This is a genomic window from Candidatus Baltobacteraceae bacterium (genome assembly GCA_036559195.1).
Lineage (GTDB): Bacteria > Vulcanimicrobiota > Vulcanimicrobiia > Vulcanimicrobiales > Vulcanimicrobiaceae > JALYTZ01.
Genome location: DATBTN010000023.1, coordinates 1 through 45934 on the forward strand (window position 1 = coordinate 1; position 45934 = coordinate 45934).

Sequence of the window (45934 nt, forward strand, 5' to 3'; positions counted from 1 at the left end):
AGGCGGGTGGTGAGCGTTCGATGACCGATTGTGCGAGTGCGGCGTTTCACCGCGCTCGATCCGTCATAGTGGTAGAAGGAGTATGAGATCTTGATGGACGTTTCCCTTATCACCTACGCGGTTGCCGACCTGACCAAAGCCAAGCGTTTCTTTGCCGAGCTTATCGGTGCCGATCCGTACGTCGATTCGGCCAGGTACGTCGGCTACAGGAGCGGCGACATGGAAATCGGGCTCGTTCCGGGCGGCGATAAACACGAGCCGATGGCGCTTGCGTATTGGACGGTGAGCGACATCGCAGCGAGCCTGAAGGCGCTCGTAGCCGCGGGCGGTACCGTCGTGCAAGAGATTACCGATGTCGCCTACCGACTGCTGGTCGCGAGCGTTAAAGACCCAACGGTTCGATCGTGGGCTTGCGGCAACCGCCGAAGGGGTAATGGCAAGCGGATGCGATACGATCTATGCAAAAGGGGCGCGAGATGAAGAAGATCGACAACCCGAAAAGCGGTGAGTCTCCCTCCGCGCTCATCGACGCGCGAATCAAGGAGTTGGGCGATTGGAGAGGCGAGACGCTCTCAAAGATCCGCAAACTCATCAAGCGTGCAGACCCCGACGTTGCTGAGGAGTGGAAGTGGCGCGGGGTGCCCGTCTGGTCTCACGACGGACAGATATGCACGGGCGAGACCTACAAGAGCATCGTTAAGCTGACCTTCGCCAAGGGTGCGCGGCTCAAGGATCCGAAGCGGCTGTTCAACTCGAGCCTTGAGGGCAACGTCCGGCGCGCCATCGATCTTCACGAAGGCGATCAGATCGATGAGAGCGCATTCGAGGCGCTCGTTCGCGCGGCCATCGCGCTCAACGAATCGCCCGCTCGCTAGTGCGCTCTCGTCACGAGCTGCGACCGTTGACGACGCCATCATCGATAACGAACGCAGGATGATCCGCACTCTGCACTAGGGTGAACTGGCTAGCGCAACGCGCCGCTCAAACTCAGTGAATTTAGCGAGACTATCCTCGCGCTTAGACCAAGTATGCAACAGATCCATATCGATTGTGTCGATGTACGCGACGGCGACGGCAACGGCGGCGTTGAGCGCGGTGAAGTCGTCCCAGTGGTAGAAGTGCGCTAGGCGGTCGCGCACGCAATCCACAGGCGAAAGAAGTCGCAAGGTCGTTTCTGCGTTCGTAATGGTCGCGGTCTCATGCACGTAGTCGCCGCCGACCGCAAGCGGACCACGTGGAAAGTCGATCGTAAAACTGGTGTCAGGATGCACGAAGATGCGCGATTTTCCGTCACGTTTGAAACCGATGGAAAGGAGCGCGCCGCCGGCATCCTCAAGCGGTTCATCGCCCGGGAGAACGAAATCCGCGTCGTGCGAAGCATAGGCGTGCGGCGCATAAACACTGGCTGCGCTGCCGCCGGTAAGAATGGCGGTAATGCCGCGCGCTTCGAGCGCTTGCGACGCAGCGAAGCATACATCGGCGAGCGTGCTTTCGCGGGTAATCACAGCGGCTTTCCCCGCCGGCGAGGTCGCGTCCGCCGCGATTCCTTGACGATTTGATATTGGCGGTAGCCCTCTGCAAGACGCAGCAAGAGCGCCCGAAGTTCGCGAAAGGCGGGATAGTTCGGATTGAGCGTGACCGTTCGTACCGCGAGCTGGCGGCTAGCGACTATGCCCTCCTCCTCAAGCTTATCGAGCGTTCGCTGGACGGCCGGGATAGTGGACCGAAGGTATCGGCTAATCTCCGCAGGATAGGTCTGCTCGAGGACGGCGATCAGCATGAGTAAGGCTGTCCGCATTCGCGTTCCAAATAGCACTGGGGCAGGCAGCTGCCAGAGTTCTTCTTGATAAAACGATATATCGGACGACATACTGTACTATACCTCCCGGTATACTATACTATCTCGTCCGATATACTGCAAGCTCTGCGATCAGAACCGGGTCGACCCGCCGTCCCGCGACGCTCCACATGCTCCTCGCTGCCCAGACTCGTAATTTCGTTCACCCGTGCCGATCCAGTCGCTGAATTAGGGCGGTGGCGAACCGGTGTGCCGAATCGGGATCGAAGCGCAGGTACAATTCGGGATCGATGAGTTCGAGTTCCATCAGGCGGTCGATGCCATTGGTATCGCGGAGCAGGTCGACGCGCGCATAGAGCGGGCGTTGCGCAAGTACCGCGAGCGCCCGTTCCCCGAGCGCAATCTCTTGCGGTTCTGCGGTCGCCGCCTGGCCGCCGCCGCCGACGTCGGTAAACGGCGCTTTCTGCACCGCGTGCGAGAACCGGCCGTCGATAAAAATGAGGCAGCGCTCGCCGCGATTCAGTATCTCCGGCATGAAAGGCTGGATCAATGCGTCGCGCGTTTCGAGAATCTCGTCGAGCAGATGCTGGCCGTCTTCTACGATCCGTCCTTCGAGATCGTCCGCGCGGTGCGTTTCGTGCGCTGGAAGACCGACGATCGTGGTCATAAACGAACTCGCGGAGATAGCCGGTTTGACGACGACTTGATTCCAGGTGCGTTCTTCCATGATGGCCCGCAGGTCGTGGGTCGCGTGTTGCTCGCACAAAACCGTGTCGGCAATCGGAATGCCGGCGCGCTGCAGCTCGAAGAGATAGCCCTTGTGAGCGTTCCAGCGCACGGTGTCGGGGTCGTTGCACAGGAGCATGGAACTGCCGGCTCGATCGACCCAACCGAGAAACGTTTCCGGGTCGAGATGATAGTTCCAGGGCGAACGCAAGACCAAGGCATCGAGATGCTCGGGGTCGCCTGCGTCCCAGCAGACCGGGCGCACGGCGATGCCGCTTTGCGCGAGTGCCGCGACGACTAAGGCGTCGTCGTCCGTGATGCTCCCAAGCTCCGCAGATGTGATAAAACCGATCGACATGGCGGGGAGCCTTCAATGTGCGGCGTCATTTATCCGTCGCGACAAGCATCGCCTAAGCGTGGAGTTCACTTCATTGTTGAATCAATCCACGTCTTGTAGTGGCTGACGCGAACGTTGTACGTTGTGGTGCCGTAGCGTCCGTCATGAAACGTTCGCGCATCGCCATTGACGAATTTGAAGGAAGCGAGTGCAGCCACTTGCCATTGACCGTGCACGTTTACAAGAACGGGGCCCCCGCTGTCTCCGCTTCCGGCCATGCCTTCGAGTGGAAGCGCTGCGGGCGGCTTTTCGAAGGTGTATGCGAGCCAGCGGGTTTGAACGCTTGAAAGCCGCGTGAACGCTCGACGGAGCGCCGTACGGTGAGACGATCCTGAGCCAAAACCAGTGAGACCTGTGCCCGTCGCGCCTTTGCCGATGATTTCGACGACGTCGCCCACCTGCGCGTCGCCCGTGAATAGTTGCGCGGGCGTTACGTCGCGCGCCGGCGTGGCCAGTTTCAAAAGTGCGATGTCGTTGGACAACAGGTGGAACTTCATCGCCTCCGACGCGTTGCCCGTTTTCAGCGCACTGGCGATAAGCTCGTTGGGGAGATTCTTATATCCCGGGTACACAATCACACGCTCCACCGCGCGTGGGACGCCTTCGATCGTTACTTCTCGTACTTTCATTCCCATGTCCGTCTGCCACGTTACCGCGTGAGCTGCGGTAACGACCCACTGCGGCGCGATCAAAACGCCTTGCCCTTCGTACGGAAGGTCGACCAGCGCCGGAAACGCGGACGCGGCAACTCGATAATTTGTATCGGGTACATCGTCTCGGATGACGATCGCATCAGCGGTGGTTGGTATCAAAAGTAGTAAAACAACGATGAGCCACTTCATTTTACACCTCTTTGCTGCAATGCGACCCCCCACCCGTCCATCTGTGCCCAGTCTCATAATGAGTGACAATCACGAACCAATATCAAAAAGACTTGAATATACAGCGGTCTCAAATGCCCTGATGAGCGGGTTTCGGTCCGCCGAAAATCCGTATGCGATCTCACTACCCTCGCCGAGGCTGCCGCAGTGCTTGGAGCGAATCGGGGCGGAATGGAAGGTACTGCGGTCATCGCGCTTCTTCGCGCGGTCAACGTCGGCGGAACGAAAAAGATCGCCATGTCGGATCTGCGCGCGTTCGCAGAGCAGCTAGGATTCACCGGCGTTCGCACGCTGCTGCAGAGCGGCAATCTGGTCTTTCGAAGCGACGGGCGCTCGAACGACGCGCTGGAGCGCCTATTTGAAGAGCAGGCGAAAGAACGTTTGGGAATCGCGACGCAGTTCTTCGTTCGCTCGAACGCCCAGTGGAAACGCATCGTCGCGCGTAACCCATTTCACGCGCAAGCCGAACGCGATCCGGGTCATCTCGTCGTGCTGAGCCTAAAAGACGCGCCGAGCGCCGCCGCTGCAAAGGCGCTGCAAGCCGCCATTCCCGGCCGCGAACTCGCGCAAGTCGATGGCCAGACCGCCTATATCGTATATCCCGACGGCATCGGCGAGTCTCGTTTAACCGCGACGCTCATCGAACGCCGCCTCGAAACGCACGGTACCGGACGAAACTGGAACACGGTCCTCAAACTCGCGGCCGCTGCGCAAGCGCGGGAGGACGTGCTCACTTAACGTCGATTTCGGCCTTCATGAATTCGTGGTCGTCGCAGTAGTACGTGTAGGTGCCGGCGGCGGTGAAGGTTTTGCTCCACGATGCACCTTGTGCGAGTTCGCCCGAGTTCCAAGAATGGTCGTCGGCGGTTGCGGAGTGTTGGACGCTATCGTCGTTGATCCACTCGACGGTTTGCCCGGATTTGATCGAAACCTTGGCCGGACTAAAGGCGAAATTTTTCATGTGTACGACGATGGCCGGCTTGGCCGCCGCATCGGGGGCCGGTGTTGCGGCGGCTCCCAAAAGCGCAAAGCCCAGCGTGGCGCAGAGAATCGCAGCAAACTGTCTCATACCTCCTCAACGGCCGAGCGCGCACAAAAGTTTGCGCCGGGCGGAGCGGCCGCGGCCAAAGGGGTAAAGAGACCCATGCGTATCCGGCTCATCCTCAACGAAAAGTCCCGGCGCGGCGCCGAGTCGGCCGACGCGGTGCGAACGGCCTTCGGGCAGCGGGGCGTCGAGTTGGCCGAGGACGAGCGCTACGACGCGATCGTGGCGGCCGGAGGCGACGGAACGATCGTCTCGACGATCGCCGCGGCGATCGCGGCCGGGGTGCCGCTTGGGATCGTACCGCTGGGTACGTTCAACGATCTCGCGCGCACGCTCGGCATTCCGCTCGAGGTCGACGCCGCCTGTGCGGCCGTCGCGGCGGGTGCGACCCGTGAAATCGACGTCGGACGCGTCAACGGCGTGTATTTCGTGAACGAAGCGAGCATCGGGCTCTCGACCCGCATCGCCCGCAAGCAGACGCCGGAGGTCAAAAGGCGCTTCGGGTTTTTCGGCGTCGTCGGCACGACCCTGCAGACGCTCGCGCAGCACCGCCCATTCTACGCCCAAGTAGACTACGAACATCGGACCGATCGCTTTCGCACCGTCCAACTCACCGTTGCAAACAGCAATCGCTTCGGCGGGTTGATCGAAGTACCGGGCAGTACGCTCGACGACGGGCTGCTCGATCTTTTTAGCGTTGAGGTCACGAATTGGCTGGGCATCGTGCCGATCGTGCGTTCGGCATTCGCGCGCGACGGCGCGTCGGTTGACGGCCTGCGTCATCGGCGTTCCTCGCGCTTCGTCGTGCGCACTCACCATCCGCACCACGTTAGCGCCGATGGCGAACCCGCCGGGAAGACGCCCGCCATCTTTGAATCGCTCCCGCGCGCAGTTCGAATCATCGTTCCATCCTAAATACCTCGTAAATAAGGAGATCTCGTTTCGATGCAATACCGTACGCTCGGCCAATCGGGCCTCAAACTTTCCGTCGTTGGCCTCGGCTCGTGGCTGACCTACGGCAGCAGCGTCGAGCGCGACATCGCTCGCGCCTGCGTTCTGCGGGCGTGGGAACGCGGCATCAATTTCATCGATACCGCGAACGTGTACGCGCGCGGCGCCGCCGAAGAGGTTTTGGGCCCCGTACTCAAAGAGCTTAACCGCGACGCCCTCGTGCTCGCGACCAAAGTCTATTTCTCGATGGGCGAGACGGTCAACGAGCGCGGTCTTTCTCGCAAACATATCCACGACCAGCTGCATCACTCGCTGCGCCGTCTGCAGGTCGACTACATCGATCTTTACCAATGCCATCGGTACGACACGACCACGCCGCTCGAAGAAACCTGCGAGATGATGAACGACCTCGTGCGGGCCGGTAAGGTGCTCTACTGGGGTACGTCGGAATGGAACGCCGACCAAATCGGCGCGGCCGTCGCACTCTGCCGGGCGCGCGGATGGGCGGTGCCGATCAGTAACCAGCCGCAATACAGCGCGCTTTGGCGCCGTATCGAAGACCGCGTGTTGCCGGTATCCGAACGATACGGCATAGGCAACGTCGTCTGGTCTCCGCTCGCTATGGGGATTCTTACCGGCAAATACACCGATGCGAAAAACCCGCCGTCGGGAACGCGCGCGGCCGGTGCCAATAAAGAAATGATGGAAGACTACTTCACGCAGCCGGTACTCGATGCCGTGCAGCAGCTCAAACCGATTGCAAAGAGCGCCGGCGTCTCGCTCGCGCAGCTCGCGCTTGCGTGGTGCCTGCGCCAACCGGCCGTAACCAGCGTCATCGTCGGCGCAACGAAGGCCGAGCACGTGGACGACAACGCCGCCGCCGGCGATCTACGCCTCGATCCAACCGTGTTCGCGGAAGTCGATCGCATCCTGCAGCCGGTCGCCCCGCACGAGCCCTACGTAAGCTGAAAGGCTAGTGCGCGTCGAAGGCCCCCATCGCGCCGGCATCCGCGTCGCCGAACGAATGCGTTACAAACGGATACCTACTGGCCTGTTGCACGGTAAATTCGGCCATCGCACCGTCGCCGGGGGCGATCGTCACCGTTTGCAGGCCATGCATGGTGTTTTCCGGGTTGCCTCCAACGGCAACCCGGTCGAAGATGGTGCCTACGACGTGAAACGCGGAAAAGTGTGAGGGACCGGCATTGACGATAAAGAGCCGTACCAACTTGCCGACGCCCACGGGCAACGGGCGGCGCATGTATTGAAAAGCCGAGCCGTTAAATTCTACGACGTCGGGCATCGAACTCTTCATTTTTTGCATATCCCCAACGTATTGGTTCGGGTGTCCCTCAAGCGCGTGCGTGTAGAACTCGCTTTGCAATAACACGTAGGCCCGCGCGTCGGGGCCCCAGCCGTCTTTTGGATCGACCACGACCGCACCATACATCCCGTTGCTGATGTGGGCCAAGACCGGCGGCGTTCCACAGTGGTAGAGGAACACGCCCGGGTATCTTGCGACCCACGAATAATGGATGGTTTGTCCCGGAGCGATCGTTTGATACGCGATGTCCGCGGGAGCGAGCGCGGAGTGAAAATCGATCGAATGCCCCATCATCGATTTATTCGTCAACGACACGTTGATCTGTTGGCCCACGCGCGCGTGAACCACCGGTCCGGGAACCGTTCCATTGAACGTCCACGCATGATAGTTCAGTCCAGGGGCAATCTCGATCGTCCGATCCAGCAAAACGAGATTGACGTTAAGGTCTCCGTCTGCCAGCGGCGGAAGTTGTGACGGGTCCCCCGACTGAGTGGGCCTCGAAACGGACGAGGTCTGCGACACAACCGCGTGAACCTGCGGCACGCTAACGTCACTTCGATGCGCGCTGCATCCGGTTAGGAGCGCCGCTACGGCCAGTGCGAGCGCGCGCATCTTCACGATTTCCTCGGCGAAAGCGGAACGCGGTCGCGGTCCCACTCGCGTTCTACGTGTCGTGCTAGCGCATCGACGAGACGCTGGAGCGTCCGATGCGCGAGAAATCGACCAACGATTGCGTCGAACGCACGCCCGAATGCGCGCAATGGCGGTTCGTACGTGCCGGAAATCGTCAGCATCGCACCTTGGTAGTGAGGGCGAACGGTCACGAACCCGTCAAAGAGCGGGAACCATGGCCGGCGCGGCGTCCAGGTAAGCTCCAGCGCATCGTGCCGGCGCACATCGTCTGTAAGGTCGTCAACCGCGCGCGTTCCCGGCTCCACGGCGGCGGCAACGGCCGCAATCGGGGAGATGCTAAATCCGCGATCCCCTTCAAAAAACGATCCCGAGAATTCGATGACGCCCGAAAAGGGGCAGCGCACCAGCGAGTGAGCTTCGACGGCCCGCGAATTCCGTTGGAGGGCATCTGCATGAACCATTGCGTTTTCCTTTTCATGCCCCTTCGCCGGGCTGCGCCACTACTCCGCGCCGCTACGGCGCGATAAAAAGAACACCCGATGATGGTGGAGGCCATCATCGGGTGTTCTTTTTGCACTCTACGAGGTTAGGAGTCGAACGGGCGGATCCGGTGGAGGACGTTTCCGCCCGTTTTCATCACGCATTCGTAGTATGCGTGTGAAATCTTAGGCCCGGCTGTAAAAGAGCTTAAGTTTTGCTTAATTCCAGCTCTTGATGATGCCGGACGAGCTGTTGACTTTTGGTCCCCAGCCGCCGAACGTGCCGGTGCTCACCGTCGTGATGACGTGCGTGAACGTTATCGTCGGCCGTTCTTGTTTATCGGTCGCTTGCGAAGCTTGCGGCTTCGATGCGGTACTCACAGTTTTACCCTTTTCTTTTTGTTATTACGCGGAACGCAACACCCTGCGCTCCGTTTCTCAGACTACACCCGTTACTACGCGGCACATATGATTTTTGTTTCATGCGACGTTTCTCACACGATCGTACGCGTGCAATCGTTATAACGATTGTTCAGCGCACCGTGAAAGAAAGTGTCATACTCACGGTGTTTTACCGCGTATCGCGACCAGGCTAATAACCGCACCGACGCCGGCAAACACCGCGCACGCAAGTGCGACGAAAACGAACCCGTCCGCATACGCGCTGCGGACGATGATGCCGAGGCGCGGGTCGGTAAACCGGGCGGCGGAGAGGCGAATGCGTTGCGCGTCGATTGCGGAGCGCTGGACGCGAGTGAGATGCGCCGCGTTCGCGCGCCGATCGAGTCCGGCGTTGAACCCTTGCCAGAGCACCGCGCCGAGGGCCGCGACGGCGAGCAGTCCGGCGATGCGCGAAACGGCGCTATTGATTCCCGAAGCCGTCCCCATGCGCTCTTGCGAGACCGAATCCATCACCGTCGTCGTGAGCGGCGCGACGATGATCCCCATGCCGACGCCGAGCAGCGCGATCGCCGGGAAGAAACTGCTCCAATAGCTGACGTTCCGTTCGAGCAGGCCGAATGCGATAAAAGCGACCGTCATGACGAGCGTTCCCGCCGCCAGCATGGCGCGCGGCCCGAAACGCGGCAGCATCGCCCCCGCGGGTCTCGAAAGAACGAAAAGCACCAGGACGAACGGCAGCATGCCGAGACCGGTCGCGGTGGCGCTGTACCCGTGGACTTGAATCATGAGAAACGGAAGAAAGTAGAGCGAGCCGCCGAGCGCCGCGTAGACGAGCAACGTTACCGCGTTAACCCCCGCAAACGTCGACGACGCAAAGAGCGCGAGCGGAACGATTGGATTGTGCGCCCGGCGTTCGACGAAGAAGAATGCCGCGAGGGCTAACGCGCCGCCGCACATCGCAAGAATCACGCGCGGCGAACTCCACGATTCGAGTGGCGCCACGATCAAGGCGTAGACGACTCCGGCCAGACCGGCGGTCACCAAAACCGAGCCCGGCAGGTCGAGCGCTCCGCGAGCTTGGGTATCGCGACTCTCGTCCACCGCGTGCAGGGTTGCGCCGAGGACGATCGCTGCGAGCGGGACGTTGATGAAGTAGACCGCCCGCCAGCTGAAGTGATCGACCAATACGCCGCCAAGCACGGGGCCGATCGTCGTAGCGATCGCGGTCAGCGCCGACCACGTGCCGATCGCCGCGCCGCGCTCCTCACCCTCGAAATGAGCGCTCAACAACGCGAGACTCGCGGGCGCGAGCAGCATACCGCCGATACCCTGAAGCACGCGCGCGGCAATGGCCACGTTCATGCTCGATGCCAGCCCGCACCAAATCGATGCGAGCGTGAAGATCGCGACGCCGATGAGGAAGACTCGCCGGCGTCCGTAGCGATCGCCGAGCGCGCCGCCCAAGAGCATCAGCGCGCCGAGCGCGATGGCATAGGCTTCGACGATCCATTGCGCGTCGCTGGCGCTTGCGTGAAATTGTTCTTGCATCGCCGGCAACGCCAGCGAGACGACCGTGCCGTCCACGAAGACGAGACTCGATCCTAAGATCGTCGCGAGCAAAATCCAAAATCGCCCCCGTCGCGCCGTCATGGGGCTCACAACCGCGGCCCGAATCCTCAGGTTCCGGTATCGCCCCCAAAATGGAAGATGTATTTGGCGATGACGCGGTCGAGGGTCGTATAGCTGGCGGGGGTTCCGAAGTTAACGAAGAGCTCGTTACCATTGACGAAGCGCCGATGAAATGCAAAGGCGACGTTGGTTCCGGGCCGCGGTACGAAACCGCCCAAGCCGTTAACGCTGCGCAGGGAGAGCGTGAGGTTCGTATCGGCGCCTAGCTGCGCGCCGATCGATACCCGCCGCAGCCATTGCGAATCGAGCGCGCCGGTCGCGAGCGAGCGTTCGTAGCTGCCGTCGTACTCGAGGCCCAACGAGAGAATTCGCCCGATCGGGCGCGAGGTGCTCAACGTGTACAGATGCAGATTATTGTCCCCGAAGCGGCCGTAGTTGACCGACGCATCGATGGGCGTGGGGGTGCCGTCGCGGTAGCCGACTGGGATAGCCATGAGATTAAATGCCACGTCGCGTCCGCAGAAGTACGACGGAAAACCCGTAAAGAACGTTCGCGGTAAGGCCGGATCGGCACAGGTCGTATGCGCCCCCGCCGGATCGAGGATCGAATAGCTGCGTAACTCGCTAATCGTCGGTCCGGCACCGTTGATCGAGAACCCGTTCTTGAAGGTCGCGTTGAAAAACGCGCCGGCGTCGGCCTGATGGACGGCGCCCGACCGATCGAGATAGCGGTCCGCCGTCATGAAGAGCGTATAGTTCTTCACCTGCGGCGTCGTGCCGACGAAATTCACATATCCGCCGAACCCGCGAATATCCGAGTTGGTCGTGAAACCGTCGAGCGGATTGTAATTCGGCGAGAGGTCGGCGTAGCCGAGATTGACTTCGTAGTTCGGTTTATGAACGTCCACGAAACCGTTGCTGCTGGCGGCAACGCCCTGCGGCACCCACGAACCGCGCTCGATTGCGTGATCCACCCCGTAGACGAGGCCGGTCTTGTTGTTGCGTCCGCCCACGCCGAATTCGGTGGTGGCGTCATCGCCGAACGAACTGTGATGTGCGAGCACGCCGTCGGCCCAGTAGAGAAAGGTGCGATCCGGCAGCGAGTGTTTGTATCCGTAGGCCGTGTCGTCGAACGTATTGCCGGTCGTTTGATCGTAGCCGCGAAAATTCAGCACGCCGAAGGACTGTCGTCCGAACGTGCCTTCAATTTTTTCACCCCGATCGAACGGTCCGACGCCGGGCGAATAAAAGACCGAGTTTTGCGGGCCGAGGAAGCCGCCCAGGGGCACGCTGTTGGCGTTGATGAAGGTCGCGCCTTGCGAGAAGAACGGCCGGTACTCTTGGAGGTTTCGCCGGAACTCTTGCGGGGCGATCGTCTGCTGATCGATTTCGACGTTCGAAAAATCCGGACTGAGCGTGCCAACGAAGTTGATCGTGTTGGTCAGCGGTACGCTCAGGTCCACGCCGGCCGTGCGCACGGTCTGGTACCGAAACGAGCCGTCGGCCTGCGCGAATTGCGAGCGGTCGAACCCGGCGCTCTCGAGCCCGTAGATCTCCGCCCGCGGTTTCGGCCGCGCCGCTTTTCCGCGCCCGCCGAGCGTCAGGCCTTCCCACGCCGGCCAGAAGCGAGCGTCGGCGAATTGCGGCCAGGCGTTGCCGACCGGGCCGTCCTGCATGATGCCGTTGTAGGCCCAGGTATAGTGCTCGCCAACGGCCGCGAGATTCCGCAGGAAGTTGATGCGCCAGGTCTGAGGCGAGCCCGTGTGGATGCGTAGGGCGTCGAGCGGGATGATCAGCACGGCGTCCCAGGCGCCGCCATGGATGCTTCCCGTTGCGATCCAGGCGGGCCGGTAGCGCGCGTTCTCGCTTGCCTGCTCGTAACGAACCCCGCGCGGCGTGGCCTCGAAGAAGTAGCTCTGCGATCCGTTTCCGCTCGTATCGATGCCGATTCCAACGAAATCGTCGAGGCCGAAGCCGACGTCGTTGGTGGTCTGAGTCGCGACGATTGGGGTGCCCGCCTGTTCGCAGTGAAACCCGACGTAGAGATACCGGTCGTCGTACTCAAGCGAGACGGTGGTCGTATGGCCGGCCGCCGCGCGCGTAGTGAGATTTTCGAAGCCGCCCTTGAGGTCTACCCGACCGGCCGCCCAGGCCGGATCGGCCTGCGCCGGATCGGCCGGCAAGGGGTGCGCGGCCTTGACGCCCGCGAATTGGGTAGCGTCCGACGCGAAGGCTCCCGCCCGGACGGTGAAACCGAGAACCAGTACGGCCGTAGTTAGAAGAGACAAGATCGATCGCATCGTGTATGAGTCTAACCGCAAACCGCGAACGACCGTCTTGAGAAATCCATCAAAAAAACGATAAAGCTGAGGCGCTCCATGAGCATCTACGAATTCGGTCCTTTTCGATTAGACGCGCAGCGATTGTTGCTCGTTCACCAAGGCGATCCGCTCGCTTTGGGCCCGAAAGTCGTGGAGACGCTCCTCGCGCTCGTCGAGCATCCGGGCGACGTGCTTTCCAAAACTGAATTGCTCGATCGCGTTTGGCCCGATGGTTTTGTCGAAGAAGCAAATCTCGCGCAAAACATCTACGTCATTCGCAAAACACTCAAATCGCTGTGGGCATTCGACGCGATCGCCACGGTTCCGCGTCGCGGCTATCGGTTCGTGGCACCCGTTAGTTCCGTAGAGCGCACCGAGGCGCGCGCGCCCGAACCCGAACTGCCGGTCGTAAAAAAAGCCGATCCGGCGCCGCTTCGCCGATACGCATTCGCCGCGCTGGCGCTGGTCGTGGCGGGCCTCGTGACGCTCGGCGGTTTGGCCGTCGGCCATGCCCGCAGCAACGGCTACGTGCAGCCGACCCTCTCCGCCGACGGCGCGCGATTGTATGCAATGGGCCGCTATTACTGGAACCTGCGCACGCGAACCGGCGTGCGAACCAGCTTGCGTTACTTCGCCAACGTCACCAAGACCGATCCACGCAACGCGCTTGGCTATGCGGCGCTGGCGGATGCGAATGCGATCGTCGGCGACTATGGATACGGCACGCGCTCGCACGCGTTCTATCTCCAAAAGGCTCGAGCGTTTGCCGACCGCGCGTTGGCGGTCGACAATCGCTCCGCGCAGGCGCACGCATCGCTCGGCCTGATCGACGATCGGCTAATGAAGGGCGACGACGCGCAGCGGGAATACCGTGCCGCCATCGCGCTGGACCCCGACTACGCGCCGGCGCACCAGTGGTACGGCATCTCCCTGTTGATACAAGGGCGCAGCGATCTCGCGTACGAGCAACTCACGACCGCATCGAAACTCGATCCGCTTTCGGTCGCTACCATCGATTGGCTGGCGCAAGCGGCGTATTTGACGCGGCACTACGGCCCGGCGATTGCCTACGCGCATCAAACCCTCGATCTCTCGCCGCAGCGCCTCGACGCCTACGAAGTGATGGGCTTGGCGTATGAAGCGAAGGGCCAGTACGCGCAGGCCGTCGGCGCATACAAGACCTTCGGCAGGCTCGCGCGGCAGCGCAGCGAAGCGGCGGCGCTTCTGGCGCACACGTATGCGGCGATGCACCGTTTTAGCGACGCGCGCGCGGAGCTAAAGATCGCGCAGTCCGCCGTCGGCGGTCGCGCCGGTGCCGATCCGGAAGACGTCGTGATGGCGTTTATCGCGATGGGGCAGCGCGACGAAGCGCTTCGATTGTTAGAGAACGAGACGCGCCGCTATCGCGACGACAAGGCGCTCATCGCTTTGGATCCGCGCATGGATCCGGTGCGAGGCGACTCGCGCTTTCGTGCCTACACGGAGAACCCGGCCTAGCGCGTCGAGCGAGCCGTCATTTCATTCGCGCCAGGACCCGTTCGTTCTTAATCAAGCGAGTTCCGGAGAGTTTGTCGTGCAGGTAGACGCGCGAGAACGGGCTGAGCGGAATGATGATCCAGAAGAACAGCGTGGCGACGACGTAGCGCCAGATGGTCTGCCACGGCAACGGCTTGCCGAAATCGCGACGGACGACGCGCAGCCCCGAGATCATCATCCCCGGCGTCTGCCCGACGATCGCAACGAGCAAAATAAAATACAGCGGCATGAGTGCGGGACCCGTGACCGCATGGACGATCGCCGGAACTTGCAGCCAGCCGATGTGCCATGCATCGCTCGGCTTGGCGGTGTCCTTTACGATCACGCCGTTTGGGCCAACGATGACCGGACCCAGATCTGCGGTCTGCGAACTCGTCGAACGGGCGTGTTTGGCGGTCGAGGTCGTGGCCGGTGCCTCGGTTTGTTCGTGACGCACTTGCGTGATGCCCGAGCCGACGGTCTGCACGAGCGCCAAAACGACGATCGAGTCGACGGCGAAGGCCGCCAGCCGCCGCCACCAACCCGCGCAATCCTTGCGCTCGACGCGAAGCGCGCCGGTTTGTGGGAGCGCCGGCGGCTCCTCCGGCGTCTCGCGCAAGAACCACTCTTCGTGAACGCGATAGAGATGCGAATCGATAAACCAGCGCATGGCGTCGATTCGGTGCGTGGCATACGGCATGGCTCCTAGCCACTCGCCCCAGCGCAGCACTTGATCGGCCATAACGTCGCGGTGCTGCTCGGCAAAACGAGCGTAGTCGATCTTCCGGCCGAACTTACTAAACGACGCGATCGCGATGGCACGCATCGCGGCGTCGAGCGATCCGCAGCACAGCAAACCGACGCGATCGCACGTCAATTCGGCACGGCGCAGAAACGCGCCGAAGATGACGGCCACGATCGGATTTTCGTTCCCGTTAACCGAGAGCAGCGAGGTAAAACGCGTGTGTCCCGATGCGATGTGGCCGAGCTCGCGCCCGATCATAAACGTCATCTCGTCATCGCGAAAGTGTTCGATCCAGGTTGAAGAGATGATGAGCGAATACGGTTCGCCGAGTCCGACCGCAACGACGGGCACGAGATAGTCCTCACGCACGAAGACCATCGGTAGCGGCAACTCCAAAGCCGCCGCGCAGCGCTTCACTATGCCGAAGAGTTCGGGGTACTGCGCCTCGTGAATTCGCACGCTGCTGCCCACGAGCCGGCCGCGCGCGAGCGTCAGATAGAGCATCGCACCTACGAGGAAGAGCGCTACCTGCGAGATGCCGAGTTCCTCGTGAATGAAGAAGCCGATCAGCCCGGCCGCGGGCAGCGCCAGCAGCAGCGTAACGACGAAGGCGGTGCGCTCGCCGCGAAAGACGAGCGAGGCCGGACCCGAGAAAAGCTCGCGCACGTTAGGCTTCTCACGGCTCCGAGCGCTCGTTTCCTTCATCGTCTCGAGCGGAGGGGCTTGACGGCCGCATAAATCATGCTATTATACTAGTGTACTAGTACAACAGCACGTTGGTATGAAGTACGGGATGGTTTTTGAAAGAGGTTCAGCCATGACGACCCTACGCCCATATAACCCGACCCCAGCTCTAGCGAACGAGCCGCGCCGGCCGGTGCTCCCGCTCGATCGCCCGCAAAGCGGTCTCTTCCTTGGCTGGGGACCCAAGGTCTAGCCGGTCGAGGAAGCGCAGATGCCCGCGATTTTCACAGTCGACCCGCGAAGCGGCGTCCCCATCTACCTTCAGCTGATCGAGCAGGTCAAGCGGTCGGTGGCTCTGGGCGTCCTGCAATCCGGGGAGCAACTCCCGACGGTAAAGCAACTCGCACTCGATCTCACCATCAATCCAAACACCGTTGCGCGTGCCTATCGCGACCTCGAACGCGATTCCGTCATCGAGACCGCTCCCGGACGCGGGTCGTTCGTGCGCGATAACGGCTCGGCGGAGGCGCCGTCGCGAGCGGCCGCAGACGCGGTCGCAAAAGATGCGCTCGTTCTCGCGGTTCGCGAGGCAAAATCGGTGGGTCTTTCCCGCGAGCAGACCCGCGGTCTCTTTTCATCTGCGCTCGATCGCTGGTTCCCGGAGGAAGCATGAGTACGATATCCATACGCGGTTTGAGTAAGTCGTACGGCGCGTTTCGCGCGCTCGACGACGTCACTATCGAGATTCCCAGCGGCTGCGTCTTCGGTCTGCTCGGTCCCAACGGCTCGGGCAAAACGACGACCTTCAAATGCATGCTCGGGCTCGCGCGAGCGACGGCCGGCAGCGTGCTCTACGATGGCCGCCCGCTCGTCCCCGCGCTCTTCGAGCAACTGACGTACGTGCCCGAGCGAAGCGTCCTCTACGAATGGATGACCGTGCGCGAACATTTGGAGATGCAGCGCCGGGCTTACGCACGTTACAATCCCAAACGCGCGGCCGACTTGCTCGCGCTCTTCGCCCTCGACCCGCGCCAGCGCGTGCGGTCGATGTCCAAAGGCATGCGCACCGCGCTTGCGATCGTCATTGCCTTCGCCGTCGAACCCGCCATTCTCGTTCTCGACGAGCCGACGAGCGGGCTCGATCCCGTCAATCAGCGAGCGGTGCTCAAGTTGATCATCGACGCCGCCGCGCAGGGCACGACGATCGTCTTCTCGTCGCACCAAATCGGCCAAGTCGAACGCGCGGCCGAGCAGATCGCGATTCTGCAGAAGGGATCGTTGGTCTTAACGGGCGCCGTCGACGATCTTAAGTACGAACGCAAAATCGTCGAGGGCATCTTCGAGAGCGACGCGTTCTCGATCAACGGGTTCGCCTCCGACGGGCGCGTCACGCGAGTCGAAAAGACCGGGCGCATTCTTCGCTTGACGGTGCAAAACGGCAGCGATGCGATCGCCGGCGAGCTTAATGCCAGGGGCGCGCAGAGCGTCCGCGTCGTCGATTTGAATTTAGAAGACATTTTTCTCAACGCCGTCGATCCTTCGATGCAGACGGCGGACGTCGTGGAGGGCGCATGATGAACTACGTCGAGGTCCTTAGAGTATTGCGCGGATTGCGCGTCGTCGCGATCATTCTCGGGCTCGTCGTGCTGGCGGCGATCGTTTTGCGAATCATTCTCGCGTCGGCGGCGTCGCCCGAAGCGTTGGTTTCGCGGGCGCAGTTCGCGACGGGCGCGCGCGTAACCACCACGCATCTCGCCGACGGTACCGTTCGCACCAAGATCTTCGACCCGTCGGACGGAACGCGCGTGACGATGGACGATCGCGGTTACTATGGCAAGCACATCGTCATCGTCGAACCGACAACCGTCGCCCGCGATCAGCATCGCCACGGCACCTTCAGTATCGGCTCGATGAGTTGGGACGAGCAGTCCAATTCGAACACGAGCACGATCGTGGTCGATACGAACTCGCGCGAAGATATCGCGGTGCTCTTCGGTATCTCCGTTCCGCTCGCGCTGATCTTTGCGACGATCATCGCCTGCGCACTCGCTCGCGAAAATGAGGGACACTTAGAGCTCGCCTGGACCAAGCCCGTCTCACGCGATCGCTTCGCGCTCGGGGCGATCGCCGTGGATCTGGCCGGCATCGCCGCCACGATCGTCGGCTCGGTGATCGTGTTCGCATTGATCAATCTGCTCTTTCAGTTACCGCATTTCTATCTCGACGCTGCCGGATTTACGGCGATCGTGCTCACCTTCACGGTGCCGATGGCCTGGTATGCGTTGCTGACTACCGCGAGCGCTTCGCTCAAGCGTGGCTGCGGCGCGGTCGTCGGAACCGCGTGGCCGGCCGCGTTCGTTCTGCCGATTTTGGTAGGAGCCTTCTCGGCGCATCACCGTGATTCGATGCTCGGCCAAATGATTGCGGGTGTTCTGCGAACGGTGGACACGCTCAATCCGCTCGTCTATTTGCCGAGCTTTTCTTCCAACGGAACGATTGCGCTGCATGCGGGCTTAACGCTCGTATCGGGCACCGCCAAATCTGCAATCGTGACGACGCTCGTCCTGCTGCTGATCTATATCGCGCTTGCGGTGCTTCAATGGCGCCGTGTGGAGGCCTGATCGTGGAACTCTTCGGAATTAAATTCGCGCTGGCGCTCGGCACGTGGAAACTCCGCTTCGTGCTAATGCTCGAAGACGACCAGCAGGTCGCGCGGCAGCAACCAAATGCGCGCGTAGCGCATCACCTCGCCGTTCTGCGCGATCGCCAAGGCGTTCGCTAGAGCGCTAGAGGACGAAGCTGCTGGGGTGCGCGGGTTTCACGAACTTGAATTTTCCGTCGGCGATCGTATAGAAATACACGTTGGGGTCGATGGGATCGCCCGTGGGGCTGAACTGGAAGTCGCCGACGAGCGTTTGATAGGTGGCCGGCGCGCGCAACGCGCTCGATAGCGCGAGCCGGTTCGTCGCGCCGGTACGTTGCGCGGCGGAAATGATGATCTGCGCCGACGCGTAGCCGAAGGCCGAGAGCGGCGTTACCTGACCGACGTGCGCGCGAAAGTCTTGCAGCACTTGAAAGACTCCGGGCGCGCGATCGAGCGGCGGCAGCGACGACGATAAGATGAACGCTCCGAGTTTGTCGCCGTAATGTGCGATCGTCGCGGGATCGTAAAAGCCATCGGAGCCGCCGAAGGCGCCGGCGTACCCCGCCGCGCGCAAGGCCGGAATCAGCGGCCCCATGTCTTTGGTTTTACCGCACAGATAGATGAAGTCGGGAGTCTTGGCGAGCAGCGTCTTGGCCGCGAGCGCGTAGTCGGGTTTGTCGAAGGGGAAGACGTACGCGTCGGCGGTCATGCCCGCGGCCTTGGCCGCGCCCACGAAACCGCGCGCCACGTCGAAGCCGTAGTCGCCATCCTGCGTGACCGCGAGCGCGTTCTTGGGCTTGCCGCTCGTCGCCAGGCGGCGCGCGTAGAGCGTGCCTTCAACCGAATCTTTCGTCGGCAGCCGCCAGACGTTGCGATAGCCGAGTTCGGTGATGCGATCGGCCGTTGCCGCGGGTACCACGAGCGGCATCTGCACGTTGCCGTATTGAGGCAGCGTTGCGACCGTCACCGAACCCTGGAGGTTTCCGATCATCCCGATGATGGCCGGGTCGTCGGCGGCAAACTGCACGTTGGTAATCGCCGACGCGAGTGCGCCCATATCGTCGAACGTCCGCATTCCGAAAACGCGCCCGAGCGGGCCGCCGAGGCCGTTACTTTGTTGAATCGCGGCGCGCACGCCGTCGGCGATCTGCTCGCCTTCGCGAATGAGGTCGCCGCTGAGCGGCACGTTCACGCCGATCGTCAATTGCTGGGCAAATTGAGCGGGCGCGGGAGCGGGAGCGGCTAGCGCCGCTAATGCGGCGCCGCCCGCAACCAAGAAGCCTTTACGATGCATAGTTATCCTAACGTGAATCCGGCGACGGTCGTCACCAAGAAGGCCACCGAGAAAGTCATGTTGCTGATGAAAATACCTTCGTTGAGAACGAAGAAGTTTTGCGCGAGGCCGAAGAGGCGTTCTTCATAAAGAATCAGGACGCCCGCGAGTACGACGCCGAGATAGTACGGCCACGATGCGTCGAGCAGCAGGCCAGCCGCCGTCAAGATGACGAGCATGGCGACGTGCAGCACGATCGGCAAGACGCGCCCGCTTCGCTCGCCGAATCGGGCGGGCAGCGAGTTGATGCCTTGCTCGCGATCCACGGCGTAATCCATCAGCGCGTAAATAATATCGAAACCGGCGACCCAGAGAGTCACGGCAACGAAGAGCAACACGGCCGGCAGCTTTATGGTGCCGCTCACGCCGATATACGCACCCAGCGGCGCGAGCGCGTCGACGGCGCCGAGCACGAAGTGAGTCAGCCACGTAAAGCGCTTGCAGAGCGGATACGCGAGTACGCCGAGGGCCGCAAGCGGCAGCAGCTTCACGCACAGCGGGTTGAGTTCCCACGCCGAGACCAGCAGCAAAACGAGGCCGATGGCGATCGCCCAGATCATCACGCTTGCGGGCAACGTTCCGGCCGCGAGCGCGCGGCGGGCGGTGCGCGGATTACGCGCATCGATGTCCGCGTCGAAATATCGATTGGCCGCCATCGCCGCCGTGCGCGCCCCGAGCACGGCCAGCGTGATCCAGAGCAGCGCCCACCATGACGGCATGCCCCGGGCGGCCATCACCGCTCCGACGTAGGCAAACGGCAGCGCGAAAAACGTGTGCTCGATCCGAATCTCTTTGAGGAAGAGTTTGACGGCGTTCATTGCAGCGGGGGCGTCTTGCGCAAACGCTCGACGGCTGCGGGGCCTTGGCCCGACCACGCGTCGGGGCTCAGAGCTCGCTCGATGCGATCGAGTCCGTACTCGTTCCAGCGCGCGCTCACCAGCTCGCGCGTTGCAGCCGTACTCACCATATCGGGCGGCCACTCGCGAGTGTACCCTTCGTCGGCGCCCTTGCGCGTTGCATCGATTCCAATCTTCGTTCCGTACGCAACGTTATACGACCCGTGATCGAGATCGTCGACCGGCCCGGGCATCATGACGACGTCGCGATCGGCGGCGAGGTTGTTGAGCACGAACCAGGCAACGCTGCGCGGATCCTGCACGTCGACGTCCGCGTCGACGATCGTGAGCACGCGCGTGAGCATCATCATGTGCCCGAGTCCCCACAGAGCGTTCATTACTTTTTTCGCCTGGCCGGGATACGTCTTCTTGATCGAAACGATCGCGAGATTGTGAAATCCGCCCTCCACCGGGAGATTCATATCGACGATTTCCGGAACGACCATCTGCAGCAGCGGCAAGAAGATGCGCTCGGTGGCTTTCCCAAGCCAAGCATCCTCCATCGGCGGCTTGCCCACGACGGTCGCGGCGTAGATGGGATGTTTGCGATGCGTGATACACCGCACGTGAAACGTGGGATAGCGATCGGCCAGACTGTAGACGCCGGTGTGATCGCCGAAGGGTCCTTCGGTGCGCAGGTCCGTGTTGTCGACGAATCCTTCGAGCACGAATTCGGCGTCGGCGGGCACCTTGAGATCGACGGTTTTGCAGGGCACCAGCTTCACGGGCTTACCGCGCAGCAAACCGGCAAACATGAATTCGTCGATCGCGGGCGGCAGCGGAGCGGTCGCGGCGTACGTGATCGCCGGGTCCGCACCGATCGCAACGGCGACTGGAATCTTTTCGCCCCACGCGGCCGCGTGCGCGCGACCTTGTTTGTGGCGCTGCCAATGCATGCCCGTTTCGCGCGCGTTATAGACCTGCATGCGATACATGCCGACGTTGGGCTGGCCGCTGCGGGGATCTTTCGTGATAACCAGCGGCAGGGTGACGAACGGGCCGCCGTCGAGCGGCCACGTCGTGAGTACCGGCAGCTGCGTCAGATCGGGATCGTCGATGACGACGTCTTGGCAACTGCCGCTCTTGACCGTCTTGGGAATCGCGCTCGCGAGCGGCGCGAGCGAGAGCAGCTTGCCGATGCGCTCGGCAAACGATACGGGCAGCGACAAGTCGAGCAAGCCCCGTACGCGGGCGGCGACTTCGTCGAGCGAGGACGCGTCGAAAGCCATCGCCATGCGGCGCTGCGAGCCAAACTGATTGGTCAAAACCGGAAAGCGCGATCCCCGAACGTTCGTAAAGAGGAGGGCCGGACCGCCCGCCTTCACGACGCGATCGGTGATCTCGGCAATCTCGAGGTGCGGATCGACCGCCGCCGAGATCGTGTGAAGCTCGCCGCAGCGACGCAGCGCGTCCACGTATGCGCTCAAGGAATCGTACGCCATCGCGGTTGCCTTTGACGTGCGACGAAGATACACCCGTAGGAGCTCGCACGCGCGCGGCCAACGGGCCACGCATGCAGTTCTTCGCTATCCTTCGCCGCCGCACCGAAACGTTCTCCGATGCCGAGTTCTCCCCGCATCTCGAGGCCGAGGCCGAGCGCGTTCGCGAACTGTACGCATCCGGAACGTTGCGCGCCGCGTTCGGACGAGAAGACGTGCTCGGAGCGGTGTTGATGCTCGAGTGCGGCGATCTCGCCGGCGCGCAAGCGGCGATTGCGAGTCTTCCGCTCGCGCAGCGAGATATGATCGACGCGCAGGTGATCCCCGTGCGCGGCTATCGCGGGTTCGGGCCCCGCTCTTAGCCGGCGACCGTCCGAGCCTCGTGGCGCACCGTGAAATTCACGGAATTTGCGATAAAGCATTCGCGATGCGCTTGCTCGTGATACGTTTCATGCTCGATCGTCGCACCCCCAGGCACGACGACGTGCGGCCGTAGGACGACCTCGACGAAACGCATGGCGCCTTCGCGAACGGCCATCGTACCGCTCGCGCGGTCCTCATAGGAGACGATCTCGATACCTTTGCGCGCGCAAATGGCCAGATAGCTTAACATGTGACAAGCCGAGAGCGAGATCAGCAGCAGATCCTCCGGGTTGTAGAGGCGCGCGTCGCCGCGAAACGACGGATCGGCCGATCCGGTGAGATCCGGCTTACCGTTCATTCGCGCGCCGTATTCGCGCGAATAGGACGCATACGCGGCGGTACTCGTACCGGCGCCGTTCCAGACGATCGTTGCTTCGTACGTATGTTTCACTGCTTAGCGTACCGTTGGGAGGGTGAGGGCGAAGGTTGTCCCGGTTTCGTCGCACCGGACCGTAACCTTGCCGTCGTGCGCCTGCGCGATCCAGCGCACGATAGCCAGACCCAAGCCGCTGCCTTCGCCGTCGGTATCGGCGCGATAGAAGCGTTCGAAGATGCGTTCGTGAAGCTGCGGATCGATCGGGTCGCCGTCGTTTCGCACGATCATTTGCGCGCTCGTGCCGTCGAGACGGCGCGTGGCGATCGTTACTGACGTGCGCGCGTGCTTGACCGCATTATCGGCCAGGTTGCGCAGCAATTCTTTGAGCCGGCGCGCGTCCCCGTCCACGATCGCGCTGCGCGCGTCGATTTCCAACGGAATCCCGCGCTTGCGGGCGATTTCGAGCAGATCGTCGCGACATTCGATCGCGATGGCCGCGAGATCGACCGGTTCGCGCGTCAACAGCGACGGCCGCGGATCGCGCGCGAGCGTGAGCAGGTCGCCGACGAGCGCGGATGCGTCGAGCGCGCTTCGCGCGATGGTTTCGAAGGCCGACGAGCTGGCCGGCGGCGCGCCCTCGCGTGCGGCTTGAGCGACCGTTGCGATCGTGGCGAGCGGCGAACGCAGTTCGTGCGCCGCATCGGCTGCAAAGCGCCGTTCACGCGCGCGCGCTTCGAGAAGCGGCGCGACGGCGGTTTTCGCGAGCCAATACGAGACGAGCCCGACGAGAATCAACAGCGGGATATCGGCCGCCACGATCGTTTCGGTTACGATGACGAGCGCCCGGTGAAGGCCGCCGGCGCCCTCGGGTGTCGTCAATGCCGGGCCGAGAAGCGCCGCGTACATCCGGGCGTAGAGCCAATACGCGACCGCATCGAGCGCCGCGAGCACGGCGACGAACAGCAGGATGAAACGTACCGTCAGGCGCTCGATCACGCGCGCATGCGGTACCCAACGCCCCACACCGTCTCGATAACGCCGTTGCCGCCGGCGCCCTTGAGTTTGCGGCGCAGCGCGCTCACGTAGACGTCGACGATGTTGCTCGATCCGTCAAAATCGTAATCCCAGATCCGTTCGAGCAGTTGCTGACGCGAGAACGCGATGCCGGCGTTGCGCGCAAAAAATTCGAGCATTCGAAACTCGGTCGCGCCTAGTGCGAGATCGACCTCGCCATAGGCGGCGCGGCGCGCGCTCTCATCGATCTCGAGCCGGCCCGCGCGCAGGACCGTTTGCGTAGGCCGATCGCCGCGCCGCAGCAACGCGTTGATTCGCGCCACCAGTTCGCCTTCGGCGAACGGCTTGACCAAATAGTCGTCGGCTCCGCAATTCAATCCAAAGACGCGGTCTTCGACGGCATCGCGCGCGGTCAACATCAGGATCGGCGTACGCACCCCTTCGGCGCGCGCGTCGCGGGCGATCGAAAAGCCGTCGCGCTTGGGGAGAACGACGTCAACGACCGCCGCGTCATAATTCATGCGCAGGAGGTGGTCGAGCCCCGCCTCGCCGTCGCCGACCACGTTCACCGCAAACTTACGGCGTTCGAGCATCGTGCGGACGGCGCCGGCGATCGAGACGTTATCCTCGATCAGCAGGATCCGCATGGGCTTAGCGCTCCGATTCAGGGGTTCGTGCCATAATCCCACTCGTCTTTTCCGCCGGGGCTTCGTCTCTCATCGGTCACAACGCTACGGCGTTGCTCCCTCTTCGCTCCCTCTTCGCTCCTCGTCCCAGCGAAAAATCCTTCGCGGGCTTACGGCACGAACCCCTGAATCGGAGCGCTACTCTTTCGACGGCCAGGGGAATCCCACCGTCAGCGCCGCGCCCAAATGACCGGGGCCGCCGACGATTTGCTGCTGCTGGATCAGCAGCCGCGCGTGCGGCGTGATGTGGAACGCGGTGTAGAAGACCACGTCGCGCGTAACGAACGGCGTGGCGGCGGCGTCGTAACGGATGCCGAGGTAAGCGTGCGGCGTCAGATAGTACTTCAGGCGAGCGTACCCGCCGCTCGAACCGATGAGGGTGCCGAACCCGTCGGCATTGCGATCGTTGCCCCACCACTGTTCGGCTTGCAGGTCGAAGCGCTGTTTCGCGGCGTGCAGCAGCAGGCCATACCGGCGGTAGGGGTCGTTAAACGGCGCGCGACCGGTCGTTACGATGCGTCGAGAGCCCTCGAGCGCCGCCGCACCGACATCCACGAGCGAGGAAATCGGGGTTCGCACGAAGATTCCCACCTCGGGCGTCGCCGCCGAGGTCGACTCGCCCGTCGAAATCGGCTTACCGCCGTATGCGGCACCCTTGAACTCGCCTAAATCGGCCACGAGATCGGTGCGAAAGACGCCGATCGTGCGTTCGGCTTGAACGCCCCAGCGCGGCGAGGAAAGCGCCAGATCGTTGAGCCCGACGTGCGAGCCGTAGTAGCCGTACGGGGCAAGATCGTCGAGCCGCTGTCCGGGCGATTGCGCCAGCGGCAACTCGAAGAGTCCGGCGCGGTAGAGCGAGTGCGTGTGCGCGTCGTACGTTGCCAGGTACGCCAAAAAGAAGCCGCCCGGTCCGCCGCCGGCACCGAGGTTGTAGTGAACGAAAGCGCTTACGGCGCCGATGTCGGCGTTGGAAAGAATGACGCCGCCCGGCGAAAAACGCCGGCTGCCGGCCGCCGGATCGCGTTCGTACTCGAGCTGATACCGGATGGCGACGCCCGTCGTTCCATGTTTGGGCAGTGGCAAGCGGTAACCGCCGTCGCGAAAATGATTGCCGAACGCGTTGAGTTCGGGGAGGACCGAATGGCAGGCGCCGCATTGCAGTTGATAGCGCTGCGCGAACAGCGGAATCGCGCTCGCACGTGTCGTGGCGAGCGCACAGGCAAGTACGCAAATGAGCAGAGCGAAGAGCTTATTGCGCAACGATCGTTCCTCGCATGGGCGCGCCGTAGTGAAAGAAGCAGCCGAAAAGGTACGTGCCGGGGCGATCGATTGCGATGTTCTGCGAACCGCTGCCGGCTTGCATCGTGCCGCTGCTCCACGGCGCCGAGATGACCGAACCGCTCTGTGTCTGCGCGGATCCCGCGAACGGCGACCCGCTTGGGAACGTCGTTGCTCCGGGGATCAGCGTCGCGGTGTGAGCGAAACCGTCGCTGTTGACGAAGCGAATCGTCGAGCCGACGGCGACCGTGGTGACGGCCGGTGCGTATCCGCCGCTCTCTCCAGCGGCGGTTTGCGTCGGCGCGTGCTGGGTCAAGTTGACATCGATGACGCTGCCGGAGCCGCCGGCGGGTGGTGGAGTTCCGGCGGCTCCGGGCGTGCACGCCGCGCAAAGCACGCAGAGCGCGGCGACCGCGAACGATGCATCGATTTTCACGACGCGAGCGCTCGCCAGTTTTGGTGAAGGATCGCGACGAGCATCGTGCCGAGGTCGGTCGAGGCGATGATCGTCTTGCGCAGCCTTCCGTGCGTATCGATAAAATACACGAACGTGGTGTGCACGTCGGCGTAACCGCGTTCGCCCCGTTCCGCAATCACCTTGAATTGCGTCATGATCGCGTGGACGTCGGCCACGTTCCCGCTGGCGAGCAGCCAGTTGTGGGGGTTAGCCGAGAAAACGTTGGCCAAATGCCGCATGGTCGCCGCCGAGTCGTGTTCGGGATCGAGCGTGACCGTTAACAGTCGCACGCGCAGGTGCGCGTCTTGGATTTGGCGTTGCGCCATGGCGAATTGGGCGTTCACGAGCGGGCACGCATCGGTGCAGTGTGCGGCTACGAACGTCAGCACAAGCGGCGTTCCCCGCAAGGACGCAAGCGTGAATCGGTGGCCCGTTTGATCCTGGAGATGCGGCGCCTGCGCCGCACCTCCAGGACTCGCGAGACCGAGTGCGGCGATAGCTACCAGGATCGTCGCAGTCGCGCGAAGGTGCGTGCGCATCAGCAGTAGACGCCTTTGCAACCGGTTCCGCCGGTGCTGCCCGCGGGCGGTGGCGTGGCCTGCGGTCCGGGAACCGCGTTAGCACTCACTTGAATGACGTCGCGCATGGCGTTGGTCGAGTAGTGATAGGCGCATCCGATCAGGTAGGTGCCGGCATTGGCGAGGACAACGCTGACGCTGCCGCCCGGCGCGATATTGCCGCTACCGTATCCGGCGGCCAAAACGTTGCCGCCGCTGGCTCCGGTTGAAAGCGAGGGATTGGCCGGAAAATTCGCGGGCGGCGTGGCGCCGGCCGCAATCACGTTAAACGTGTGGGGAGTGGTCGATGAAAGATTCGACAGCGTTACCGTGCTGCCGGTGGGAAATGCGAGAACTTGTGAATAGGTCGACTGCGTGAATCCGCCGACTTGCCCCCACGTTGGGTCGTTTTCGTAACCGATCGTGCCGGTCGGCAACGCGATACCGACGGTCATCGCCGCAACGCCGGTCGGCGTAGTCGGCGGCGTTGTGGGGGTATTGTTCGGGGGCGTATATCCGCCGCCGCCACCGCCGCTGCCGCCGCCGCCGCACGCTGCGAGCGACGTGGCAAGGGCAAGCGCTGCGAAGATGGTGAGCTTCTTGTGCATGCGATGGCCTCCTGAAAGAACGAGCTGTTCCCGAGGTTAGCGCGCAACTATGAAAAAAGTTTGAATCGTTTAGTGCGAAGCGATCGAGTCGCGCATCGCTACGGCGAGCGTGCGAAGCGACGGGTCGCCGTTGGGATCGCTCGCGACTTGCGCGAAGGCCGCGCGGGCCTGCGACTTCTTACCCTGATGCAAAAAGACGGCGCCGAGCGCGAAGCGAGCGCGTGCGTAGCTCGGGGCTAGCGCCAGGGCGGTACCGAATTCGACGCTCGCTCCACCGTAATTGCCGAGCTGTTCTTCGGCCAGACCCAAATCGTAGTGGGCGACCGCATAGCTCGGATCGCTCTGCAGTAATTTACCAAAATCGGCGCGGGCGGTTTTCGCGTCCCCATCGCGCAAGGCGACGATGCCGCGCGAGTAGAGCGCCCGCGCCGAGTCGGGCGCGATTTCGACGAATCGGTCGGCGACGGTGCGCGCGTCGCGCAGGTCGCCGCGCGCAAGATCGACCGAAATCAGGTTGGCCATCGCGGCGAGGAACCCCGGATCCAGGGCGATCGCGCCGCGGAGCGCGCGCGCGGCGTCGTCGTAGCGCTGCAAGTGCGCGTAGGCGAGGGCGAGATCGTATTGCGCGGTCGAACCGAGCGGTTCGATCGGGCGTAAGGCGACGATGCGTTCGAATTCCGGCACCGCTGCGGCCCACGCGCGCTTCGATTCGGCATCCAGCCCAATCGCAAAGCGTTCGTCGATTTCGCGTCGCGACGCGATCGCGCGCAAAGCCGGCGCATCGGTGGTTCGCACGACGGGATGCATCGACGGGTACGTCTGTGCCGAAACCGAAGCGAAGGTCGCCGCGGCCAACGCGAGCATCAACGGCATCGTTCGCAGATACATCGTCAGAGCGAGGGATTCGCGGCGGGCAGCTCGGCCTCGTGCGCGCGTTTTGCCGCCGCCGCCCGTTCGGGCGCACAGGCCCACCCGGCGCGACCGGACTCCGCGATCGGAGCTAGCAGCGCGGGAGCGGCCGAAGGAAGCGCGCCGTTCGCGATCAGCGATTCGAGCGATTCTGCGCCCGCCACGGCGAAACGCGTCGAAGCGATGGCTGCGGCGAGCAACCCTGCGAGCGCGATCCGGCGGATGAAACGGCTTGACATCACTCCAATTATAACCCAAGGTCTGAAGAATCCGTGAAATGTTTGATGGTTTGCTTGCTCGCGGCGCTTACGGCCGCCCCGGCGTGGGGGCAGGGAACTCCGCTGGTGGTCGGCGCCGTGCGCGATCAAAATGGGGCTCCGGTGGCGAGAGCGCTCGTCCGAGCGGTTGGTACCGGGAACCTCGAAACGGCCTCCACCGATTCCAACGGGACGTTCGCATTGCGTGCGAGCGGCGTTTCCACGCTGGAGATCGCGTGCGCGTTTTGCCGGACCCAGCGGGTCTCGGTCGTGCCCGGCGTGCCGGTCGTTGCGATCGTCCACCGCTACGCTGCGCTTTTGGCGCAGACGCCGTCGCCATCGGACCTGGCGAGTCTCCCGTACGCGCATGTTGAGTCCGCACTCGCGTTGCGGCCGTTCACCGTGCTCGAAGATACGTCGGCGCTCGTTCCGGGTGCGAGCCTGTCGGATCGCGGACTCGCGCGCGGCGGCGGCCTGGTTCTCGATGCGGGCGTTCCTAACTACGATCCGGTTACCAACGCGTCGCCGTTCTTAACGACGCCGCAATTTTACGCCCGCGGCGTCGACGTGCGGCCGCCATTCGATGCGTTCCAGTACGGCGATCGGGCTGGCGGCGGAACGTTTGCCATCGATCCGATCGGCGAACCGGCAACGAGCGCAACGGCGCTCGGCGGCGACGACGCGGTCTTCAATCTCGCCGAATCGACGCCGCGCGGCGGCGCGGCGCTCGGCTCCTCGTCCAACGGGATCGATCTTCGAAAGCGCATCGACGCAGACTGGACGATTCCGGCGAGTTCCGATTCGCTGCTGACGCTCGCGGCGAGCATTGCTCAAGGGCGCGTCGCACCGTCCGGCGGTTCGTATCTCGAAAGCAGTTTCGGCGCGTTGCGGGCGAGATACGATCGCGTACGCGAAAACGACGTGCACGTGCAAGTGCTGGCGGATCGCGGAACGTACGACCTCCAGGCGGGGCGCGAATCGACGGCGCTTTGGAGCGATGTGGCCGCCGAGATCGGTATCGCGCCGGCGACGCCCGTCGGGTTTTTCGCAGATCTCGGCTTGCGTTCGTCGAGCGGTCTGTACGATGCGCGGGAGTACACGATCCCGCTCGAGTACGCCGCGATCGAACAGCAGCACGCCGACGCCGGTTTGCGGGTGGTTGGCAAAGATTACGATCTCAGCGCCGGGATCGCGGCGTTCGATATCGGCTATCGGCGTGGAACGCTCGGCGGACCGCCGTTACGATCGCTCGTTGCGTCGCCGGCGGTCGATCTTCAGCTGGCGCCCGGCCGGCGTTTGAGCGCGCGGCTTGGCCTCGCCCAGACGTTCCGTCTCCCGACCGTGCTCGAAGCCTATGCGAATCCGCCGTTTTCGACGCATCTTCCCTACGATCGCAACGATCTGGCGAGCGCGACGCTGAGCTATACGGATCTGCGCCGGCTGCGCGTCGACTTCACCGCAGCGACCCAAGCCGTGCACGACCTCGATTGGGGAAACGTCAACTCCGTCGGCATCGCCGCGACGTGGCAGTTTGCCCCGGCGTTTTCGGCGCGCGTGTGGGAACTCGACGTGCGAGACTCGACGATCTCGAACCGGTCGTACGTTGCGGAAACGCTGCCGAAAACGGCGACGGTCGGCTCGCTGTGGATCACCTACGAAAACGACGCGCGCGTACGAGTCGACGCCATTTGGCGCCGCGATCTCCTCGACAACCTCGCCGACGAACATCTCGACGGCTCGATCTCCGCTCCGCTCGCACCCAACGTTCGTTGGTTTATCGGAACCGAGCGCTATCGTCGCAGCCGGTACGTCGATCTCGGAATTCGTTTCACGCGGTAGTTAGGACAACCCCATCACTTTGCGGACGATGGCGTCGCGCGCCCGCTCCGGCAGATAGGATATGAGCCGCTGCATCCGCGCGGGGCCGCCCAAGAGATATCGCGCGCGGGGACGGCGCGCGGTAAGCGCGTGCAGAATCGCGCGCGCGCAAACCTCCGCGGGCATTCCGTCGCGCTCTTGCACCGCGGTAAGTTCGATCAAGCGCGTCATTGCGTCGCCGTAGCGCTCCATCGCTTGCGGACCCAAACGTTTGGCCAGCGTGTCGCCGCCGGCGCGTCCCTTCGCCCAAATCGGGGTCTTCACCGCGCCCGGCTCGAGCAGCGAAACGGCGATGCCTGCGGGGGCGAGTTCTAGCCGAAAGACGTCGGCGACCGCCTCGAGCGCGAACTTCGATGCGCTGTACGGCCCGACGAACGGCGTCGCCAGCAGCCCCGCGATCGATCCGACGAATACGATGCGCCCCTTCGTTTTGCGAAGAGCCGGCAAGAACGCCTGGGAAACCGCGACGTGACCGAAGACGTTGACTTCGAATTGACGGCGCAGGTGCTCCACCGGCAAGAATTCGAGCGGTCCGGCGAGCGCGATTCCGGCATTGTTCACGAGACCCCGCAGCGGCACGCCGCTCTCTGCCACGAGTTGAGCCGCGGCCGCAATCGTGTCGGGGAGCGTAACGTCGACGATTACGGGCCGGATCGAGGGATTCTGCGCGGTCAGGCGCTCGCCGTCGGCGTTTTGGCGGACACCGGCGAAGACGACGAAGCCTTCCCGCGCGAGGAGCAGGGCGGTCGCTTCGCCGATTCCGGTCGAGGCGCCGGTAATCATCACCGCTTGCTTCGGGGCGCTTTCGATGGTAGTCATCGTATCCGTGATTCTCCTCGGAAGTGCGTTTAACTCGCTGCCCGGCTCGGAATAAGGGCGTATGAGTAATGAGAAGCCGAATCAGGAGCTTCCGCCGGACGTACCAAGCGGCGAATGACCGACCACGAGAAGAAAGGGCTCGCATCGCTGCGAGCCCTTTCTTTTTTTGTTCCTTGAAACGGGCTACTCGCGCGGGCGGCGCCGGCGCGGGACGCGGCGCTCGCCGCCTCCGTCGCTGGAGTCGTCGGCGCTCGGCCGGGCAGCTGGGGCCGGGGTCGGGGTCGCGGCCGCAGTCGCGTGTTCGCGCGGCCGCGGGTCGAACGTGCCGTTGCCGTTGCTCGGCGCGCTCCCGCCGCCGCCTCCGGCCATGGCGGCCTTACGCGAGAGGTTCAAGCGGCCTTTTTCGTCGACTTCCATGACCTTGACCATGACTTCGTCGCCGAGTTTTACCACGTCTTCAACCGTCGCCACGCGCGTCGGCGCGAGTTGGCTGATGTGGACGAGGCCCTCCTTGCCGGGGAGAATCTGCACGAAGGCACCGATCGGAATGATGCGCGTGACGATGCCCTTGTAGGTTTCGCCGACCATGATCTCTTTGGTGAGCTGTTCGACGATCGTTCGAGCCTTATCGCCGGACTCGCCATCGAGCGAGGTGATGAAGACCGAGCCGTCGTCCTCGATGTCGATCTTCGAAACGCCGGTGTCTTGAATGATCTTGTTGATCACCTTGCCGCCGGGGCCGATCACGTCTTTGATCTTGGCCGGATTGATCTTGATAACGATCATGCGCGGCGCGAACTTCGAGAGTTCGGTGCGCGGTTCGGCGATCGTTTCCACGAGCTTGTCGATGATGAAGAAGCGCGATTTCTTCGCCTCTTTCATCGCTTCGCGCATGATGTCGATCGTGACGCCCGCGGTCTTGATGTCCATCTGAATCGCGGTGATGCCTTTTTTGGTTCCCGCGACTTTGAAGTCCATCTCACCGAGCGAATCCTCGAGGCCTTGAATGTCCGTGAGAATCGCGTATTTCTTGCCCTTGAGCACGAGGCCCATCGCGACGCCGGCGACGTGTCCGCTAATCGGAACGCCGGCATCCATCAACGCGAGCGTGCTTCCGCAGACCGACGCCATCGACGACGAACCGTTGGATTCGAGCACTTCGCTGATGAGGCGCAAGCTGTAGGGGAAGTCTTCTTTCTTCGGCAGCACTGGCACGAGCGCGCGCTCGGCCAAGTGGCCGTGACCGATCTCGCGGCGGCCCGGAGCGCGCATCGGACGCGTCTCGCCGACCGAGTACGGCGGGAAGTTGTAGAAGTGCATGTAGCGCTTGTCTTCGAGCGCCATGATGCCGTCGAGACGCTGCGCGTCGGAGGTCGACCCGAGCGTAGCGGCGGTAAATACCTGCGTCTGTCCGCGCGTGAACACGCCCGAACCGTGAACGCGCGGGACGTAATGGATCTTCGACCAGATCGGACGGATCTCGTCGGCCTTGCGTCCGTCGGGACGAATTTTTTCGTCCACGACCATCACGCGAAGCTCTTCCTCTTCCATCGTTTTGATGATCTTATCGAAGTCTTTGTTGCTCTTGTCTTCGAGCAGCGGACGAATCGCTTCGTCTTTCTTCGTTAGGCGATCGATCGCTTCGGTGCGATTGAGCTTATCGAACGCCGAGTTGCGCTCCAGCTTTTCGACCACGCGCATCGCTTTGGCAACGTCTTTGGCAAACGTCTTGCGAACCCACTTATCGAGTTCGACGTTCGGTTTGAGCAGCGGATAGGTGCGCTTCGCCTTGCCGACTTTTTTCGCAAGCTCGTCGATCTTCTTGACGATCTTCTTGATCTCGTCGTGCGCGAACGCTACGGCATCGAGAAAATCTTCTTCCGAGATCTCGTGGCCGCCGCCCTCGACCATCATGACCGCGTCGGAGGTGCCGGCGATCACGATATCCATGCCGCCGGTTTCGTACTGCGGCAGCGTCGGGTTGATGATGAATTTGCCCGCTTCGTCGCGGCCGACGCGAACCGCGGCGACCGTCTTCTCGAACGGAATATCCGAGAACGCAAGTGCCGCACCGGCGGCGCAGACCGCGATCACGTCGTTGTCGAGTTCGGGATCGATCGAAAGCACCGTCGTAATGATCTGCACGTCGTTGCGGAACCCGTCGGGGAACAACGGACGGATCGGACGGTCGATCTGGCGAGCCGAGAGGGTGCCGTGTTCGGACGGGCGTCCTTCACGCTTAATGTAGCCGCCCGGGATCTTGCCCGCGGCATACATCTTCTCTTCGAAATCGCAGGTTAGGGGAAAAAAGTCGACGCCTTCACGGGGTTTTTCGGAGGCGGTTACGGCGGCGAGCATCACGTTTTGATCACCGTAGCGGACCAGGGCCGAGCCATTCGCTTGTTTCGCGAGCTCGCCGGTCTCGATGATCATCGTGCGCCCACCGACCTCTAATTGGACGGATTCAGGCACGGATTCTCCAGTTATTACTTCTTGTTTCGCTCTTTATTGAACCGCGACGGGTTCGGGGGGCGGGGGCTTCGGACCTGGATTCCCGGCCTTTCGCGAGCTATTATCAGACTTTTGTAGCAAGTACCCGGTCGGCCCCTGCGCCTGCCGAAGGCTTTAGCCGCGACGCACTCAAGAATACGGAAAGCCAAAGGAGCTCTACATGATCGTTCGCGTCGCGCTGATTTGCGCATTGCTCGCTATTACGCTCGCGCCGTCGCCGGCGGCTGCGCCCGATTGGCATGCGGCGCCCGCGCGCGCGACCCACGGCATGGTGGCGACCGAACAGCATTACGCGACGCAGATCGGCGTCGACGTGTTGCGGCGCGGCGGCAACGCCGTCGATGCGGCGATTGCGGTGGCGTACGCGCTCGCGGTGGTGGATCCGTGCTGCGGAAATATCGGCGGCGGCGGTTTCATGCTGGTTCGCATGCACGACGGCCGCGAGCGATTCATCGATTTCCGCGAACGCGCGCCGCAGCGTGCGACGCCGAATTTGTATCAGGACGCGCGCGGCAACGTGATCGAGGGCCTGAGCTTGAAAGGCTATCTCGCGGTCGGCGTACCCGGCACGGTGATGGGCATGGAACGCGCGCGCACCGAGTTCGGCACGATGTCGCGTGCGAAGTTGATGGCTCCGGCGATCCGGCTGGCAGCGAACGGTTACCGCATCGAAGCCGGCGACGCCGCGATCTACCGCGGGCTTCCGGCCGAAGCGTACGATGATCACCATACTCCGGGGGTGGAATCGAACGTACGCGCGATCTTCATGAGCGGCGGTCACACCCCGCAGGCCGGCGAGACGCTCGTGCAGAGCCAACTTGCGAAAACGTTGGAGACGATCTCGCGCGGGGGCGCCGCGGCGTTCTATCGCGGGCCGATCGCGAAGGCGATCGTCGCGGCGAGTGCCGCGCAGCACGGGATCGTATCGCTGGCGGATTTCCGATCGTATACCGTCGGCGAGCAGCGGCCGATTCACTGCACCTATCACGGCTACGACATGATCTCGGCGCCCCCGCCGAGCTCCGGCGGAATAACGCTGTGCGAAATTCTCAACGTCGTCTCGACGTATCCGCTCGCTCAATGGGGCTGGCACTCGACCAAATCGACGCACGATCTCATCGAGGCCGAGCGTCGCGCCTATGCCGATCGCAACACCTATCTCGGAGACCCCGCGTTCGTAAAAAATCCGAGGGCTCGACTACTGTCGGCATCGTACGCGGCGAAACTCCGCGATTCGATTGTGCCCGGCGAAGCGACGCCGTCGGTCGATATCCATCCCGGGCTCGGCCCGGTCGGACACGAAAATAACGAGACCACGCACTACTCGATCGTCGACAAGGACGGCAACGCCGCAGCCGTGACCTTCACCATCAACGATGCCTTCGGCGCCGGCGTCATCGCAGGGAACACGGGCTTTTTTCTCAACGACGAGATGGACGATTTTACGAGCAAGCCCGGCGTTCCCAATATGTTCGGACTCGTGCAGGGCGAGCGCAACGACATCCGCGGCGGCAAACGCCCGCTCTCGTCGATGACGCCGACGATCGTGACGCACGACGGCAAACTCTTCATGGTCACCGGCAGCCCCGGCGGTTCGCGCATCATCACGATCGTGCTGGCGACGCTGCGCAACGTCATCGATTACAACATGAACGTGCAAGACGCCGTCAACGCTCCGCGGATGCACATGCAATGGCTCCCCGATCAAATCCAATACGAGCCGGGCGCATTTAGCGATGCAACGATGAAACGACTGACGGCGATGGGCTATTCGTTCAAGGAAGTCCCGGCCTGGGGTTCGGCGCAAGCAGTCCTCATCGACCCGAAGACCGGCATCCGCTACGGCGGCACCGACCGCCGTCATCCAGCGGGCCTAGCGTCGGGTTACTGAAAAGGGCCTCCTCCGAGGGCTAGACCTGCTTTGGCGGGTATATCGGGCGCATGCAATCTTTGTCCCCCGCGCGTGTGACCGAACTCAAGGAGCACGCCAATTCCGTGCGCCAGGGCATCATCCGCTCGCTGCTCGCGGCCGGTTCCGGCCACTCGGCGGGCCCGCTGGATATGGCCGACGTCTTCACGGCGCTCTACCTGCAGATCATGCGCAACGATCCGAAGCGGCCCGATTGGGAGGACCGCGATCGTCTGCTGCTTTCGTGCGGACACATCGCCCCGGTTCGTTATAGTGCGATGGCCGAAGCCGGCTACTTTCCGAAAGAAGAGTTGCTGACGCTGCGCAAATTCGGTTCGCGTTTGCAGGGGCATCCCGAGCGCGTTCGTTTGCCCGCGCTGGAATCCACGTCGGGCCCGCTGGGCGAAGGGCTCGCGCAGGGCGTCGGCATGGCGCAGGCGGCGAAACTCGATAAGAAAGACTGGCGCGTCTACGTGGTGACGTCGGATGCCGAGCATCAATGCGGGCTGCATTGGGAGGCGATGATGACGGCCGGTAAATTCAAGCTCGACAACTTGATGTGCATCATCGATCGGAATTTCATTCAGATCGACGGCAGTACCGAAGACGTGATGCCGCTCGAACCGCTCGCGGATAAGTATCGCAGTTTCAACTGGGAAGTCTTCGAGTGCGACGGCAACGATATCGCGGCGTTCGTGGAGACCGTCGAGAAAGCGAAGCTCGTCACGGGCAAACCCACCGTTATCGTGGCGAACACGGTTCCCGGTAAGGGCGTCTCGTATATGGAAGGCGATTACACCTGGCACGGTAAGCCGCCGAACAAAGAACAAGCCGACGAAGCGCTGCGCGAACTCGCAGCCGAGCGCGAAAGGATCCTTGCACACCATGGCTAGCAGCAACCTGATGAACGGCGTCACGTCGATGCATCTGGTCGACTACACCGATGCAGCGGCGATCAAGCAGATTCCAACGCGCAACGGGTTTGGCGAAGGGCTCATCGAGGCGGGTAAAAAGAACAAAAACGTGGTCGGAATCTGCGCCGACCTGGCGGAGTCGACGCGCATGGAGGGCTTCAAAAAAGCCTGTCCCGACCAATACATGGAGATCGGCGTGGCGGAGCAGATGCTCGTCGCGATGGCGGCCGGACTCGCGGCGGCCGGCAAGATTCCGTGGATCGCTTCCTACGCGATGTTCAATCCCGGACGATCGTGGGAGCAAGTGCGTACGACCATGGCGCTCAACGAAACCAACGTGAAGATCGCCGGCGCGCACGCGGGCGTCTCCGTCGGTCCCGACGGCGCCACGCACCAGGCGATCGAAGACATTGCGATCATGCGCGTGATCCCGCACATGATGGTCGTCGTTCCGTGCGATTCGATTCAATCGAAGAAAGCGACGATCGCGCTCTCCGAAAAATTCGGACCGACCTATTTGCGATTCGGGCGCGATAAGAGCCCGGTCATCACCACCGAAGAGACGCCGTTCGAGATCGGCAAGGCACAGACGTTTCGCGAAGGCTCCGACGTGGCGATCGTCGCCTGCGGGATCCTCGTCTACAACGCATTGATCGCGGCCGAAGAACTCGCGCGCGAAGACGGCATCGAGTGCATGGTGATCAATAACCACACCGTCAAACCGATGGACGAGCCGGCGATCGTTGCCGCCGCCAAGCAATGCGGTGCGGTCGTCACGGTCGAGGAGCACCAAGTACACGCGGGCATGGGCTCGCGCGTCGCCGAGATCTTGGCTGCCAACCACGCCGTACCGATGGAGTTCGTCGGCGTCCACGACCAATTCGGACAATCCGGCGAGCCGACCCAACTCATCGAGTTCTACGGCATGGGCAAAACCGCCATCAAAGAAGCAGCACGCAAAGCCGCCAAACGCAAATAACGCTCACGCTTCGACAAGCGCATGCTTCGACAAGCTCAGCATGACAAGCACACAAGCACCCAACATGGATGACAAACACACAAGCCCCCACACGGATGACAAACACAAAGGCCCCCACTTGTCATCCTGAGCTTGTCGAAGGACGACGCTTCGACCGCCCGACGCTTCCTGACAAGCTCATGCTTCGACAAGCTCAGCATGACAAACACACAAAAGGCCCCCACTTGTCATCCTGAGCTTGACGAAGGACGCCGCTTCGATCGGCCAACGCTTCCCGACAAGCTCATGCTTCGACAAGTTCAGCATGACAAACAGAAAAAGAGCTCGCCGTCAGGCGAGCTCTTTTTTGTTTGCGCGATTTGCGATTAGCGGCGTAGGCCGAGGTCGGCGATTAGTTTGCGATAGCGCTCGAGATCTTTCTTCTGCAGATAGTTCAACAGACGGCGGCGCTGGCCGACTTGCAGGAGCAAGCCGCGGCGGCCGTGGTGATCTTTCTTGTGGATCTTCAAGTGCTCGGTCAACATGTTGATCGACGCGGTCAGGATCGCGATCTGGACGTCGGCCGAACCGGTGTCGCCCGTCGAGCGGGCGAACTTCGCCGCGATCTCGGATTTCTGGTCTTTGTTCAAAGGCATGGGGTAAGAGAACTCCTCGTTCAAGGATAGGCTCGCATCGGATGCAGGCCGTAGGTCCGCTCCGGCGACCGCGCTAGCATACCAGAGGCCCGGGCGGCAACGCAAGGACCTAGCCGGTGGGTGCCTCGTCCACGATTGGGATCGGCTTGCCGTCGGGACCGACGGCCACCATCACGAAGCGGCCGACCGTCGAGAGGCGGCGCTCGCCGGAAATCGGGTTCTCGGCCCAGAGTTCCACCTCGATGGTGATCGACGTGCGGCCCACGCGTACCACCGTGCCGATCGTCTCGGCAAACTCTCCAACGCGCACCGGCGCGCGAAAGTCGGTGCGGTCGATCGAGGCCGTAACGACCGGCTTGCGACCCGCTCGCAGCGCGGCGATCGACGCGACGATATCCATCATCGCGAGCGCCTTGCCGCCGAAGAGCGTGCCGTAGTGATTGGTGTCGCTCGGGAACACGATCTCGGTGCGGCGTTCGACGATCGGCTGCGAGGGGTCGGGCGCGTGACTCATTGCCCGCCCATTCCAGGCGCAGGATTCCTGCGCCTCGCGCGTCGAGAGGAACCGCATGGATCTCGAAATTCGCGGAAAAGTCGCGCTGGTTACCGGCGCGAGCTCGGGTCTTGGCAAGGCCTGCGCGCTGGCTCTCGCGCGCGAGGGCGTGCGCTTGGCCGTCGCCGCGCGGCGTAGGGAGGAGTTGGAAGCCGTCGCTGCCGCCGCGATCGCACGCGGCGCGTCGGATGCGCGCGCGTTCACCGTCGATTTAGCTGACGCGATCTCGATCGAAAACTTGCTTGCCGACGTACGCGCGGCGTTCGGCGACGTGGAGATACTGATTGCCAACGGCGGCGGTCCCAAGCCCGGTACGTTCACGCAGACGGCCATTGAAGATTGGGATGCCGGCTATAGAACCGTGCTGCGCAGCATGTTGCGGCTGACCGAACTCGTTGTTCCGGCGATGCGCGCGGCCAAGTGGGGCCGCGTCGTCGCGCTTACCTCGAGTTCGGTGAAACAGCCGATCGGAACGCTCGTGCTCTCGAACGCCTTTCGCACGGCGCTCGTCTCGGCATACAAAACGCTCGCGGGCGAAGTTGCAAAAGACGGCATCACCGTCAACGCGATTGCGACCGGACGAATCGAGACCGATCGTCTTCGATCGCTCTACGGCGACGACGCGGCGAAACTCGAAGCCGCCGGCCGCGAAGTGCCCATCGGCCGCATCGCCCAGCCCGATGAGTTTGCGCCGATGGTGGCTTTTCTCTGCGGCGAACCGGCAGGCTACGTGACCGGCCAAACGATCGCCGTCGACGGCGGCCTCATCGCCGGACTTTTCGGTTAGCGCGGACCGCAGCATCGGAACCCCCGCGGCGCCTCACGACCGGTTTCATATCGGCGCGCGCGCCGTTCAACGCGTCGCCCTTCGACAAGCTCAGGGTGACAAGAGGGCTTTTTGTCACGTGAGCCTGATTTTGCTAGAAGAAGATTCCTAGAAAGCGATGATGGCGTTTGCTCGGCGCGCGCTTTGCGGTGCGGCGCGGCAGGCTCGGGTGCCGTTGGTTGTAGATCGCGATCGTTCGGCGCAGACGATCCAAGCGCCGATGCGTTTGCGCGAGTGGTTGCGCGGTTGCCGTTGCCACCGCGTGCGGCGTCGAAAAAGTCATCAAAGCGAAATGCCGCGCGTCGGCCAGCATCAGCAGCGAGCGTTCGTATTCGCGCTCTGCGAGCGCGTCGTGACTCGCTCGTTCGGAGGCTTCGGCATGCTGCTCGAGCCGGCGAGCCTGCGCGACGCGCGCCACGAAGAACGCGCGATCGTGCCGCTCGCGGCCCCCCCGCAGCGCATCGAGGTACGACCGGTTGCGCCGAACGATTCGAGCATCGACCTGGGGCGCGCTTTGATGATGTCCGTGACGGACGGGACGCCCGGGCCCGCACGCGGCCAGCAGCAGCGCGGCCCCCAGCGCCGCCAGTGCCAGCAGGCCCCGCCGCCCCGATCGCGCCAATTCGCATTGCAACCCGCCGCGATAATCGCGTACCATCGAATCTCCCTATGAGTGAACGTTCCGCCGAGAAACATGAGGATTTCGTGCGGCTGCCCGAAGCGGATCGCATCCCGCCGGGCGGATCGCGCGCCTATACCGTCGGCCGGCACGAGGTCGCGCTCTTCAACATCGCGGGCGAGTTCTACGCCCTCGAGAACAGCTGCCCGCACCAAGGCGCTCCAATCGTCGATGGTTGGCTAGAGGGGTCCCTCGTGACCTGTCCGTGGCATGCGTGGTGCTTCGACGTGCGCACCGGGGCGATGACTCTTGGGGAGTTTGCCACTATCGATCGCTACGCCGTTCGCCGGGGGACGGACGGGGCGGTCTTCGTCAGCAGGGAGCCGATCCGGTCATGAATACCCACCAATCAGCCTGGGACGGCACGCGCGGAACCGCCGGCGGCACGCAGTTCGGCGCGAGCCTCAAGGCCTTCGCCGCCGAGCGGGAGATCGACGATGCCCGCCTGGCCGTAGCCGCCGGCCTCACCGTGCCCGAACTCGCGGAGGTCTTCGAGGGGGGACGCCGGCTTGGCATCAGCGCGCTCGCGCGGCTCGTAACGGTGCTGCGCACCAAGCCGATCGAATTCATGCAGCGTACGGACATCCTCTCGCTTGCCGCCTACGCCTTCGGTTTAGACCCACTCTATTTCTTGCCCGAGGGCCAGTTGCGCTACGACGCCCGAATCTATATGCGCGAGATCAACCCGCGCCACGCGGTGCCCGAGAACGACATGACGCGCCGCAATCCCACGATTAAGGCGCTCGCCGAGGACCCGCTACTCGATCCGCTGGGCAAAATCGAATTAGAGCTGGCTTATCTCCTCCGTACGGCTATCCAAGAAACCGGCGGGACGCTGTGACCGGGAGCGCGCGAGCGGTCCAGAGAATCGAGCCGGATGCAATCAGTGGAAGGTAAGCGCATCGCCGCCCTCATCGGCGATGGTTTTGAAGAATCGGAACTCATCGAACCCCGGCGCGCGCTCGAGGAAGCCGGCGCTATCGTCACGATCGTCGGTATCGACGAGAAAGCGCTCCAAAAAATTCGAGGCAAACGCGGGCTGGACGACGGCACGAGCGTGAAGGCCGAAGAACTCGTTGCCGATTGTACGGCCGACGACTTCGACGCGCTGCTCGTACCCGGCGGGAGTTCTCCGGATCACATTCGGATGAACAAGGACGTGCAGCGTTTCGTTCGCGAGTTCGACGGCGCGAAGAAACCAATGTTCGTGATCTGCCACGGTCCCCAGGTGTTGATTTCCGCGCAACTCGTGCGCGGTCGCCAGCTGACCGGGTTCCCGGCGATCGCCGACGACATTCGCAACGCCGGCGGTTTGTTTCGCGATCAGGCCGTCGTGCAAGACAGCAACTGGGTCACGTCGCGTACTCCCGACGATCTCTCGCAATTCAATCGCGCGATCCTCGAGAAACTCGCCACCACCTCCCCCGCCACCACCCTGTCATCCTGAGCCTGTCGAAGGACGAGCCTGTCGAAGGAAACAGCCCGCTACGGCACGGGGTCGTAGCGGGCTAACGCTTCACCGTATTGGCGTAAGGCTGCGAAGCCGACGATCGCGCTAAAGATGAGGACCGACGCAACGCCGAGGGCGTCGTCGTAATGCCCGCGCAACGCTACGGGCGGGCGCAGCGTGTCGGCGTACACCGTTAAAACGTACGAAACCGAAGCCGTCACCCAGGCGAACGCGATATAGAGATAGCGTGACGCGCCGCGGCGCAGCGTGGCCGAGCACGCGACGAGCGTGCTCGCGTTCACGGAGGCGAGTGCGAGCGCGAAAAACGCCGGCGGCGCGGCAAAACCGGTGAGAAATTGTACGAACCAATAGACCAGCGATGCGATCGTCACGATGACGCACGGAACCAGCGCCGTCGCGCGCGCGAGTTCGCGACCATAGAGCGGCGCGCTCTCTTCGCAGAGTTCTAGTTCGCGCAGTCGCCCCGCGCCGCGTTGCGCGGCCGCAACGACGATGCCGGTGAGCGTGCCGAAGAAGATGAGTCCCGCCATCCACGTGGCGCGCGCCGCGAGGTCGCCCGCGAGACGGTCGTGCAGCGACGCGAGGATCGCGTGCGGCTGAACGAACGCGACCACCGCCGAAGCCGTGCAAACGTACGCGATGAGCCGCATCTCCTTACGCAGCCGCGTCGCAACGATCGCTCGAATCGCGGTTCCCCGACTCATAGCGGCACCGATTCGCGGGCTCGAGACGCGGCGAACAGCTCCGCCTCGCGCGCCGACACGTGCGTCGAAAAGACGGCGCTCGAATTTGCAACGGCCATAATCTGCGGAGCGTAGGCGGCCTGCGGCCGATCGAGCACGAGCAACGCCGGGTGCGCGAGCATCGCGCCGACCAACGGATAGGCGAAGGCCTCGTGCACGCCGTCGAGGGCTGCGAGCAGCCTCGTCGCGCGCGCGAGGCTGGGCTCGCGTTCGAGACCCCAGAGTTTTGCGCGGTAGTCGATGTATGCGGCAAAGGTCGCGAACTCGTGCGGAACCGCTTCGTGCGGCACGTACCCCACGATGCGCTTCACCTGAACGGGCTGGATGCGCGGATCGAACTCACCGATGAAGATGCGGCCGGTCGTCGCCTTCACGATGCCCGCCGCCATCAGCGCGACGGTCGCAGCCTCGCGTGCATTTGCGAACGTACGCGCCGCGCGCGCGCCCGCCACGAGCGAGACGGTGAGCGGCATGACGATCGTCTCGCCTGCGCGCGCGAACGTTGCGTCGCGCATTTCGAGCAGCGTCACGCTACGCGACCACGCGTTCGAGACGCGGGTTCGGGCGTTCGGGGCGCCCGACTTTGTGACACTCTTGCCATTGCCCGCTGTGTTGAATCGCGACGATATCGGCGGTGAAATCGAATCGCCCGGATCCGTCGAAAAACGCGCTTCCGACCGCGTAGCCGTCGACGGGCACGCGATCGCGCTCGAACGCCGAGATACGCGCGGGATCGAACCCGCCGCTGACGACGATGCGTACGCCGGTGAATCCCTCGGCGTCGAGCGCGTTGCGAACGTTCCAGACCAATTGCGGAATCACGCCGGTGGGTTTGAACGTGCCCATCTCGTTCCAGATCGACTTGTCGACCAGCGTCCCCGACGTGTCGAGCCGCACGCCCCAGAGACGCTCGCCGAGCGCGCGCGCGACGGCGAGGCTCGTTCCCACGCAATCGTTATCGAAATCGACAAGCGAGATCACGTTGACCGACGGGTCGACGTATTCGGCGAACTTGAGCGTCGCCAAAACGGTGTCGCCGTCGTAGGCCGCGATCAAAGCGTGCGGTACGGTTCCCATTCCGCGAGCGCCCCACCATTCGGCGTTGGCATCGGTCGAGACGCCGAGCGCTCCGGAGATATACGCCGCATATCCGTCGCCGGTCTGCACCAAATGGTGATCGAAACGAGCGGGAAAGAACAGCACCTGTTTGCCGCCGGCCGCCGCAACGATCGAGCGCGCGTTGGTTGCGATCCGCGTTCGGCGCGAGAGGACGCCCAGGTACGGCGTTTCCAAATGCGCGAAGCGCGCGTAGTCGCCCTCGATGGTCAGCACCGTTTCGTATGGGGCGATCGAGTCGCCGTCGTGCAGCGCCGCGACCGTCAGGTGTTCCCATCCGTCGCTGCAGAGCCGCAAAATGGCGAGCGCTTCGTCGATCCCGCAAAGCACCGCATGGTCGCGCTGAAAAATCTGCATGCGCACAACCGGATGGTGGTCGTCGCTCACGAGAATCTGGCGCGCGCGGTTGAAATAGGTATCGGAGTAATACCCCTCGCGCATCTTCTCGACCGGCAGATTGAAGATCTCCGGCCGCAGTCGAGTCTTCGGCACCCCGTCCTATTAGGTTGGCCGGCAGAGCGGGCCTCGTTTTTCGTAGCCGGGAAGGCCTGGGCTGCGTCGAAAGAGCCCTGGTGGTCTCTAATGCGGACGTCGCTCGAACGCTCCTACGCATCCGAACGCTCATGGAGCTGGCGGGCGAGACGTTTTTCAAGTTCATGGCCTACGAACGCGCGGCCGCGACGATCGAGAACGCCCAACCCGTCGCCGAACTCGTCAGTTCGGGCGAGCTGAAGGCGCTGCCGGGCATTGGGAAATCGATCGCGGTGACGATCGAGGAAATCGTGCGCACCGGCACGTCGGCGCACCTGGAGGAGCTGCAGCAGCGATTTCCGCCGACGATCTTCGAGGTGCTCGATGTATCCGGCATCGGCGTTAAAACGGCCGCGATGTTTTGGGAGAAATTCGGGATCGGTTCGCTCGCCGATCTCGAACGCGCGATCGACGACGGCACGCTCGCGACGGCACCGCGTCTGGGTCCAAAGTCGCTCGAGAACATCAAACGCGGTATCCTCGCGTTTAAAGGGCGCTCGCACCGAACGCCTCTCGCGCTCGCGCTGCGCATCGCAAACGACGCGATGGGGTATCTGCAAGACGGGCCGCCGCTGCATCGGTTAACGTGCGCGGGAAGCGTGCGTCGCGCGGAGGTTACCGTCGGCGACATCGACATCGTCTGCACGTCGGATGAAGCCGCGCGAGTGATCGAGCATTTTACGAAGTGGGAGCGCGCGCACGCCGTGCTCGGCGAGGGCCCGACCAAAGCGAGCATCTGGCTCGAGGGCGGTCTTCAAATCGATCTGCGCGTCCTGCCCGACAATCTCTATGGGAATCTTCTGCAGCATTTCACCGGCAGCCGCGAGCACAACATTCAACTGCGCGAGCACGCCGTGCGCAAAGGCGTACGCGTGAGCGAGAACGGGATACTCGAGCTTGCGACCGGCAAGGTCACTACGTGCACGGATGAAGAGCAAGTCTACGCCGCACTCGGGATGCAGTTCGTGCCGCCCGAGCTGCGCAGCGGAATCGGGGAAGTCGATCTCGCGCTCGCCGGTACGCTTCCGGCGTTGCTCGAACTCGCCGACGTGCGCGGCGATTTTCACATGCACTGCACCTGGAGCGACGGAATCGATTCGCTCGACGAGATGATTGCTGCGGCTGCCGCTCGCGGCTACGAGTATCATTCGATCTCCGATCATTCACACGGGCGCGGCGCGACCTACGGCCTCTCGGCCGAGAAACTGCGCGAGCAACGCGCGCAGGTCCGCGCGATCGGCGACCGTTACGGCGTGCGAACGCTCTGCAGCAGCGAAGTGGACATCCTGCCCGACGGGTCGCTCGATTTCCCGAACGATCAGCTGGCGGAGCTCGATATCGTCGTTGCGAGCGTTCACGATGCGTTCAATCAATCGCGCGACGAGATGACGCGCCGGCTGATCCGCGCTTGCGAGAATCCGTTCGTCAACATCATCGGCCATCCGACCGGACGGATGATCGATCGATTCGCGGGCTACGAATTCGATTACGATGTCGTATTTTCGGCGGCCGCACGAACCGGCACCGCCCTCGAAATCGACGGTCAAGAACTGCGCCTGGATCTGCCGGCCTCGCTCGCGCGCCGCGCGCACGGCTTCGGCGTGACCTTCACCGTCGATAGCGACGCGCATCAAACCGGCCAACTCGCGAACGTTGCGCTCGCCGTGGGTCAAGCGCGACGCGCGGGGCTGGGAAAGGCCGACGTTTTGAACACCCGCACGCTCGAAGACGTGCTTGCTTTCGTGCGCCACAAGCGCGAGCGCGCGTCGTGATCTCCACTATTTGGGCCGATTGTGCCGACGGCGTGCTAACCGGCGCGCGCAGTTGTGGAGCGAAGGGCGATGCCGTCGTCTACGTTCACGGCGTGGGTTCGACCGCAGCTATCTGGGACTATCAACTGCGCGCGTTTGGCGACTCGTACCAAAACCTAGCCATCGAATTGCGCGGAAACGGCGTCGCGAAGCCGGAGCCCGATCCGGCCTGGATCACGCGCGCCGGATTCGTCAACGACGTTCTCGCCATC

General features: G+C 63.0%; 52 protein-coding genes. 21 read left to right on the forward strand and 31 right to left on the reverse strand.

All coding sequences use genetic code 11. The annotated features are described in order from the left end of the window. Positions 1–93 precede the first annotated feature (93 nt). Positions 94–480 (forward strand): VOC family protein, encoded by a 387-nt coding sequence (locus VIG32_02410; protein HEY8296856.1) that lies wholly within the window; start codon positions 94–96, stop codon positions 478–480. Next, positions 477–875, forward strand: a complete 399-nt coding sequence (locus VIG32_02415) for a DUF1801 domain-containing protein (GenBank protein HEY8296857.1) — start codon at positions 477–479, stop codon at positions 873–875. The genes VIG32_02410 and VIG32_02415 overlap by 4 nt, the downstream gene beginning before the upstream one ends. Positions 876–950: 75 nt before the next feature. Here VIG32_02415 and VIG32_02420 read toward each other — a convergent pair whose 3' ends face one another. The 4 genes from VIG32_02420 to VIG32_02435 all read right to left on the reverse strand — a co-directional run bounded on the left by VIG32_02420 (position 951) and on the right by VIG32_02435 (position 3763). Then, positions 951–1505, reverse strand: coding sequence for a hypothetical protein (locus VIG32_02420; GenBank protein HEY8296858.1), 555 nt, complete (start codon positions 1503–1505; stop codon positions 951–953). Continuing rightward, the gene (locus tag VIG32_02425) at positions 1502–1798 is read right to left on the reverse strand and encodes a MarR family transcriptional regulator (GenBank protein ID HEY8296859.1); all 297 of its coding nucleotides are present in this window, start codon (positions 1796–1798) and stop codon (positions 1502–1504) included. The genes VIG32_02420 and VIG32_02425 overlap by 4 nt, the downstream gene beginning before the upstream one ends. A gap of 202 nt (positions 1799–2000) precedes the next feature. Then, a complete protein-coding gene (locus tag VIG32_02430; protein ID HEY8296860.1) occupies positions 2001–2882 on the reverse strand; it encodes a hypothetical protein in 882 nt (293 codons plus the stop codon). Between the two features lie 65 nt (positions 2883–2947). Beyond that, a complete protein-coding gene (locus VIG32_02435; GenBank protein ID HEY8296861.1) occupies positions 2948–3763 on the reverse strand; it encodes a trypsin-like serine protease in 816 nt (271 codons plus the stop codon). Positions 3764–3973: 210 nt separating this feature from the next. Here VIG32_02435 and VIG32_02440 point away from each other — a divergent pair, with 210 nt between their 5' ends. Next, positions 3974–4540: a DUF1697 domain-containing protein gene (locus tag VIG32_02440; GenBank protein HEY8296862.1), complete on the forward strand. Its 567-nt coding sequence runs from the start codon at positions 3974–3976 to the stop codon at positions 4538–4540. Here VIG32_02440 and VIG32_02445 read toward each other — a convergent pair. Further along, positions 4533–4871: a cupredoxin family copper-binding protein gene (locus VIG32_02445; protein HEY8296863.1), complete on the reverse strand. Its 339-nt coding sequence runs from the start codon at positions 4869–4871 to the stop codon at positions 4533–4535. The genes VIG32_02440 and VIG32_02445 overlap by 8 nt on opposite strands. A gap of 75 nt (positions 4872–4946) precedes the next feature. Here VIG32_02445 and VIG32_02450 point away from each other — a divergent pair, with 75 nt between their 5' ends. Together VIG32_02450 and VIG32_02455 are read left to right on the forward strand one after the other, a co-directional pair. Continuing rightward, positions 4947–5762: a YegS/Rv2252/BmrU family lipid kinase gene (locus VIG32_02450; protein HEY8296864.1), complete on the forward strand. Its 816-nt coding sequence runs from the start codon at positions 4947–4949 to the stop codon at positions 5760–5762. A 30-nt stretch (positions 5763–5792) separates the two neighbouring features. Further along, positions 5793–6767, forward strand: a complete 975-nt coding sequence (locus VIG32_02455; GenBank protein HEY8296865.1) for an aldo/keto reductase family protein — start codon at positions 5793–5795, stop codon at positions 6765–6767. 4 nt (positions 6768–6771) lie between these two features. On the opposite strand, the gene VIG32_02460 is transcribed toward VIG32_02455, so the two are convergent. From VIG32_02460 to VIG32_02480, 5 genes are all read right to left on the reverse strand, one after another. Further along, positions 6772–7734: a multicopper oxidase domain-containing protein gene (locus tag VIG32_02460; GenBank protein ID HEY8296866.1), complete on the reverse strand. Its 963-nt coding sequence runs from the start codon at positions 7732–7734 to the stop codon at positions 6772–6774. Between the two features lie 2 nt (positions 7735–7736). Beyond that, positions 7737–8159: a hypothetical protein gene (locus VIG32_02465; protein HEY8296867.1), complete on the reverse strand. Its 423-nt coding sequence runs from the start codon at positions 8157–8159 to the stop codon at positions 7737–7739. 294 nt (positions 8160–8453) lie between these two features. Next, positions 8454–8615, reverse strand: a complete 162-nt coding sequence (locus VIG32_02470) for a hypothetical protein (protein ID HEY8296868.1) — start codon at positions 8613–8615, stop codon at positions 8454–8456. A gap of 180 nt (positions 8616–8795) precedes the next feature. Beyond that, the gene (locus VIG32_02475) at positions 8796–10286 is read right to left on the reverse strand and encodes an MFS transporter (GenBank protein HEY8296869.1); all 1491 of its coding nucleotides are present in this window, start codon (positions 10284–10286) and stop codon (positions 8796–8798) included. A gap of 26 nt (positions 10287–10312) precedes the next feature. Next, complete coding sequence (locus VIG32_02480; protein ID HEY8296870.1) at positions 10313–12565, reverse strand: hypothetical protein; 2253 nt, start codon at positions 12563–12565, stop codon at positions 10313–10315. Positions 12566–12643: 78 nt separating this feature from the next. Here VIG32_02480 and VIG32_02485 point away from each other — a divergent pair, with 78 nt between their 5' ends. Continuing rightward, positions 12644–14083, forward strand: a complete 1440-nt coding sequence (locus VIG32_02485) for a winged helix-turn-helix domain-containing protein (protein HEY8296871.1) — start codon at positions 12644–12646, stop codon at positions 14081–14083. Positions 14084–14099: 16 nt separating this feature from the next. Here VIG32_02485 and VIG32_02490 read toward each other — a convergent pair whose 3' ends face one another. Further along, positions 14100–15512 (reverse strand): RDD family protein, encoded by a 1413-nt coding sequence (locus VIG32_02490; GenBank protein ID HEY8296872.1) that lies wholly within the window; start codon positions 15510–15512, stop codon positions 14100–14102. Positions 15513–15801: 289 nt separating this feature from the next. On the opposite strand from VIG32_02490, the gene VIG32_02495 reads away from it, so the two are divergent. From VIG32_02495 to VIG32_02510, 4 genes are read left to right on the forward strand one after another with little or no spacing between them, the layout of a single operon-like run. Beyond that, positions 15802–16203, forward strand: a complete 402-nt coding sequence (locus VIG32_02495; protein ID HEY8296873.1) for a GntR family transcriptional regulator — start codon at positions 15802–15804, stop codon at positions 16201–16203. Then, on the forward strand, positions 16200–17105 hold the full coding sequence (locus tag VIG32_02500; GenBank protein ID HEY8296874.1) for an ABC transporter ATP-binding protein: 906 nt from the start codon (positions 16200–16202) through the stop codon (positions 17103–17105). Before VIG32_02495 ends, VIG32_02500 begins: the two co-directional genes overlap by 4 nt. Then, complete coding sequence (locus VIG32_02505) at positions 17102–18151, forward strand: hypothetical protein (protein HEY8296875.1); 1050 nt, start codon at positions 17102–17104, stop codon at positions 18149–18151. Before VIG32_02500 ends, VIG32_02505 begins: the two co-directional genes overlap by 4 nt. Positions 18152–18153: 2 nt before the next feature. Further along, positions 18154–18312 carry a hypothetical protein gene (locus VIG32_02510; GenBank protein HEY8296876.1) on the forward strand — a complete coding sequence of 53 codons (159 nt, stop codon included), beginning with the start codon at positions 18154–18156 and terminating at the stop codon, positions 18310–18312. 4 nt (positions 18313–18316) lie between these two features. On the opposite strand, the gene VIG32_02515 is transcribed toward VIG32_02510, so the two are convergent. Genes VIG32_02515 through VIG32_02525 form a run of 3 tightly spaced genes read right to left on the reverse strand, consistent with a single transcriptional unit; the run spans position 18317 to position 21845 of the window. Continuing rightward, positions 18317–19468: a branched-chain amino acid ABC transporter substrate-binding protein gene (locus tag VIG32_02515; GenBank protein HEY8296877.1), complete on the reverse strand. Its 1152-nt coding sequence runs from the start codon at positions 19466–19468 to the stop codon at positions 18317–18319. A gap of 2 nt (positions 19469–19470) precedes the next feature. Further along, on the reverse strand, positions 19471–20325 hold the full coding sequence (locus VIG32_02520; GenBank protein HEY8296878.1) for a 4-hydroxybenzoate octaprenyltransferase: 855 nt from the start codon (positions 20323–20325) through the stop codon (positions 19471–19473). Beyond that, entirely contained in the window at positions 20322–21845 is a 1524-nt protein-coding gene (locus VIG32_02525) for a menaquinone biosynthesis decarboxylase (GenBank protein ID HEY8296879.1), read from the reverse strand. The genes VIG32_02520 and VIG32_02525 overlap by 4 nt, the downstream gene beginning before the upstream one ends. Before the next feature lie 71 nt (positions 21846–21916). On the opposite strand from VIG32_02525, the gene VIG32_02530 reads away from it, so the two are divergent. Next, positions 21917–22204 (forward strand): hypothetical protein, encoded by a 288-nt coding sequence (locus tag VIG32_02530; GenBank protein HEY8296880.1) that lies wholly within the window; start codon positions 21917–21919, stop codon positions 22202–22204. Here the strand turns inward: VIG32_02530 and VIG32_02535 are convergent. The 9 genes from VIG32_02535 to VIG32_02575 all read right to left on the reverse strand — a co-directional run bounded on the left by VIG32_02535 (position 22201) and on the right by VIG32_02575 (position 28329). Next, positions 22201–22656, reverse strand: a complete 456-nt coding sequence (locus VIG32_02535; protein ID HEY8296881.1) for an OsmC family protein — start codon at positions 22654–22656, stop codon at positions 22201–22203. The two genes, VIG32_02530 and VIG32_02535, sit on opposite strands and share 4 nt — an antisense overlap. 3 nt (positions 22657–22659) lie before the next feature. Further along, positions 22660–23577, reverse strand: a complete 918-nt coding sequence (locus tag VIG32_02540; GenBank protein ID HEY8296882.1) for a HAMP domain-containing sensor histidine kinase — start codon at positions 23575–23577, stop codon at positions 22660–22662. Further along, positions 23574–24242, reverse strand: coding sequence for a response regulator transcription factor (locus tag VIG32_02545; protein ID HEY8296883.1), 669 nt, complete (start codon positions 24240–24242; stop codon positions 23574–23576). Before VIG32_02545 ends, VIG32_02540 begins: the two co-directional genes overlap by 4 nt. A gap of 177 nt (positions 24243–24419) precedes the next feature. Further along, positions 24420–25541, reverse strand: a complete 1122-nt coding sequence (locus VIG32_02550; GenBank protein ID HEY8296884.1) for a hypothetical protein — start codon at positions 25539–25541, stop codon at positions 24420–24422. Then, on the reverse strand, positions 25531–25995 hold the full coding sequence (locus VIG32_02555; protein HEY8296885.1) for a plastocyanin/azurin family copper-binding protein: 465 nt from the start codon (positions 25993–25995) through the stop codon (positions 25531–25533). The genes VIG32_02550 and VIG32_02555 overlap by 11 nt, the downstream gene beginning before the upstream one ends. Further along, positions 25992–26555, reverse strand: a complete 564-nt coding sequence (locus tag VIG32_02560; protein HEY8296886.1) for an SCO family protein — start codon at positions 26553–26555, stop codon at positions 25992–25994. Before VIG32_02560 ends, VIG32_02555 begins: the two co-directional genes overlap by 4 nt. Beyond that, complete coding sequence (locus tag VIG32_02565; GenBank protein ID HEY8296887.1) at positions 26555–27181, reverse strand: hypothetical protein; 627 nt, start codon at positions 27179–27181, stop codon at positions 26555–26557. The genes VIG32_02560 and VIG32_02565 overlap by 1 nt, the downstream gene beginning before the upstream one ends. A 69-nt stretch (positions 27182–27250) precedes the next feature. Beyond that, positions 27251–28069, reverse strand: a complete 819-nt coding sequence (locus tag VIG32_02570) for a tetratricopeptide repeat protein (protein ID HEY8296888.1) — start codon at positions 28067–28069, stop codon at positions 27251–27253. A 2-nt stretch (positions 28070–28071) separates the two neighbouring features. After that, positions 28072–28329: a hypothetical protein gene (locus tag VIG32_02575; protein ID HEY8296889.1), complete on the reverse strand. Its 258-nt coding sequence runs from the start codon at positions 28327–28329 to the stop codon at positions 28072–28074. A 33-nt stretch (positions 28330–28362) separates the two neighbouring features. Here VIG32_02575 and VIG32_02580 point away from each other — a divergent pair, with 33 nt between their 5' ends. Beyond that, complete coding sequence (locus tag VIG32_02580; protein HEY8296890.1) at positions 28363–30186, forward strand: carboxypeptidase-like regulatory domain-containing protein; 1824 nt, start codon at positions 28363–28365, stop codon at positions 30184–30186. Here the strand turns inward: VIG32_02580 and VIG32_02585 are convergent, their stop codons facing one another. Both VIG32_02585 and pnp read right to left on the reverse strand, forming a co-directional pair. Continuing rightward, positions 30187–31044, reverse strand: a complete 858-nt coding sequence (locus VIG32_02585) for an SDR family oxidoreductase (protein HEY8296891.1) — start codon at positions 31042–31044, stop codon at positions 30187–30189. Between the two features lie 183 nt (positions 31045–31227). After that, a complete protein-coding gene (gene pnp, locus VIG32_02590) occupies positions 31228–33516 on the reverse strand; it encodes a polyribonucleotide nucleotidyltransferase (GenBank protein ID HEY8296892.1) in 2289 nt (762 codons plus the stop codon). 199 nt (positions 33517–33715) lie between these two features. Between pnp and ggt the strand changes: the two genes are divergently transcribed. Genes ggt through VIG32_02605 form a run of 3 tightly spaced genes read left to right on the forward strand, consistent with a single transcriptional unit; the run spans position 33716 to position 37357 of the window. After that, positions 33716–35446: a gamma-glutamyltransferase gene (gene ggt, locus VIG32_02595; protein ID HEY8296893.1), complete on the forward strand. Its 1731-nt coding sequence runs from the start codon at positions 33716–33718 to the stop codon at positions 35444–35446. A gap of 50 nt (positions 35447–35496) precedes the next feature. Continuing rightward, positions 35497–36357 carry a transketolase gene (locus VIG32_02600; protein HEY8296894.1) on the forward strand — a complete coding sequence of 287 codons (861 nt, stop codon included), beginning with the start codon at positions 35497–35499 and terminating at the stop codon, positions 36355–36357. Beyond that, positions 36350–37357 carry a transketolase C-terminal domain-containing protein gene (locus tag VIG32_02605; GenBank protein HEY8296895.1) on the forward strand — a complete coding sequence of 336 codons (1008 nt, stop codon included), beginning with the start codon at positions 36350–36352 and terminating at the stop codon, positions 37355–37357. Before VIG32_02600 ends, VIG32_02605 begins: the two co-directional genes overlap by 8 nt. A 365-nt stretch (positions 37358–37722) precedes the next feature. On the opposite strand, the gene rpsO is transcribed toward VIG32_02605, so the two are convergent. Together rpsO and VIG32_02615 are read right to left on the reverse strand one after the other, a co-directional pair. Then, entirely contained in the window at positions 37723–37992 is a 270-nt protein-coding gene (gene rpsO, locus VIG32_02610; GenBank protein HEY8296896.1) for a 30S ribosomal protein S15, read from the reverse strand. Between the two features lie 109 nt (positions 37993–38101). Then, a complete protein-coding gene (locus tag VIG32_02615) occupies positions 38102–38506 on the reverse strand; it encodes an acyl-CoA thioesterase (GenBank protein HEY8296897.1) in 405 nt (134 codons plus the stop codon). 55 nt (positions 38507–38561) lie between these two features. Here VIG32_02615 and VIG32_02620 point away from each other — a divergent pair, with 55 nt between their 5' ends. Then, a complete protein-coding gene (locus VIG32_02620; GenBank protein ID HEY8296898.1) occupies positions 38562–39332 on the forward strand; it encodes an SDR family oxidoreductase in 771 nt (256 codons plus the stop codon). Positions 39333–39465: 133 nt separating this feature from the next. Here VIG32_02620 and VIG32_02625 read toward each other — a convergent pair whose 3' ends face one another. Further along, positions 39466–40029, reverse strand: a complete 564-nt coding sequence (locus VIG32_02625; protein HEY8296899.1) for a hypothetical protein — start codon at positions 40027–40029, stop codon at positions 39466–39468. 11 nt (positions 40030–40040) lie between these two features. Between VIG32_02625 and VIG32_02630 the strand changes: the two genes are divergently transcribed. From VIG32_02630 to VIG32_02640, 3 genes are read left to right on the forward strand one after another with little or no spacing between them, the layout of a single operon-like run. Beyond that, a complete protein-coding gene (locus VIG32_02630) occupies positions 40041–40388 on the forward strand; it encodes a Rieske 2Fe-2S domain-containing protein (GenBank protein ID HEY8296900.1) in 348 nt (115 codons plus the stop codon). Beyond that, positions 40385–40891, forward strand: coding sequence for a hypothetical protein (locus VIG32_02635; protein HEY8296901.1), 507 nt, complete (start codon positions 40385–40387; stop codon positions 40889–40891). The genes VIG32_02630 and VIG32_02635 overlap by 4 nt, the downstream gene beginning before the upstream one ends. 45 nt (positions 40892–40936) lie before the next feature. Beyond that, a complete protein-coding gene (locus VIG32_02640; GenBank protein ID HEY8296902.1) occupies positions 40937–41497 on the forward strand; it encodes a type 1 glutamine amidotransferase domain-containing protein in 561 nt (186 codons plus the stop codon). A 38-nt stretch (positions 41498–41535) separates the two neighbouring features. Here VIG32_02640 and VIG32_02645 read toward each other — a convergent pair whose 3' ends face one another. Genes VIG32_02645 through VIG32_02655 form a run of 3 tightly spaced genes read right to left on the reverse strand, consistent with a single transcriptional unit; the run spans position 41536 to position 43872 of the window. Beyond that, a complete protein-coding gene (locus VIG32_02645; protein HEY8296903.1) occupies positions 41536–42225 on the reverse strand; it encodes a hypothetical protein in 690 nt (229 codons plus the stop codon). Beyond that, positions 42222–42794 carry a hypothetical protein gene (locus VIG32_02650; GenBank protein ID HEY8296904.1) on the reverse strand — a complete coding sequence of 191 codons (573 nt, stop codon included), beginning with the start codon at positions 42792–42794 and terminating at the stop codon, positions 42222–42224. Before VIG32_02650 ends, VIG32_02645 begins: the two co-directional genes overlap by 4 nt. A gap of 1 nt (position 42795) precedes the next feature. Beyond that, a complete protein-coding gene (locus tag VIG32_02655) occupies positions 42796–43872 on the reverse strand; it encodes a hypothetical protein (protein HEY8296905.1) in 1077 nt (358 codons plus the stop codon). Between the two features lie 80 nt (positions 43873–43952). On the opposite strand from VIG32_02655, the gene polX reads away from it, so the two are divergent. Next, entirely contained in the window at positions 43953–45683 is a 1731-nt protein-coding gene (gene polX, locus VIG32_02660) for a DNA polymerase/3'-5' exonuclease PolX (protein ID HEY8296906.1), read from the forward strand. Further along, the coding region (locus tag VIG32_02665; GenBank protein HEY8296907.1) for an alpha/beta hydrolase at positions 45680–45934 on the forward strand (255 nt) is incomplete at its 3' end. The genes polX and VIG32_02665, both read left to right, overlap by 4 nt.

What these genes read in the sequence shown, in the direction of transcription:
- VIG32_02435 (HEY8296861.1), bottom strand. Translation starts at nt 3,763, where the DNA reads ATGAAGTGGCTCATCGTTGTTTTACTACTTTTGATACCAACCACCGCT.
- VIG32_02445 (HEY8296863.1), bottom strand. Translation starts at nt 4,871, where the DNA reads ATGAGACAGTTTGCTGCGATTCTCTGCGCCACGCTGGGCTTTGCGCTT.
- VIG32_02620 (HEY8296898.1), top strand. Translation starts at nt 38,562, where the DNA reads ATGGATCTCGAAATTCGCGGAAAAGTCGCGCTGGTTACCGGCGCGAGC.
- VIG32_02505 (HEY8296875.1), top strand. Translation starts at nt 17,102, where the DNA reads ATGATGAACTACGTCGAGGTCCTTAGAGTATTGCGCGGATTGCGCGTC.
- VIG32_02545 (HEY8296883.1), bottom strand. Translation starts at nt 24,242, where the DNA reads ATGCGGATCCTGCTGATCGAGGATAACGTCTCGATCGCCGGCGCCGTC.
- VIG32_02585 (HEY8296891.1), bottom strand. Translation starts at nt 31,044, where the DNA reads ATGACTACCATCGAAAGCGCCCCGAAGCAAGCGGTGATGATTACCGGC.
- VIG32_02440 (HEY8296862.1), top strand. Translation starts at nt 3,974, where the DNA reads ATGGAAGGTACTGCGGTCATCGCGCTTCTTCGCGCGGTCAACGTCGGC.
- VIG32_02530 (HEY8296880.1), top strand. Translation starts at nt 21,917, where the DNA reads ATGCAGTTCTTCGCTATCCTTCGCCGCCGCACCGAAACGTTCTCCGAT.
- VIG32_02635 (HEY8296901.1), top strand. Translation starts at nt 40,385, where the DNA reads ATGAATACCCACCAATCAGCCTGGGACGGCACGCGCGGAACCGCCGGC.
- ggt (HEY8296893.1), top strand. Translation starts at nt 33,716, where the DNA reads ATGATCGTTCGCGTCGCGCTGATTTGCGCATTGCTCGCTATTACGCTC.
- VIG32_02600 (HEY8296894.1), top strand. Translation starts at nt 35,497, where the DNA reads ATGCAATCTTTGTCCCCCGCGCGTGTGACCGAACTCAAGGAGCACGCC.
- VIG32_02475 (HEY8296869.1), bottom strand. Translation starts at nt 10,286, where the DNA reads ATGACGGCGCGACGGGGGCGATTTTGGATTTTGCTCGCGACGATCTTA.
- VIG32_02450 (HEY8296864.1), top strand. Translation starts at nt 4,947, where the DNA reads ATGCGTATCCGGCTCATCCTCAACGAAAAGTCCCGGCGCGGCGCCGAG.
- VIG32_02630 (HEY8296900.1), top strand. Translation starts at nt 40,041, where the DNA reads ATGAGTGAACGTTCCGCCGAGAAACATGAGGATTTCGTGCGGCTGCCC.
- VIG32_02485 (HEY8296871.1), top strand. Translation starts at nt 12,644, where the DNA reads ATGAGCATCTACGAATTCGGTCCTTTTCGATTAGACGCGCAGCGATTG.
- VIG32_02425 (HEY8296859.1), bottom strand. Translation starts at nt 1,798, where the DNA reads ATGCGGACAGCCTTACTCATGCTGATCGCCGTCCTCGAGCAGACCTAT.
- VIG32_02565 (HEY8296887.1), bottom strand. Translation starts at nt 27,181, where the DNA reads ATGCACAAGAAGCTCACCATCTTCGCAGCGCTTGCCCTTGCCACGTCG.
- VIG32_02460 (HEY8296866.1), bottom strand. Translation starts at nt 7,734, where the DNA reads ATGCGCGCGCTCGCACTGGCCGTAGCGGCGCTCCTAACCGGATGCAGC.
- VIG32_02625 (HEY8296899.1), bottom strand. Translation starts at nt 40,029, where the DNA reads ATGGTACGCGATTATCGCGGCGGGTTGCAATGCGAATTGGCGCGATCG.
- VIG32_02570 (HEY8296888.1), bottom strand. Translation starts at nt 28,069, where the DNA reads ATGTATCTGCGAACGATGCCGTTGATGCTCGCGTTGGCCGCGGCGACC.
- VIG32_02515 (HEY8296877.1), bottom strand. Translation starts at nt 19,468, where the DNA reads ATGCATCGTAAAGGCTTCTTGGTTGCGGGCGGCGCCGCATTAGCGGCG.
- VIG32_02500 (HEY8296874.1), top strand. Translation starts at nt 16,200, where the DNA reads ATGAGTACGATATCCATACGCGGTTTGAGTAAGTCGTACGGCGCGTTT.
- VIG32_02480 (HEY8296870.1), bottom strand. Translation starts at nt 12,565, where the DNA reads ATGCGATCGATCTTGTCTCTTCTAACTACGGCCGTACTGGTTCTCGGT.
- VIG32_02520 (HEY8296878.1), bottom strand. Translation starts at nt 20,325, where the DNA reads ATGAACGCCGTCAAACTCTTCCTCAAAGAGATTCGGATCGAGCACACG.
- VIG32_02495 (HEY8296873.1), top strand. Translation starts at nt 15,802, where the DNA reads ATGCCCGCGATTTTCACAGTCGACCCGCGAAGCGGCGTCCCCATCTAC.
- VIG32_02645 (HEY8296903.1), bottom strand. Translation starts at nt 42,225, where the DNA reads ATGAGTCGGGGAACCGCGATTCGAGCGATCGTTGCGACGCGGCTGCGT.
- VIG32_02605 (HEY8296895.1), top strand. Translation starts at nt 36,350, where the DNA reads ATGGCTAGCAGCAACCTGATGAACGGCGTCACGTCGATGCATCTGGTC.
- VIG32_02410 (HEY8296856.1), top strand. Translation starts at nt 94, where the DNA reads ATGGACGTTTCCCTTATCACCTACGCGGTTGCCGACCTGACCAAAGCC.
- VIG32_02525 (HEY8296879.1), bottom strand. Translation starts at nt 21,845, where the DNA reads ATGGCGTACGATTCCTTGAGCGCATACGTGGACGCGCTGCGTCGCTGC.
- VIG32_02575 (HEY8296889.1), bottom strand. Translation starts at nt 28,329, where the DNA reads ATGTCAAGCCGTTTCATCCGCCGGATCGCGCTCGCAGGGTTGCTCGCC.
- VIG32_02560 (HEY8296886.1), bottom strand. Translation starts at nt 26,555, where the DNA reads ATGCGCACGCACCTTCGCGCGACTGCGACGATCCTGGTAGCTATCGCC.
- rpsO (HEY8296896.1), bottom strand. Translation starts at nt 37,992, where the DNA reads ATGCCTTTGAACAAAGACCAGAAATCCGAGATCGCGGCGAAGTTCGCC.
- VIG32_02615 (HEY8296897.1), bottom strand. Translation starts at nt 38,506, where the DNA reads ATGAGTCACGCGCCCGACCCCTCGCAGCCGATCGTCGAACGCCGCACC.
- VIG32_02455 (HEY8296865.1), top strand. Translation starts at nt 5,793, where the DNA reads ATGCAATACCGTACGCTCGGCCAATCGGGCCTCAAACTTTCCGTCGTT.
- VIG32_02430 (HEY8296860.1), bottom strand. Translation starts at nt 2,882, where the DNA reads ATGTCGATCGGTTTTATCACATCTGCGGAGCTTGGGAGCATCACGGAC.
- VIG32_02415 (HEY8296857.1), top strand. Translation starts at nt 477, where the DNA reads ATGAAGAAGATCGACAACCCGAAAAGCGGTGAGTCTCCCTCCGCGCTC.